Source organism: Pseudomonas alkylphenolica (assembly GCF_016009175.1).
GTDB lineage: Bacteria > Pseudomonadota > Gammaproteobacteria > Pseudomonadales > Pseudomonadaceae > Aquipseudomonas > Aquipseudomonas alkylphenolica_B.
Window position 1 is genome coordinate 1 of record NZ_JADUCM010000033.1, and the last position, 55,881, is coordinate 55,881.

Annotated in this window: 49 protein-coding genes, 1 tRNA gene, 2 rRNA genes and 1 pseudogene; 37 read left to right on the forward strand and 16 right to left on the reverse strand. The window is 61.0% G+C overall.

Going from position 1 to position 55,881, the window contains the following annotated elements; genetic code table 11:
- Positions 1–3,734: retention module-containing protein (locus I5S59_RS21965; RefSeq protein ID WP_197878456.1), on the reverse strand; the 3,734-nt coding region annotated here is incomplete at its 3' end.
- 349 nt (positions 3,735–4,083) lie between these two features.
- On the opposite strand from I5S59_RS21965, the gene I5S59_RS21970 reads away from it, so the two are divergent.
- From I5S59_RS21970 to I5S59_RS22000, 7 genes are all read left to right on the forward strand, one after another.
- Positions 4,084–5,421, forward strand: coding sequence for a TolC family outer membrane protein (locus tag I5S59_RS21970; RefSeq protein WP_197878457.1), 1,338 nt, complete (start codon positions 4,084–4,086; stop codon positions 5,419–5,421).
- 42 nt (positions 5,422–5,463) lie between these two features.
- On the forward strand, positions 5,464–7,620 hold the full coding sequence (locus tag I5S59_RS21975; protein WP_197878458.1) for a type I secretion system permease/ATPase: 2,157 nt from the start codon (positions 5,464–5,466) through the stop codon (positions 7,618–7,620).
- A 7-nt stretch (positions 7,621–7,627) separates the two neighbouring features.
- Entirely contained in the window at positions 7,628–8,983 is a 1,356-nt protein-coding gene (locus tag I5S59_RS21980) for an HlyD family type I secretion periplasmic adaptor subunit (RefSeq protein ID WP_197878459.1), read from the forward strand.
- Between the two features lie 365 nt (positions 8,984–9,348).
- A complete protein-coding gene (locus tag I5S59_RS21985) occupies positions 9,349–10,248 on the forward strand; it encodes a TauD/TfdA dioxygenase family protein (protein WP_197878460.1) in 900 nt (299 codons plus the stop codon).
- 20 nt (positions 10,249–10,268) lie between these two features.
- Positions 10,269–11,288 carry an ABC transporter substrate-binding protein gene (locus I5S59_RS21990; RefSeq protein ID WP_197878461.1) on the forward strand — a complete coding sequence of 340 codons (1,020 nt, stop codon included), beginning with the start codon at positions 10,269–10,271 and terminating at the stop codon, positions 11,286–11,288.
- A 5-nt stretch (positions 11,289–11,293) separates the two neighbouring features.
- The gene (locus I5S59_RS21995) at positions 11,294–12,157 is read left to right on the forward strand and encodes an ABC transporter ATP-binding protein (RefSeq protein WP_197878462.1); all 864 of its coding nucleotides are present in this window, start codon (positions 11,294–11,296) and stop codon (positions 12,155–12,157) included.
- A gap of 14 nt (positions 12,158–12,171) precedes the next feature.
- Entirely contained in the window at positions 12,172–13,038 is an 867-nt protein-coding gene (locus tag I5S59_RS22000) for an ABC transporter permease (RefSeq protein WP_197878463.1), read from the forward strand.
- Here the strand turns inward: I5S59_RS22000 and I5S59_RS22005 are convergent.
- Positions 13,035–13,652, reverse strand: coding sequence for a WYL domain-containing protein (locus I5S59_RS22005; RefSeq protein ID WP_197878464.1), 618 nt, complete (start codon positions 13,650–13,652; stop codon positions 13,035–13,037). The two genes, I5S59_RS22000 and I5S59_RS22005, sit on opposite strands and share 4 nt — an antisense overlap.
- Before the next feature lie 206 nt (positions 13,653–13,858).
- Between I5S59_RS22005 and I5S59_RS22010 the strand changes: the two genes are divergently transcribed.
- The 6 genes from I5S59_RS22010 (at position 13,859) to I5S59_RS22035 (ending at position 19,789) form a co-directional block, all read left to right on the forward strand.
- A complete protein-coding gene (locus tag I5S59_RS22010; protein WP_197878465.1) occupies positions 13,859–14,677 on the forward strand; it encodes a tetratricopeptide repeat protein in 819 nt (272 codons plus the stop codon).
- Between the two features lie 94 nt (positions 14,678–14,771).
- Positions 14,772–15,224, forward strand: coding sequence for a MarR family winged helix-turn-helix transcriptional regulator (locus I5S59_RS22015; RefSeq protein ID WP_197878466.1), 453 nt, complete (start codon positions 14,772–14,774; stop codon positions 15,222–15,224).
- Positions 15,221–17,311 (forward strand): FUSC family protein, encoded by a 2,091-nt coding sequence (locus I5S59_RS22020; protein WP_197878467.1) that lies wholly within the window; start codon positions 15,221–15,223, stop codon positions 17,309–17,311. Before I5S59_RS22015 ends, I5S59_RS22020 begins: the two co-directional genes overlap by 4 nt.
- Positions 17,308–17,520: a DUF1656 domain-containing protein gene (locus tag I5S59_RS22025; RefSeq protein WP_128322933.1), complete on the forward strand. Its 213-nt coding sequence runs from the start codon at positions 17,308–17,310 to the stop codon at positions 17,518–17,520. Before I5S59_RS22020 ends, I5S59_RS22025 begins: the two co-directional genes overlap by 4 nt.
- Positions 17,517–18,392 (forward strand): HlyD family secretion protein, encoded by an 876-nt coding sequence (locus I5S59_RS22030; RefSeq protein ID WP_197878468.1) that lies wholly within the window; start codon positions 17,517–17,519, stop codon positions 18,390–18,392. The genes I5S59_RS22025 and I5S59_RS22030 overlap by 4 nt, the downstream gene beginning before the upstream one ends.
- Positions 18,389–19,789, forward strand: coding sequence for an efflux transporter outer membrane subunit (locus I5S59_RS22035; RefSeq protein WP_197878469.1), 1,401 nt, complete (start codon positions 18,389–18,391; stop codon positions 19,787–19,789). Before I5S59_RS22030 ends, I5S59_RS22035 begins: the two co-directional genes overlap by 4 nt.
- Positions 19,790–19,916: 127 nt before the next feature.
- On the opposite strand, the gene I5S59_RS22040 is transcribed toward I5S59_RS22035, so the two are convergent.
- Positions 19,917–20,663 (reverse strand): slipin family protein, encoded by a 747-nt coding sequence (locus tag I5S59_RS22040; protein ID WP_197878470.1) that lies wholly within the window; start codon positions 20,661–20,663, stop codon positions 19,917–19,919.
- 2 nt (positions 20,664–20,665) lie between these two features.
- A complete protein-coding gene (locus I5S59_RS22045) occupies positions 20,666–22,051 on the reverse strand; it encodes an NfeD family protein (protein WP_197878471.1) in 1,386 nt (461 codons plus the stop codon).
- A gap of 98 nt (positions 22,052–22,149) precedes the next feature.
- Between I5S59_RS22045 and I5S59_RS22050 the strand changes: the two genes are divergently transcribed.
- From I5S59_RS22050 to I5S59_RS22060, 3 genes are all read left to right on the forward strand, one after another.
- The gene (locus tag I5S59_RS22050; RefSeq protein WP_197878472.1) at positions 22,150–22,608 is read left to right on the forward strand and encodes an aminoacyl-tRNA deacylase; all 459 of its coding nucleotides are present in this window, start codon (positions 22,150–22,152) and stop codon (positions 22,606–22,608) included.
- A gap of 60 nt (positions 22,609–22,668) precedes the next feature.
- Positions 22,669–22,917 carry a DUF2789 domain-containing protein gene (locus I5S59_RS22055; protein ID WP_197878473.1) on the forward strand — a complete coding sequence of 83 codons (249 nt, stop codon included), beginning with the start codon at positions 22,669–22,671 and terminating at the stop codon, positions 22,915–22,917.
- A gap of 63 nt (positions 22,918–22,980) precedes the next feature.
- Positions 22,981–23,622: an NADH:ubiquinone oxidoreductase subunit N gene (locus I5S59_RS22060; protein ID WP_128322940.1), complete on the forward strand. Its 642-nt coding sequence runs from the start codon at positions 22,981–22,983 to the stop codon at positions 23,620–23,622.
- 18 nt (positions 23,623–23,640) lie between these two features.
- On the opposite strand, the gene I5S59_RS22065 is transcribed toward I5S59_RS22060, so the two are convergent.
- The gene (locus tag I5S59_RS22065; RefSeq protein ID WP_128322941.1) at positions 23,641–24,081 is read right to left on the reverse strand and encodes a CBS domain-containing protein; all 441 of its coding nucleotides are present in this window, start codon (positions 24,079–24,081) and stop codon (positions 23,641–23,643) included.
- A 158-nt stretch (positions 24,082–24,239) separates the two neighbouring features.
- Entirely contained in the window at positions 24,240–24,560 is a 321-nt protein-coding gene (locus I5S59_RS22070; RefSeq protein ID WP_197878474.1) for a DUF3077 domain-containing protein, read from the reverse strand.
- 474 nt (positions 24,561–25,034) lie between these two features.
- Between I5S59_RS22070 and I5S59_RS22075 the strand changes: the two genes are divergently transcribed.
- From I5S59_RS22075 to I5S59_RS22085, 3 genes are read left to right on the forward strand one after another with little or no spacing between them, the layout of a single operon-like run.
- Positions 25,035–26,615, forward strand: a complete 1,581-nt coding sequence (locus I5S59_RS22075) for a CHASE2 domain-containing protein (protein WP_197878475.1) — start codon at positions 25,035–25,037, stop codon at positions 26,613–26,615.
- A complete protein-coding gene (locus I5S59_RS22080) occupies positions 26,587–26,955 on the forward strand; it encodes a hypothetical protein (protein WP_197878476.1) in 369 nt (122 codons plus the stop codon). The genes I5S59_RS22075 and I5S59_RS22080 overlap by 29 nt, the downstream gene beginning before the upstream one ends.
- Positions 26,955–28,421, forward strand: a complete 1,467-nt coding sequence (locus tag I5S59_RS22085) for a M48 family metallopeptidase (RefSeq protein WP_420066466.1) — start codon at positions 26,955–26,957, stop codon at positions 28,419–28,421. The genes I5S59_RS22080 and I5S59_RS22085 overlap by 1 nt, the downstream gene beginning before the upstream one ends.
- On the opposite strand, the pseudogene I5S59_RS26775 reads toward I5S59_RS22085, so the two are convergent.
- The 4 genes and pseudogenes from I5S59_RS26775 to I5S59_RS22100 form a co-directional block, all read right to left on the reverse strand.
- Positions 28,386–28,484 (reverse strand): annotated as a pseudogene (locus I5S59_RS26775) (hypothetical protein); the annotation flags it as partial. The gene I5S59_RS22085 and the pseudogene I5S59_RS26775 overlap by 36 nt on opposite strands.
- Entirely contained in the window at positions 28,481–28,804 is a 324-nt protein-coding gene (locus I5S59_RS22090) for a hypothetical protein (protein WP_197878478.1), read from the reverse strand. The gene I5S59_RS22090 and the pseudogene I5S59_RS26775, both read right to left, overlap by 4 nt.
- A 57-nt stretch (positions 28,805–28,861) precedes the next feature.
- Positions 28,862–29,392, reverse strand: a complete 531-nt coding sequence (locus I5S59_RS22095; protein WP_197878479.1) for a DUF5384 family protein — start codon at positions 29,390–29,392, stop codon at positions 28,862–28,864.
- Between the two features lie 11 nt (positions 29,393–29,403).
- Complete coding sequence (locus I5S59_RS22100) at positions 29,404–29,907, reverse strand: hypothetical protein (RefSeq protein WP_232239909.1); 504 nt, start codon at positions 29,905–29,907, stop codon at positions 29,404–29,406.
- Positions 29,908–30,131: 224 nt separating this feature from the next.
- On the opposite strand from I5S59_RS22100, the gene I5S59_RS22105 reads away from it, so the two are divergent.
- Positions 30,132–30,665, forward strand: coding sequence for an AAA family ATPase (locus I5S59_RS22105; protein WP_197878481.1), 534 nt, complete (start codon positions 30,132–30,134; stop codon positions 30,663–30,665).
- A gap of 85 nt (positions 30,666–30,750) precedes the next feature.
- Positions 30,751–32,268, forward strand: a complete 1,518-nt coding sequence (locus I5S59_RS22110) for a lytic transglycosylase F (RefSeq protein WP_197878482.1) — start codon at positions 30,751–30,753, stop codon at positions 32,266–32,268.
- A gap of 92 nt (positions 32,269–32,360) precedes the next feature.
- Here I5S59_RS22110 and I5S59_RS22115 read toward each other — a convergent pair.
- A tRNA-Arg gene (locus I5S59_RS22115) sits at positions 32,361–32,437 on the reverse strand.
- 261 nt (positions 32,438–32,698) lie between these two features.
- On the opposite strand from I5S59_RS22115, the gene gabD reads away from it, so the two are divergent.
- From gabD to I5S59_RS22130, 3 genes are all read left to right on the forward strand, one after another.
- Positions 32,699–34,141 (forward strand): NADP-dependent succinate-semialdehyde dehydrogenase, encoded by a 1,443-nt coding sequence (gene gabD, locus I5S59_RS22120; RefSeq protein WP_128322952.1) that lies wholly within the window; start codon positions 32,699–32,701, stop codon positions 34,139–34,141.
- 182 nt (positions 34,142–34,323) lie between these two features.
- A complete protein-coding gene (gene gabT / locus I5S59_RS22125) occupies positions 34,324–35,604 on the forward strand; it encodes a 4-aminobutyrate--2-oxoglutarate transaminase (protein ID WP_197878483.1) in 1,281 nt (426 codons plus the stop codon).
- Positions 35,605–35,744: 140 nt separating this feature from the next.
- On the forward strand, positions 35,745–36,953 hold the full coding sequence (locus I5S59_RS22130; protein ID WP_197878484.1) for a response regulator: 1,209 nt from the start codon (positions 35,745–35,747) through the stop codon (positions 36,951–36,953).
- Positions 36,954–37,050: 97 nt separating this feature from the next.
- Here the strand turns inward: I5S59_RS22130 and I5S59_RS22135 are convergent, their stop codons facing one another.
- Entirely contained in the window at positions 37,051–38,040 is a 990-nt protein-coding gene (locus tag I5S59_RS22135; RefSeq protein WP_197878485.1) for a GGDEF domain-containing protein, read from the reverse strand.
- 135 nt (positions 38,041–38,175) lie between these two features.
- Positions 38,176–39,360 (reverse strand): delta-9 fatty acid desaturase DesA, encoded by a 1,185-nt coding sequence (desA, locus tag I5S59_RS22140; RefSeq protein ID WP_197878486.1) that lies wholly within the window; start codon positions 39,358–39,360, stop codon positions 38,176–38,178.
- A 149-nt stretch (positions 39,361–39,509) separates the two neighbouring features.
- Here desA and dibA point away from each other — a divergent pair, with 149 nt between their 5' ends.
- The 6 genes from dibA to I5S59_RS22170 all read left to right on the forward strand — a co-directional run bounded on the left by dibA (position 39,510) and on the right by I5S59_RS22170 (position 45,685).
- Positions 39,510–41,405, forward strand: coding sequence for a phosphodiesterase DibA (gene dibA, locus I5S59_RS22145; RefSeq protein ID WP_197878487.1), 1,896 nt, complete (start codon positions 39,510–39,512; stop codon positions 41,403–41,405).
- A gap of 231 nt (positions 41,406–41,636) precedes the next feature.
- Positions 41,637–41,819, forward strand: coding sequence for a sulfur starvation response protein OscA (gene oscA / locus I5S59_RS22150; protein ID WP_128322958.1), 183 nt, complete (start codon positions 41,637–41,639; stop codon positions 41,817–41,819).
- A gap of 72 nt (positions 41,820–41,891) precedes the next feature.
- Positions 41,892–42,899, forward strand: coding sequence for a sulfate ABC transporter substrate-binding protein (locus I5S59_RS22155; protein WP_197878488.1), 1,008 nt, complete (start codon positions 41,892–41,894; stop codon positions 42,897–42,899).
- A gap of 87 nt (positions 42,900–42,986) precedes the next feature.
- Positions 42,987–43,805 carry a sulfate ABC transporter permease subunit CysT gene (gene cysT, locus I5S59_RS22160; RefSeq protein ID WP_128322960.1) on the forward strand — a complete coding sequence of 273 codons (819 nt, stop codon included), beginning with the start codon at positions 42,987–42,989 and terminating at the stop codon, positions 43,803–43,805.
- Positions 43,806–43,819: 14 nt separating this feature from the next.
- Positions 43,820–44,692: a sulfate ABC transporter permease subunit CysW gene (gene cysW, locus I5S59_RS22165; RefSeq protein ID WP_128322961.1), complete on the forward strand. Its 873-nt coding sequence runs from the start codon at positions 43,820–43,822 to the stop codon at positions 44,690–44,692.
- A gap of 3 nt (positions 44,693–44,695) precedes the next feature.
- Entirely contained in the window at positions 44,696–45,685 is a 990-nt protein-coding gene (locus I5S59_RS22170; protein WP_128322962.1) for a sulfate/molybdate ABC transporter ATP-binding protein, read from the forward strand.
- Between the two features lie 46 nt (positions 45,686–45,731).
- On the opposite strand, the gene I5S59_RS22175 is transcribed toward I5S59_RS22170, so the two are convergent.
- Complete coding sequence (locus I5S59_RS22175) at positions 45,732–46,682, reverse strand: LysR family transcriptional regulator (RefSeq protein WP_197878489.1); 951 nt, start codon at positions 46,680–46,682, stop codon at positions 45,732–45,734.
- Positions 46,683–46,825: 143 nt separating this feature from the next.
- On the opposite strand from I5S59_RS22175, the gene I5S59_RS22180 reads away from it, so the two are divergent.
- The 7 genes from I5S59_RS22180 to I5S59_RS22210 all read left to right on the forward strand — a co-directional run bounded on the left by I5S59_RS22180 (position 46,826) and on the right by I5S59_RS22210 (position 55,423).
- A complete protein-coding gene (locus tag I5S59_RS22180) occupies positions 46,826–49,168 on the forward strand; it encodes a TonB-dependent receptor (RefSeq protein WP_197878490.1) in 2,343 nt (780 codons plus the stop codon).
- A 58-nt stretch (positions 49,169–49,226) separates the two neighbouring features.
- Positions 49,227–49,982: an energy transducer TonB gene (locus I5S59_RS22185; protein WP_197878491.1), complete on the forward strand. Its 756-nt coding sequence runs from the start codon at positions 49,227–49,229 to the stop codon at positions 49,980–49,982.
- A 27-nt stretch (positions 49,983–50,009) separates the two neighbouring features.
- The gene (locus I5S59_RS22190) at positions 50,010–50,732 is read left to right on the forward strand and encodes a MotA/TolQ/ExbB proton channel family protein (RefSeq protein WP_197878492.1); all 723 of its coding nucleotides are present in this window, start codon (positions 50,010–50,012) and stop codon (positions 50,730–50,732) included.
- A 1-nt stretch (position 50,733) separates the two neighbouring features.
- Positions 50,734–51,135 (forward strand): ExbD/TolR family protein, encoded by a 402-nt coding sequence (locus tag I5S59_RS22195; protein ID WP_197878493.1) that lies wholly within the window; start codon positions 50,734–50,736, stop codon positions 51,133–51,135.
- A gap of 200 nt (positions 51,136–51,335) precedes the next feature.
- Entirely contained in the window at positions 51,336–51,839 is a 504-nt protein-coding gene (locus tag I5S59_RS22200) for a sigma-70 family RNA polymerase sigma factor (protein WP_197878494.1), read from the forward strand.
- An 11-nt stretch (positions 51,840–51,850) separates the two neighbouring features.
- Positions 51,851–52,813 carry a FecR domain-containing protein gene (locus I5S59_RS22205; protein WP_197878495.1) on the forward strand — a complete coding sequence of 321 codons (963 nt, stop codon included), beginning with the start codon at positions 51,851–51,853 and terminating at the stop codon, positions 52,811–52,813.
- 93 nt (positions 52,814–52,906) lie between these two features.
- Entirely contained in the window at positions 52,907–55,423 is a 2,517-nt protein-coding gene (locus I5S59_RS22210; protein ID WP_232239910.1) for a TonB-dependent siderophore receptor, read from the forward strand.
- A gap of 132 nt (positions 55,424–55,555) precedes the next feature.
- Here I5S59_RS22210 and rrf (I5S59_RS22215) read toward each other — a convergent pair.
- Positions 55,556–55,671: ribosomal RNA gene (gene rrf, locus I5S59_RS22215) — 5S ribosomal RNA — on the reverse strand.
- A 110-nt stretch (positions 55,672–55,781) separates the two neighbouring features.
- Positions 55,782–55,881, reverse strand: a 5S ribosomal RNA gene (gene rrf / locus I5S59_RS22220); the annotation flags it as partial.

Consider the following 55,881-nt stretch of genomic DNA (forward strand, 5'->3'; position numbering starts at 1 on the left):
GTGCCGGTGGTTTCACCGTCGGCAATGGTGATCACACCTTTGTCGGTGGTGATCGTGGTCACGCCTTGGGAGGCATGGCTCAGGGTGGCGGTGAAGACGTACTGCGCCGAAGAGCCTTCGTTCTGTACCGAGCCGGACAGGCTGACGGTCGAGGCGGTTTCGGTGTCGACTACTTTAGCCGTCGCCGAACCGTCTTTGATTTCCAGCTTTTCAAAGCCAGGGCCGTTCACGCCGGTGATAGTGGCAACCAGTTCGGAGCCGTCTTTGTAGACGTCTTCGCCATTGGCAGCATCGATCTTCAGGGTGCCGGTGGTTTCGCCGTCGGCAATGGTGATCACACCCTTGTCGGTGGTGATCGTCGTCACGCCTTGGGAGGCGTGGCTTAACGTGGCGGTGAAGACGTATTGCGCCGATGGGCCTTCGTTCTGTACCGAGCCGGACAGGCTGACAGTCGAGGCGGTTTCAGTGTCGACTACTTTAGCCGTCGCCGAACCGTCTTTGACTTCGAGTTTCTCAAAGCCAGGTCCGTCTACACCAGTGATAGTGGCGACCAGCTCAGAGCCGTCTTTGTAGACGTCTTCGCCGTTGGCAGCATCGATCTTCAGGGTGCCGGTGGTTTCGCCGTCGGCAATGGTGATCACACCCTTGTCGGTGGTGATCGTGGTCACGCCTTGGGAGGCGTGGCTCAGCGTGGCGGTGAAGACGTACTGCGCCGTCGAACCTTCGTTCTGTACCGAGCCGGACAGGCTGACGGTGGAGGCAGTTTCGGTGTCCACGACCTTCGCGGTGGCGGAGCCACTGCCGTCTTTGACTTCCAGCTTTTCAAAGCCAGGGCCGTTCACGCCGGTGATAGTGGCAACCAGTTCGGAGCCGTCTTTGTAGACGTCTTCGCCGTTGGCAGCATCGATCTTCAGGGTGCCGGTGGTTTCACCGTCGGCAATGGTGATCACACCTTTGTCGGTGGTGATCGTGGTCACGCCTTGGGAGGCATGGCTCAGGGTGGCGGTGAAGACGTACTGCGCCGAAGAGCCTTCGTTCTGTACCGAGCCGGACAGGCTGACGGTCGAGGCGGTTTCGGTGTCGACTACTTTAGCCGTCGCCGAACCGTCTTTGATTTCCAGCTTTTCAAAGCCAGGGCCGTTCACGCCGGTGATAGTGGCAACCAGTTCGGAGCCGTCTTTGTAGACGTCTTCGCCATTGGCAGCATCGATCTTCAGGGTGCCGGTGGTTTCGCCGTCGGCAATGGTGATCACACCTTTGTCGGTGGTGATCGTCGTCACGCCTTGGGAGGCGTGGCTTACCGTGGCGGTGAAGACGTATTGCGCCGATGGGCCTTCGTTCTGTACCGAGCCGGACAGGCTGACAGTCGAGGCGGTTTCAGTGTCGACTACTTTAGCCGTCGCCGAACCGTCTTTGACTTCGAGTTTCTCAAAGCCAGGTCCGTCTACACCAGTGATAGTGGCGACCAGCTCAGAGCCGTCTTTGTAGACGTCTTCGCCGTTGGCAGCATCGATCTTCAGGGTGCCGGTGGTTTCGCCGTCGGCAATGGTGATCACACCCTTGTCGGTGGTGATCGTGGTCACGCCTTGGGAGGCGTGGCTCAGCGTGGCGGTGAAGACGTACTGCGCCGTCGAACCTTCGTTCTGTACCGAGCCGGACAGGCTGACGGTGGAGGCAGTTTCGGTGTCCACGACCTTCGCGGTGGCGGAGCCACTGCCGTCTTTGACTTCCAGCTTTTCAAAGCCAGGGCCGTTCACGCCGGTGATAGTGGCAACCAGTTCGGAGCCGTCTTTGTAGACATCTTCGCCGTTGGCAGCATCGATCTTCAGGGTGCCGGTGGTTTCACCGTCGGCAATGGTGATCACACCTTTGTCGGTGGTGATCGTCGTCACGCCTTGGGAGGCGTGGCTGAGGGTGGCGGTGAAGACGTATTGCGCCGTCGAGCCTTCACTCTGTACCGAGCCGGACAGGCTTACGGTCGAGGCAGTTTCGGTGTCCACGACCTTCGCGGTGGCGGAGCCACTGCCGTCTTTGACTTCCAGCTTTTCAAATCCAGGGCCGTCTACACCGGTGATAGTGGCGACCAGTTCGGAGCCGTCTTTGTAGACATCTTCGCCGTTGGCAGCATCGATCTTCAGAGTGCCGGTGGTTTCACCGTCGGCAATGGTGATCACACCTTTGTCGGTGGTGATCGTGGTCACGCCTTGGGAGGCATGGCTCAGCGTGGCGGTGAAGACGTACTGCGCCGAAGAGCCTTCGTTTTGTACCGAACCGGTCAGGCTCACAGTAGTGGTATCGACGGTGTCTTTTACTTCAGCAGTGGCAGAAGCGCCAGTCAGGTTGGTGGCTTCGTAGTTGCCGCCATTCACCCCAGTGACAGTTGCAGTCAGGGTGCTGCCATCTTTGTAGACGTCTTCACCGTTGGTGTTCGGAACAACCAAGGTGCCTTTACCGCTGGCATCAACATTCACGGTGTAAGTGGTTTCACCGACTATAACGGTGAGGGTGGTCGTGCCTTGTGGCGGGTTGCTCAGCTGGAAGTTGAAGGTGACGTTTGCATCGCCTTCTTTAGCTGGGTCAGCGGTCACCGCCACGGTTGTTGTGTCGATGGTATCTTTAACATCGGCCGTTGCAGTCGCGCCGGTCAGGTTGGTGGCTTCGTAGTTGCCGCCATTGACCCCAGTGACGGTTGCCGTCAGGGTGCTGCCATCTTGATAGGCGTCTTCGCCGTTGGTGTTCGGAACAACCAAGGTGCCTTTACCGCTGGCATCAACGTTCACGGTGTAAGTGGTTTCACCGACTTTAACGGTGAGGGTGGTCGTGCCTTGTGGCGGGTTGCTCAGCTGGAAGTTGAAGGTGACGTTTGCATCGCCTTCTTTAGCTGGGTTTGCCGTCACTGACACGGTAGTGGTGTCGATGGTGTCAGTGATTTGTGTCACGGCCGGAGTTGGGTCTGGATTGACGACCAAACCACCACCGTTGGTCCCGGTGATGGTTACAGAAATTTCGCCCGGATCGAGATACACCGTGTCATTCGGCGGGATGGTCACGCTGACGCTACCGGTGGTCTGCCCGGCACTGATGACAATGACCTGCCCGTTGGACAGCGTCACCGTCAGGTCAGTCAGAGGTGGTTGACCCAGTGTTGCGGTATAGGTGATCACGCCACCGGCTTCGGTAATCGAAGGCGTAGCCGTCAGGGTAAGCCCTGTTTCAGCATCAGGGGCCGTGGTCAAGGCAGTGTTGGCGGTAAGGTCGCCCAGCTCTTCGCGGTTGTCGGCGATGGCGAAGTCGATCGGGGCCGTCGGGAAACCAATGGTGGGGTCCACCGAGCCTGCGGTGGCATCGAGCATCACGAAACTGTGGCCACCACCAACGGCGCCACCCGATCCACCCGCGGACGGGCCGGCGGCCGTGGCTTCCAGTTCAGTCGTCGGGTCAGCACCAGCGGCGATGGCCTGCTGCAGCTCTTCAACCGACGGCGCGGCCTGGGCGGTGGCTGCCGTCAGGTCGGTACTGCTGTCGGGCGCATCGGCGCTCCATTGCGTATCGCGCCCCAGGTCCAGGGTGCGGCCGTCAGCCAGCTCCAGGGTCACGGCGCCTGCCAGGCCCGTCAGGACCTGATCGCCTGCAAACAGACGGTCGCCCTCGATGAGAACCCGGCGGGCCCCTTCCGGGGATACGGCGATAACTTGACCAACAATGCTTTTGACGATGGCAACAACACTGCTCATTGGACGCTCCGATCTACCCGATCTGTTTGGCTTCCATGCCCTGGCGGCGCTGAATTGCCGCTATTGATGGAATTTGAATGTTGGTTATGCAGACGCTTTTGGCGTCAATTTTATGTCAATAACAATTGGCTATTTAGTTTATGCCAAAGTATTGACCTTCTTCTTGCCATCCTAAACAATCAGCCCTGTAATGTCACATTGATATTTAAGCGGCTGCCAAGCTTCCTGCGTACGTCCTTGTACCTCTTCGCAAGTTCCCGACTTTACGTCTTCCCGGTTGCCATTTTCGGATGCAGCAACGGTCTTTTGCTGTGATTTGGGACATGGTGTCCCCAGGAAAAAAGTAAAAATGCGCGCTTCATTGTTCACTGTTATTCCTTTCGCCCTTGCAGCCAGTTTCGTACAAGCACAAAGCCTGCCCGAAGCGATGCAAAAAGCCCTCGATGTACACCCGGAGATCCAGGCCGGCGTCAACAGCCGCATCGCTGCCGACTATCAGCTGCGAGCCGCCAAGGGTGGCTACCTGCCGAAGGTCGATGTGCTGGCCGGCTATGGCCGCGAAGGAACCGACAGCCCGAGCACTGGCAACCGCTGGGAAACACTCAACCGTGGCGAGTCCAGCCTGCGCCTGCGGCAGATGGTGTTTGACGGTTTTGCCACTTCCAGCGAAGTGGGCCGCCAACAAGCCACCGTCAACGCCCGCGCCTATTCCTTGCTGGGCACCTCCGAGCGCACGGCCCTGACCGTTGCCCAGGTGTACCTGGATGTCCTGACCCGCCGGGAAATGGTGCGTCTGGCAGAAGACAACCTGCGCAGCCACGAACGCATTTACGACCAGATCAAGCTGCGCACCTCCCGTGGCGTGGGCCGCCTGGCCGACCTTGACCAGGCCGAAGCGCGCCTGGCCCAGGCCCGTAACAACCTGATCACCGAGCAGACCAACCTGGCGGATGCCAAGACCAACTACCTCAGCGTGGTCGGGCAAATGCCCGACGAGCTGAGCGCGCCTGCACCGTTTGTCGACCTGCTGCCGGCCAACCTCGACGAAGCCCGCCAGCAAATGGTCGAAAGCAGCCCGATCCTGCGCTCGGCAGAATCCGATATCGCAGCGGCCGAGAAGCAATATGACGCGGCGAAGTCTACTTTCTATCCACGATTCGATGCAGAACTCGGACGGACGGCAGATAACGATATCGATGGCCTGAACGGTCACAACAACGAATGGCAGGCTATGCTGCGTATGAGCTTCAACTTGTACTCCGGCGGCAGCAACAAGGCTGACCTGGAATCCAAGTCGTATCTGACCAATCAGGCGCTGGACATTCGTAACAATGCCTTGCGCCAGCTCAATGAAGAATTAGGCCTGGCATGGAATGCTCTGGAAAACGCCAACGCGCAATTGCCTATTGCCCAGCAATATGTCGACCACAGCAATAACGTACGTACCGCCTACCAGAAGCAGTTCAGCCTGGGCGAACGCACGTTGCTCGACTTGCTCGACAGCGAAAACGAACTCTTCACTGCACAGCGTCGTCTGACTGAAGTGAAGAACATTCAGCTGTTTACTCAGTACCGAATCAAGGCGACCATTGGCCAGCTGCTCAAAAGCCAGGGTGTTGTCGCACCGATGGCCACTGTTGTGCAGAACGATATGAAGCCCCGTGTGAGCCTGCCAGGCATGAACTGAGGCTCGCCTTAAACGCCAACCGCAAACATCAAGAGAAGCCGCGTGGAATCAGAAGTCAGTCGAGTCCAACTCAGCCATGATCCACGCAGCCAGCACGATGATCCGTTGCTGGACAGCCTGCTATCACTCTGTGTGCTGCACCAGAAGCCGGCCAGCCGGGCGATGTTGACCACCGGCCTGCCGTTGCCGGAACAACGCCTGACCCCCGAGCTGCTGCCACGCGCCGCAGCCCGTGCAGGCCTGCAGGGGCGCCTGTTGCAGCGCAAGCTGGAGCAGATCCCGGCCATCGCCATGCCGGCCATGCTGCTGCTCAAAGATGGCCGTAGCACGGTCCTGCTTGGTTGGGAAAATGACGATACCGCGCGACTGCTGCTCAGCGAGAGCGATGGTGGCGAAGTGCATGTCAGCCGCGAGGCCCTGCAGAGCGACTACAGCGGGCGCGTCTTCTTTGCGCAACCGCAGCACAAATTCGACGTCAATCACGGCAACCTCATCCCCCGCGCCCGCTCCTGGTTCCGCGACACACTCAAGCGCAGCCGCTGGCTGTATATCGACGCCATCGCCGCCAGCCTGGTGATCAACCTGATCGCCCTGGCCGCGCCGCTGTTCGTGATGAACGTGTACGACCGCGTGGTGCCCAACCAGGCCACCTCCACCCTGTGGGTGCTGGCTGTCGGGATCACCGGCGCCTATCTGTTCGACCTGATCCTCAAGGGCCTGCGCAGCCTGTGCCTGGACCTTGCCGGGAAGAAAACCGACCTGATCATTTCGGCCACGCTGTTCGAACGCATCGTTGGCATGTCGATGAAGTACCGGCCGGCGCGGGTCGGCAGCTTTGCCCAGAACATCCACGAGTTCCAGGGCCTGCGCGATTTCCTCGCCTCGCTGACCCTGACCAGCTTGATCGACTTGCCGTTCACCCTCCTGATTCTGCTGGTGATCGCCATCATCGGCGGCCACCTGGTGTGGATTCCGATCATTGCCTTCCCGTTGGCCCTGGGCATTGGCTATGCCTTGCAAAAACCGCTGGTCGCCACCCTGGAGCGGACCATGGCCCTGGCCTCCGAGCGCCAGTCGAGCCTGATCGAAACCCTCGCCGGGCTCGATGCGGTCAAGGTCAACAACGCCGAAAGCGAACGCCAGTACATGTGGGAGCAGACCATCGGCACCCTCAGCCGCCTGGAGCTGCGGGTCAAGGTGCTGTCGGGCCTGGCCATGAACATCACCCTGCTGATCCAGCAACTGGCCGGTGTCGCGTTGATTTGTGCCGGTGTGTACCAGATCATGGCCGGCAACCTCAGCATGGGCGGCCTGATTGCCTGCTACATGCTCAGTGGCCGCGCACTGGGCCCGCTGGCCCAACTGTCCGGGTTGCTGACCCGCTATCAGCAGGCGAAAGTCACCATGGTCTCCACCGACCAGATGATGGAGCTGCCACAAGAGCGCAACTTTGAGGAGCGGCCGCTGAGCCGTCAGGTGCTGCAGGGTGCCATCGAGTTCCGCAGCGTAGATTTCACCTACCCGAATCAGCAGAACCCTGCCCTCAAGGGCATTTCCCTGACCATTCGCCCCGGCGAGAAAATCGGCATCATCGGCCGTAGCGGCTCAGGTAAAAGCTCGCTGGCCAAGCTGATCGTCGGCCTGTACGAAGCCGATAGTGGCTCTTTGCTGGTCGATGGCGTGGACATCCGCCAGATCGACGTCAGCGAGCTGCGCCACAACATCGGTTACGTGCCGCAGGATATCCAGCTGCTGGCAGGTACGCTGCGCGACAACCTGGTCAGCGGCGCGCGCTATGTCGACGACGAAATGGTCCTGCAGGCCGCCGAGCTCAGCGGTGTGCACGAGTTTGCCCGTTTGCACCCGCAAGGCTACGAGCTGCAGGTGGGTGAGCGCGGCCAGAACCTTTCCGGCGGCCAGCGCCAGAACGTCGCCCTGGGCCGGGCACTCTTGCTCAACCCGCAGATCCTGTTGCTCGACGAACCCACCAGTTCCATGGACAACACCGGCGAAGAACGCCTCAAGCAACGCCTGCAAGCGGTCATCGAAAGCAAGACCGTGGTGCTGGTAACCCACCGGGCTTCGTTGTTGTCACTGGTCGACCGCTTGATCGTCGTTGACCGCGGGCAGATTGTTGCGGATGGCCCGAAAGCCGCTGTTATGGACGCGCTGAAAAAGGGGCAGATCAGTGTTGCTTAAGGTGGATATGGGCCAGATCAAAAACAGCCTGCGCAAGTATTTCAAAGGCTCGGAGTCGCTCAGCGGCCAGCCGCTGCCCGAGGTCAACAAGGCCCTGATCGAGGATGCACCGCGCATTGTGCGCCTGACCATCTGGGGCGTGATCGGCTTCTTCCTGTTCCTGGGGCTGTGGGCTAACTTCGCGATCATCGACGAAGTCACCCGCGGTGAAGGCAAGGCGATTCCATCGTCGAAACTGCAGAAGATCCAGAACCTGGAAGGCGGGATCGTTGCGCAGATCTACGCCAAAGAAGGCGAGATCGTCGAAGTGGGTGCGCCGTTGCTGCGTCTGGACGACACCCGTTTTGTGTCCAACGTCGGTGAAACCGAAGCCGATCGCCTGGCCATGGCCCTGCGCGTAGAGCGCCTGAGCGCCGAAGTCGAAGACCGGCCGCTGAAGGTCGACGAAGAGATCCGCAAGGCCGCGCCAAGCCAGGCCGCCAACGAAGAGTCCCTGTACCAGAGCCGTCGCCAACAGTTGCAGGACGAAATTGGCGGCCTGCAGGAGCAACTTGTGCAGCGCCAGCAAGAGCTGCGCGAATTCAGTTCCAAGCAGGGTCAATACCGCAACAGCCTGCAGCTGCTGCGTCAGGAAATTCAGATGTCCGAGCCGTTGGTGGCCCAGGGCGCCATCTCTCAGGTTGAAGTGCTGCGCCTCAAGCGTGCCGAAGTCGAGAACCGTGGCCAGCTGGATGCCACTTCGCTGGCAATTCCGCGCGCAGAATCGGCGATCAAGGAAGTGGAACGCAAGATCGACGAAACACGCGGAAAATTCCGCAGTGACGCCCTCACTCAGCTCAACGAAGCCCGCACCGACCTGAGCAAGGCGCAAGCCACCGGCAAAGCCCTGGACGACCGGGTCAGCCGGACCCTCGTTACCTCGCCGGTGCGCGGTATCGTCAAGCAGCTGCTGGTCAACACTGTCGGCGGGGTGATCCAGCCGGGCAGCGACCTGGTTGAAATCGTCCCGCTGGATGACACCCTGCTGGTCGAAGCGCGTGTCCGCCCGCAGGATATTGCCTTCCTGCACCCGGGCCAGGAGGCCATGGTCAAGTTCACTGCCTATGACTTCACCATTTACGGCGGCCTGAAAGCCAAGCTGGAACAGATCGGCGCCGACACCATCACCGACGAAGACAAGAACACCTTCTACGTGATCAAGCTGCGCACCGAGCGCAGCCACCTGGGCAGTGACGACAAGCCGCTGCTGATCATCCCGGGGATGGTCGCGTCGGTGGACATCATCACCGGCAAGAAAAGCGTGCTGAGCTACCTGCTCAAGCCGATCATCCGCGCCCGCGCCGAAGCATTGCGCGAGCGTTGAGCCGATCGTGGCGGTCCGCCGCCTGTAGGACATCGACGTAGGAGCTAGCGGGCGGCGTTCCGACTTGCCGGCGAACCCAGGCACCGCGGTGCCCCTGATGCACCGCGTCATCGTTTTTCGCGGGCAAGCCACGCGCCTACAGGTTGAGGTACACCGCCGACCTGTAGGAACGGATTTATCCGCGATGATTGCGACGATATGCTTATGCATTAAAGATATTTAAAATATATCTCTTATGACTTTATAGTCACTCCCCTGCGTACCTGCCGACCAATCGGCGCGCCGCACGACCGAACCAACACGGAACCCCGTGAGTTTCTGATCGATGCGCGCACCCTTGGGCGCGCTCTGCGTGGGAGTGAATCATGTCAGTGGCCTCTATCGCCTTGTCGTCCAACGACAGCGCACAGCAGCAAGCCTTCGAAATCCTGCCGTTCAGCGGCGCCGTTGGCGCCGAGATCATCGGCCTGGACCTGTCCTTACCCGTCAGCGCCGACGATTTTTCCCGAATCCACCGGGCACATCTCGAGCACCATGTCCTGGTTTTTCGCGACCAGCGCATCACCCCCGAGCAACAGATCGCCTTCAGCCGCCGTTTCGGCGTGCTGCAGATCCACGTGCTCAAACAGTTCCTGCTAACGGGCCACCCGGAAATCCTCATCGTTTCCAACATCGTCGAAAACGGCCAGAACATTGGCCTGGGCGATGCCGGCAAGTTCTGGCACTCGGACCTCTCCTATAAAGAACTGCCGAGCCTGGGGTCGATGCTGCATGCCCAGGAACTCCCCAGCGAAGGCGGCGACACTCTGTTCGCCGACATGCACAAAGCCTGGGACGGTTTGCCCGACGCCTTGCGCAAGGCCGTAGAAGGCCGCAACGCGGCGCACTCCTACACCGCCCGCTACAGCGAAACCAAATTCGAAGGCAACTGGCGCCCTACCCTGACCGCCGAGCAACTGGCCCAGGTTCAGGAAGTGGTCCACCCGGTTGTGCGTACCCACCCGGAAAACGGTCGCAAAGCCTTGTTCGTCAGCGAGGGGTTCACCACCCGCATCGTCGGCCTGCCGGACGACGAAAGCCGGCAGATCCTCACCGAGCTGTATGCCCACAGCGTGCTGGAGCAGAACATCTACCGCCACCAGTGGCAGCCCCACGACCTGGTGTTCTGGGACAACCGTTCGCTCATTCACCTGGCCGCAGGCTGCCCCGCACACCTGCGCCGCAAGCTGTACCGCACCACCATCCAGGGCGACGCCCCGTTCTGATACGAGTCAAGGAGTACAGCATGCACAAGTCAATCAGCCGCCTGGCGGCCAGTATCGGCCTGGGTGTCAGCCTGCTTGCCGGCAGCCTCGTCGCCCCGGCTACGGCCCAGGCCGAAGGTGAAATCCGCATCGCCGAACAGTTCGGCATTGTCTATTTATTGCTCAACGTGGTGCGTGACCAGAACCTGATCGAGAAACACGGCAAGGAACAGGGCATCGACATCAAGGTCGACTGGACCCAGCTTTCCGGCGGTGCCGCGATCAACGACGCGCTGTTGTCCGGCTCGATCGACATTGCCGGGGCCGGCGTCGGCCCCTTGCTGACCATCTGGGACCGCACCCAGGGCCGGCAGAACGTCAAGGCCGTCGCCTCACTGGGCAACTTCCCCTACTACCTGGTCAGCAACAACCCGAAGGTGAAGAGCATCGCCGACTTCACCGAGAAAGACCGCATCGCCCTGCCAGCCGTGGGTGTCTCGGTGCAGTCGCGCTTTCTCCAGTACGCAGCGGCCAAGCAATGGGGCGACAAGGAATACGCCCGCCTGGACAAGTACACCCTCGCCGTACCACACCCTGACGCCACCGCCGCCCTGTTGGCTGGCGGCACTGAGCTGAACGCGCACTTCTCCAACCCGCCGTTCCAGGACCAGGTGCTGGCCAACAAGGACGTGCACGTGGTGCTCAACACCTACGACCTGCTCGGCCCAAACTCACCAACGGTGCTGTTCGCCACCGAAAAATTCCGCAACGACAACCCCAAGACCTACAAAGCCTTCGTTGATGCCCTGGCCGAAGCCGCCGACTTTGCCCAGAACGACAAGGCCGCAGCAGCCGACACCTACATTCGCGTGACCAAGGCCAAGATCGATCGCGACGCCCTGCTCAAGATCATCGACAACCCGCAGTACGAATTCAGCGTGACACCGAAAAACACCTACCCGCTGGCCGAGTTCCTGTACCGCGTGGGGGCGATCAAGCACAAACCCGAATCCTGGAAAGACTACTTCTTCCAGGACGAAAAGCCGCTGCAAGGGAGCTGAACCGGATGAACACCCCATTGCAAGGCCACACGGCCAGCAAGTTGAGCAGCGTCGCCACGCCACCGCTGCTGCAGGTGGATAACGTCAGCCTGGAATACCGCACCGCGCAACGCGTGGTGCGTGCCACGCACCAGGTCAACTTCGAAGTGGACAAGGCCGACCGCTTTGTTCTGCTCGGCCCCTCCGGCTGCGGAAAATCGACCCTGCTCAAGGCGGTCGCAGGCTTCATCGAACCGCAGGAAGGTCAGATCCGCCTGCAGGGCCAGGCGGTGCACGGCCCGGGGCCAGACCGCATCGTGGTGTTCCAGGAGTTCGACCAACTGCCACCGTGGAAAACCGTTAAACAGAACGTAATGTTCCCGTTGCTGGCTTCCGGCACGCTCAAGCGCAAAGAGGCTGAAGCACGGGCATTGCACTACCTGGAGAAAGTCGGCCTGGGCGGGTTTGCCGATGCTTACCCGCATACCTTGTCGGGCGGCATGAAAGCCCGGGTCGCCATTGCCCGCGCCCTGGCCATGCAGCCGAAAGTCCTGTTGATGGACGAGCCCTTCGCCGCCCTCGACGCCCTGACCCGACGCAAAATGCAGGAGGAATTGCTCCTGCTATGGGAAGAGGTGCGCTTCACCCTGCTGTTCGTCACCCACTCGATTGAAGAGGCCTTGGTGGTAGGCAATCGCATCCTCCTGCTGTCGCCGCATCCGGGGCGGGTGCGCGCCGAAATCCACAGCCACCAGTACGACCTGCAGAGCCTTGGCGCCAGCGACTTCCAGGCCTCGGCGCGACGCATTCATCGCCTCTTGTTCGACGATGACGCTCAGGTCGAGCATGACCCGACGCTGGGTTTCGCCGATATTCGTATTGCCTACTGACCGGGAGTTTTGCCATGACCACCTCCACGACACCGCGTCAGGAGTACGAAATTGTTCTTGAGCCGCTGCTCAGCGTGCCCGTCGAGCGCGCACTGCCACTTGGCCAGCGCTTGTGGCAGCAGGGCTGGCTGCGCAAAGGACTGATACTGGTGTTGCTGGCACTGGCCTGGGAAGCCGTCGCCCGCTACCAGGGCAACGACCTGCTCTTGCCCAGTTTCCTGCAGACGGCGGCAGCGCTGTATGACGGTTTGCTCAGCGGTGAGTTGCCGGCCAAGGTCGGTGTCTCGCTGGTGGTGCTGCTCAAGGGCTATCTGCTCGGTATCGTCCTGGCCTTCGGCCTGACCAGCCTGGCCGTATCGACCCAGTTCGGCCGCGATCTGCTGAGCACGCTCACCTCAATGTTCAACCCCTTGCCGGCCATCGCCCTGCTACCGCTGGCCTTGCTCTGGTTCGGCCTGGGCGACAACAGCCTGATTTTTGTCCTGGTGCATTCGGTGCTCTGGGCCTTGGCGCTGAACACCTATGCCGGCTTTCTCGGCGTGTCGGAAACCTTGCGTATGGCCGGGCGAAACTACGGCCTGCGAGGCCTGCGCCTGGTGCTGCATATCCTGATCCCGGCCGCACTGCCGTCGATTCTCTCCGGCCTGAAGATCGGCTGGGCCTTTGCCTGGCGCACGCTGATTGCCGCCGAACTGGTGTTCGGCGCTACCAGCGGCAAGGGTGGCCTGGGCTGGTACATCTTCCAGAACCGCAACGAGTTGTACACCGACAAAGTCTTTGCCGGGCTGGCAGTGGTGATTCTGATCGGCCTGCTGGTAGAGAGCCTGGTGTTCAACAGCCTGGAGCGCATCACCGTGCGCCGCTGGGGCATGCAGCGCTAGTCGCTGTACTGCGCCGCCGCATTGCTCAGGGTGTCGGCGATCTGCTGGCGCAAGGCCAAAGGTTGCTCGACGATCAGGCTGTCGCCCTGGCTCAGCAGCCACCAGCGCAACTGCCAGCTGTTGCTGACCACGGCACGCAATCGCTGGCCACGCTCAAGCTGGGTGAACTGCATGTCTGCCGCAAGCGGCGCGTCACGCACCTGACGCGCCAGGTTGTCACTTATCCACAGCTGCAACTCGATCCTGTCGGTCTCAACCGGCTGCAGGGCTTCGCTGAGCAGGCACGCCTGAAGGTCGACGTCACGCAGACCGTCAGCGGCATTGTCCGGCGTGCGTAGCTGGCGAAAGCGCTGCACCGCCTGCTGACGCATGTCGCCGTAGGCGGTTGCCGCCCAGTGCCAGCCGTAGGGAATGCTCTTGTCATTGCGTTCCAGCGGAAAGATCAACGACAGCTCGTTGAGGTCGCGTTCGATACTGCGCTTGCTGATGGAGAAACCTGCATCTTGCAACCGGGCAACCATTTCAGCACTGGTAATCCCGGGAGAGCGGCTGGGTAACTGGCGCAGCAGTTCCCATTGACGGCTGAGGGTGGCGCGGGTGGTAGCAGAGGGCAAAAGGCGGCGTCCTTGTCTAGGCTTGCGGTTGTAGCATGGTCCTAGTGGAAAGATATGGCAATTGGCCATTTATCTGTCAACTCAAGGATGAAGCAATTGATTTGCCTCAACCCAACCGTTCGCGACAGGTTTTGTCGTGACGCTGCGCAGAATCACGCCTCATTACACCCGCCTTCTGTACGGCGGGCGGTTCAATGAGGATGAACATGTCAGCTGCCAGCAACATCTACCCCCTGCTCGAGCGTCTACTGCCCGAGCGTGTCATTCCTGTGCCCGGTCGCACGGGTCAGCTGGAGCGGTTGTATGCCGGCGTGGGCATGCCCAGCCAGCGGGCGGCGCTGGGTGAGAGCTTTGTGCTGATCAGCCGTCTGGAAGAAACCACCGACCTCCAAGCGCTGTACGCCGACCTGCGCGCGCAGGCCCTCGACGGCAGCGTCACGGCACTCAACGATCTGGGCTGGATCTGGCTCAATGGCAAATACTGGCGGGCCGATCCGACCCTGGCCAGCCACCTGTTGCGCATGGCTGCGCTGCAAGGCAGTGCCGCCGCCTGGTTCAACCTGGGCCAGCAGTATTATTTCGGCAAAGGTGTGGACGTCTCCTACGCCAGCGCGAGCGAGAACTACCAGCAAGCCTTCGAGCGCGGCCTGGACCAGGCGGCTGCGGCACTGGGCGACCTGTATGAAGAAGAAATCTGCGACAGCGACGTGCAGGAATGGACCGTCGACCTGCAACTGGCCTATCGCTGGTTCCTGCGTGGCGCTCAGCGCGGTGAAGCGCGCTGCCGGTTTGAAGTGGGTTACCGGCTGCTGTACGGGCAAAACGTCACCGCCGATGAGAAGGCCGGTGTGTACTGGCTGGAACTGGCTGCCGTGGCAGGTGTGGTGCAGGCCGCCGAAGAGCTGGCGGTGCACTTCAGCACGTGTCAAAACGCATTGCGCTACCTGTTCTGGCGCGACCAGGCCATTGCCATGGGCAGTACCCTGGCGCTGACCATGAAGCTCGACGATCAACTACAGTCCTGAGGGTGCCTCCTGTCCTGCCTGCTTGACGGCGGAGGTGTCGATCGAAGAAAATTGATAGTTAGCAAACTATGAATATAGCGATGATTCCTCCCTCATGACTCTCGACGCCCTGCAAATGAACGTCAGCAGCGCAATGGTGGTGGCCGGCCGACACTGGCGGCGCATCTGCCAGGCGGCCGTGGCCGGCTACGGTATTTCCGAAGCCTGCGCCATGCCGTTGCTGATGATCGAACGCCTGGGCGACGGTGTGCATCAGGTGGCAGTCGCCCCGGCCGCCGGCCTGGAAAGCCCCTCGCTGGTGCGTCTGCTTGATCAACTTTGCCACGCAGGCTTTGTGTGCCGCACCGAAGACCCTGTGGACCGCCGCGCCAAAGCCCTGAGCCTGACCGCCAGTGGCCGTGCACTGGCCGAAGCCATCGAGGCTGAACTGGTGCGCCTGCGCCGCGAGGTGCTACACAACATCGACGAAGCCGACCTGCTGGCCACCCTGCGTGTGCTACGTGCCTTCGAGGCTGCCACGCAAGGCACGGCGAGCGTGCCATCGTGAAGGGCTTTTTCAGCACCCTGCCCCCGGCACGCGACTGGTTCTACGGCGTGCGCACCTTCGCGGCCTCGATGATTGCCCTGTACATCGCCCTGCAACTGCAACTGCCACGCCCCTACTGGGCGATGGCCACGGTCTACATCGTCTCCAGCCCGTTTGTCGGCCCCACCAGCTCCAAAGCCCTGTATCGCGCCTTGGGCACACTGCTCGGCGCGGCCGGCGCGGTGTTCATGGTGCCGCTGCTGGTGCAGGCGCCCGTGTTGCTGACGGTGGCGATTGCCTTGTGGACAGGCACTTTGCTTTATCTTTCGCTGCACCTGCGCACCGCCAACAGCTATGCCCTGATGCTGGCCGGCTACACCTTGCCGATGATTGCCCTGCCGGTGGTCGACAACCCGCTGATGGTGTTCGACGTCGCCTCCTCCCGGGCTCAGGAAATCTGCCTGGGTATCGTCTGTGCCGCGGTGGTCGGGGCCATTTTCTGGCCGCGCCGCCTGACCCCGGTGCTGGTCGGCGCCACCGGCAACTGGTTCAACGAAGCCATGCGCTACAGCGACAACTTTCTCGCCCGCCAGGCGACGGCGGAAAACGTCGGCCCATCGCGAGCGGCGATGGTCGCCACGTTCAACTCGCTGGAAACCATGATCGGCCAGTTGTCCCACGAAGGCGCACGCCCGCAGACGGTAAAAAATGCCCGCGAACTGCGTGGCCGCATGATCCACCTGCTGCCAGTAGTTGACGGCCTGGATGATGCCTTGCTGGCCCTCGAAGCCCGCGCACCGGAACAGGCCAACCTGCTCAAACCCCTGCTCGAACATGCCCGCGACTGGCTGAAAGGTACCGCCACCGATGCCTCGCCCAGCCGCTGGTCAACCCTGCGCGCCGAGCTTGAGCACCTGCAACCCAGCGCCGCGGCCCTGGACGAACGCGCCTCGCTGCTGCTGTCCAATGCCCTGTACCGACTGGCCGAATGGGTCGACCTGTGGCAAGACTGCTGCAGCCTGCAGCACGCAATCAAAAACGAAGACCAGTCGCCCTGGCGAGCGGTGTACCGCCACTGGCGCCTGGGCCGGCTGACGCCGTTCTTCGACCGCGGCTTGATGCTCTATTCGGTGTTCTCCACCGTCACCGCCATCATTGCCGCGACGACCCTGTGGATTCTCCTGGGCTGGAACGATGGCGCCAGCGCGGTGATTCTCGCCGCCGTGGCCTGCAGCTTCTTCGCCGCCATGGACGACCCGGCACCACAGATCTACCGGTTCTTCTTCTGGACCGCAGTGTCGGTGGTGTTCGCCAGCCTCTACCTGTTCCTGGTGCTGCCTAACCTGCACGACTTCCCGATGCTGGTGCTGGCCTTCGCCGTGCCGTTCATTTGCGTCGGCACGCTAACCGTCCAGCCGCAGTTTTACCTCGGCACCTTGCTGACCATCGTCAACACCGCCTCGTTCATCAGCATCCAGGGTGCCTACGACGCCAACTTCTTCACCTTCATCAACGCCAACCTTGCCGGGCCCGTGGGGCTGCTGTTCGCCTTTATCTGGACCCTGGTGATGCGCCCCTTCGGCGTCGAGCTGGCCGCAAAACGCCTGACCCGCTTCAGCTGGCGCGACATCGTCAGCATGACCCAACCGGCGACCCTGGCCGAGCACCGCCGCCTCGGTGTGCAGATGCTGGACCGGCTGATGCAACACCTGCCACGCCTGACCCAGACCGGCCAGGACACCGGTACCGCACTGCGCGATCTGCGCGCCGGCCTGTGCCTGCTCGACCTGCTGGCCTACATGCCGAGGGTCGGCGCCGAGCCGCGGCAGTTGCTCGAACGTGTGGTGGCGGAAGTCGGGGAGCATTTTCAGGCCTGCCTGGATGCCCACCAGCGCCTGCACGCGCCACAGGCGTTGTTGCAAAACATGGAGCGCGCGCGACGCGCCTTGAACCTTGAAGACCTGGCCGGCAATGCCGAGGCCCGTGTCCAGCTGCTGCACGCCTTGAGCGGATTGCGCCTGGCGCTGTTGCCGGGTGTGGAAGTGGTGCTCGACCCCTCCCATGACCAGCCGCAACTGCCTTATGGCATCGATGGAGCCCCCTTGTGATTGGTGAACTGGATATCAGCGGGGTATTTCTGCCGACGCTGCTGGTGATGATGGTGCTCACCTACCTGCTGTTTCTCGGGGTGCATGCCGTGCTCACCCGACTTCATTTCTACCGCCTGGTCTGGCACCGGGCGCTGTTCAACGTTGCGCTCTACGCCGTGCTGCTTGGCACCGTCGACCACTTTTGCCGAAGCCTGATGCTGCCATGAAAAAACCTTTGTTGACCCTGGGCCGCGTGGTCCTGACCCTGCTGGTAGTGACGCTGGCGACCGTACTGGTCTGGCAGATGGTCCTCTACTACATGTACGCGCCCTGGACCCGTGACGGCCACATCCGCGCCGATGTGATCCAGATCGCCCCGGACGTGTCCGGGCTGGTTCAGGAGGTGTCGGTACGCGACAACCAGGTGGTCAAGCGCGGTGACGTGCTGTTCACCATCGACCAGGACCGCTTCCGCCTGGCCCTGCGCCACGCCCAGGCCACCCAGGCCGAACGCAAGGAAACCCTGGCTCAGGCCCAGCGGGAAGCACGACGCAACCGCGGGCTGGGTAACCTGGTTGCCCAGGAACAGCTGGAAGAGAGCCAGTCGCGCGAAGCTCGGGCGCAGTCGGCGCTGGCCGAAGCCCAGGTGGCGGTGGACGCCGCCCAGCTCAACCTGGACCGCTCGGTGGTACGCAGCCCGGTCGATGGCTACCTCAACGACCGCGCCCCCCGCGCCCATGAGTTCGTCAGCGCCGGCAAGCCGGTGCTCTCTGTGGTCGACAGCAACTCCTACCACGTCGATGGCTACTTCGAAGAAACCAAGCTGGGTGGTATCCATATCGGCCAGGCCGTGGACATTCGCGTACTTGGCGACAACACCCGCCTGCGAGGCCGCGTGCAGAGCATTTCCGCAGGCATTGAAGACCGCGACCGGGTCAGCGGCGCCAACCTGCTGCCCAACGTCAACCCGGCCTTCAGCTGGGTACGCCTGGCCCAGCGCATTCCGGTGCGCATCGCCTTCGATGAAGTGCCGCAGGACTTTCGCATGATCGCCGGGCGCACCGCGACCGTGTCGATCATCGAGGACAGCAAGCCATGAAACGCCTGTCGTTATTCGGTGTGAGCCTGCTGCTTTCGGCGTGCCAGATGGTCGGTCCGGATTACCAGTTGCCCAAGGACGCGGCCATCCAGCGCAGCGACCTGCAAGGTGAACTGCGCCAGGACGCCGATAGCGTGGTCTCGGCGCCCGTTCCGCAAAACTGGTGGCACCTGTATCACGATCAACGCCTCAACAGCCTGATCAGCCAGGCCCTGGATGCCAACACCGAGTTGCGTATAGCGGCCGCCAATATCGCCCGTGCCCGTGCCCAGGTCGAAGAAGCCGAGGCCCGTGGTGGTTTCAACGCCGGGGTGAAACTGGGCGCCCAGCGCTTGCAGGAGTCTGGCGAGGCGTTTCTGTTGCCGGAAAAAGTGCCGGTGGCAAACATTGGCGAAGCGATCATCAGTGCGTCGTACCAGTTCGACCTGTGGGGCACCCTCAAGCGTGGGGTGGAGGCGGCCAAGGCCAATGCCGATGCGACCCAGGCCGCTGCCGATACCGCGCGTATCACCGTGGTCGCCGATGTGGTGCGGGCCTACACCCAGGTGTGCGCGGCCAACGAGGAGTACCACATCGCCCGTGAGTCCCTCGACCTGCAAGAGCAGAGCGTGACCCTGACCCAGCGCCTGCGTGACGCAGGCCGTGGCGACGAAACCCAGGTAACCCGCTCGCAAACCCAGTTCAAATCGTTGCGTGCAGAACTGCCGCGTTATCAGGCCGCCCGTGAAGCGGGCCTGTATACCTTGTCGATGTTGCTGGCCAAGCCGGTGGCGCAGTTGCCTGCCGGCACCGCCGAGTGTGCCGAGTTGCCGCATATCGCCCAGGTATTGCCCGTGGGTGATGGTGCCGCCCTGCTCAAGCGCCGCCCGGACATCCGCCAGGCCGAACGCAGCCTGGCAGCGGCCACGGCCACCATTGGCGTGGCGACCGGCCAGCTGTACCCGGACATCAGCATTGGCGCCCAGGTGGGCACCATCGGCATCCTCGACAACCTCGGCGAGCCGTCGACCAACCGTTGGGGCTTTGGCCCGGCGCTGACCTGGAACGTGCCGACCAATGGCACACGCGCGCGTATTCGCGAAGCCGAGGCTTCGACCCAGGCGGCGCTGGCGCACTTTGACGGTGTGGTGCTCAATGCCATCCGCGAAACCCAGACCAGCCTGGCGCAATACAGTGCCCTGCTCGACCGCCGCGATGCCCTGGCAGACGCCGAACGTTCGGCAAAAGAAGCGGCAGACCAGACTCACCGTTACTTCCAGGCCGGACGCGAGTCGTTCCTGGCGGACCTGCAGGCGACACGCACCTACACCGACATGCGCGCGCAGCTGGCGATGGCCAATACCCAGGTGGCGATGGGGCAGATCGGCTTGTTTCTGGCGTTGGGTGGCGGTTGGTAGAGACCGTTTTCACTGTAGGAGCCAGGCTTGCCGGCGAACCAGGCACTGCGGTGCCCCAGATGCACCGCGTCATCGTTTTTCGCGGGCAAGCCACGCGCCTACAGGCCCCGCGTGCTCTGCGTCGGCTTCACTTATCCACAAACCCTTTGAGCATCTCGATCGGCAACGGGAAAACAATCGTCGACGACTTGTCGCCGGCAATCGAGCCCAGGGTCTGCATGTAGCGCAGTTGCATGGCGCCCGGCTGGCGCCCGAGCATTTCCGCAGCCTGCATCAGTTTCTCCGAGGCCTGCAGCTCGCCTTCGGCATGGATCACTTTGGCCCGCCGCTCACGCTCGGCTTCGGCCTGGCGGGCAATGGCGCGGATCATCGATTCGTTGAGGTCGACATGCTTGATCTCGACGTTGGCCACCTTGATACCCCAGGCATCGGTCTGCGCATCCAGCACCTGGCGAATATCCAGGTTCAGGCGTTCGCGTTCGGCCAGCAATTCGTCCAGCTCATGCTTGCCCAACACTGCACGCAGGGTGGTCTGCGCCAGCTGGCTGGTGGCCATGAGAAAGTCCTCGACCTGAATGATCGCCTTTTGCGGGTCGAGCACGCGAAAGTACAGCACGGCGTTGACCTTGACCGAGACGTTGTCGCGGGTAATCACGTCCTGCGGCGGGACATCGAGCACCACGGTACGCAAGTCGACCCGGACCATCTGCTGCACACCCGGAATCAGCAACACCAGACCCGGCCCTTTGACCCGCCAGAAGCGCCCGAGCTGGAACACTACGCCCCGCTCGTATTCGCGCAAGATGCGAAACGCTGACAGCAACAGCAGTGCGCCAAACGCCAGCAACGCACCGATACCCAGTTCGAAGAACATGTTCAGTCTCCTTGCGCCGCTGCGTCGGCAGCGGCGCTAACGTCCAGAAGTACGCCCTTGCGTGAGATCACCCGGACGTGTTGCCCCACCTGCAGCGGTGTCTGGCTTTGCGCCTGCCACTGCTCACCCTGGGCCTGCACAGAGCCCAGGTACGGATCGCTGTCATTGACCGCCATGACCACCGCAAGGCCGCCGACCAGGCCAGCGTCGCCACTGACCAGCGCCCGCTGTCGGGCCTTTATCGCCATGCCCAGCACTCCGCCGAGCAGCAACGCCGAAAACAGCGCCAGAAACAGGATCAGCGCCAACGGAATACCGAAGCCCGGCACATCGGTGTCCATCAGGATCACCGCACCCACCACAAACGCGACGATGCCGCCAAAGCCGACCACGCCGAAACTGGGCATGAACGCCTCGGCGATCATGAATGCCACGCCGAGCAGGATCAGCCCGGCGCCGGCATAACTCACCGGCAACAACTGCAAGGCGTACAACGCCAGCAACAGGCAGATGCCGCCAATTACCCCGCCCACCCCGGAGCCGGGGCTCATGAATTCGAACATCAGCCCATAGACGCCAATCATGATCAGGATCAGCGCCACACTGGGGTTGGTGATCACCGCCAGCAGACGCGTGCGCCAGTCGGGCTGGCGCTCGATCACCGGGGCTGCGTCGGTGTGCAATTGCACGGTTTTGCCGCTGACCTCAAGGGACTTGCCATTGAGCTGGCGTAGCAAGTCGGGCAGATCGTTGGCCACCAGGTCGACCACCTTCAAACGCTGGGCTTCGCTGGCGGGCAGGCTGACCGCTTCGCGCACGGCCTGCTCGGCCCACTCGGCATTGCGCCCGCGCATCTGCGCCAGGCTACGGATATAGGCGGCGGCATCATTGACCTGTTTGCGGGTCAAGGTGTCCTGCTCGCTCGGTGCCGCTTGCTGGTCGCCCGGCGGTGCAGCCGGCGGCGAGGCGGGGTCTTTTGGCGTACCCGGCAGGCCGCCGAGCTGCACCGGCGTAGCAGCGCCAAGGTTGGTGCCCGGAGCCATCGCCGCGATGTGGCTGGCGTAAAGGATGTAGGTGCCGGCGCTGGCCGCCCGGGCACCACCGGGGGCAACGAAACTGGCTACGGGCACCGGGCTGGCCAGAATCGCCTTGATGATCTCGCGCATCGAGCTGTCCAGCCCGCCGGGGGTGTCGAGGCGAATCACCACCAGTTGGGCCTGCTCGGTTGCAGCCTGGTGCAGGCCGCGAATCAGATAATCGGCACTGGCCGGACCGATCGCGTCGTTGATACTCAACACCAGCACCGATTGACCGGGCGCCGCCTGGCCGCCAGACAGCGTGCCAAGCAAGATCAGCAGTAGCAGGTGCCGACACCAACGAGCGATCACCTGAATTCACCCGGTTTGTGCGTGTCCAATAAGTTTAGCTGCCCATGGCAGCACGGCCTAAACTTCAGAAATGGGGGCGCTGTATCCGGAGGTGCATCATGCGTATGGCAAAGACCCTGCAGCAATGCCTGGACAAGGCCGGCTGCGACTACGACATCGTTCCTCACGCGCACTCGGCAACCAGCCTTGAGTCGGCACGCATGGCTGGCGTACCTGCAGAGCGCGTGGCCAAGTCGGTCATGCTCGATGACCGTCACGGCAACTACCTGATGGCCGTGCTACCGGCCAACCGTCACCTCGACCTGAGCAAGGTACAAGCCACCGGTCAGTGGCACATGACCTCGGAAAGTAACCTGCCACACTTGTTTGGCGATTGTGAGCGAGGTGCCATTCCGGCGTTGGGCGATGCCTATTCGATCAGGATGCTGGTCGACCCGACGCTAACCCGCCAGGGTGATGTCTATGTAGAGGCGGGCGATCACGATCACTTGATCCACATGAACATGACGCAGTACCTGAAACTGGTGCCAAACGCCGAAGTGCGTGAGGTTTGCTAATGATCAACCCACTGCCAGGCTGGCGTCGTGGACGACTGGCCTGGCCTCCAGGAGTGACCCATGGAAGCAACCAATCACAAGTTTTCCGAACTGTTCAAACAACTCGGGCTGCGCGACGACCCAGAGGGTATAGAGCAGTTCATCACCAGTCACTCGCCGCTCAAGGACGATGTAAAGCTGGTTGATGCCACCTTCTGGACGCCCGCCCAACGCAAGTTTCTGGAAGACAGTATTAACGAAGATAGCGATTGGGCGGTCATGTTCGACCAACTCAACGAGGCCCTGCACACGAAAAAAAATAATCGCTGAGCGGCACCAGTACCGGCGTTTTACGTTGCTATGCTCAGAAAAAAACAACAGGGGGATAGCGCAATGAAAGATCCCTATGCCGTCGGTTTCTGGTGTGCCGTGACTGCCTTGGGTTTGCTGACCGTCGGTTATTTTTATGGTGTCAAAGAAGCCTACCAACTGAACCAGGCCCTGGTGTTTCTCTATGCTGCAGGTGGGGTGATCGGGGCGCTGGCATTGACCGCGCTGGCATGGATTGCCTGGCAACAGTTACGGGTGAGCAAACGCCAGCTGGCGCAAGGCCGCACGCTGGTCGCCATCTGGAACACCAAGGTTGCCCTGCGCCGGGTCGAGACAGTATTCGACCGCTACTTCTGGGGCAGCTACTGGCAACCGGGGCGAACCTTCCAGGAAGTCATGGGCGAGCTTGAAGGCACGCCGCTGGAACAAAGCCTCGAGGCACTGAAGCGCCAGTGCAAGGAACTCGACCGCGAAACCCACGACCACCGCCGCCATTGGCTGGACAACGCCCGCGAGCTTTCCACCGTTGCCACCGCCATGGCCCGCGAGCGCTACCAACTTGACCTGTGCGACTCCCAGCAAAGCAGCAAACGCGGCGGCGCTGCGGTGCTCAACCGTGACCTGGAAGTGCTGGTGTATACCTGGTCGGCGCGGCTGCGCAGCTTCGATCACCAGCTCGATGAGCTGGAGACCGAATACCGCTGATTGAGGTATCGCGGCGATTCAGTCGCCGCGAATGTACTGCTCCAGCTGCGCAATCATATTGGCTTGCTCGGCAATGGCCTCTTTGACCAGGTCACCGATCGACAACAGGCCCAACAGCTCACCGTTCTCCACCACCGGCAGGTGACGCAGATGGCTGTTGGTCATCATGTTCATGCAGTAGTCGATGTTCTGGTGCGGGTCGACGGTGATCACCGGAGCACTCATGATCGCGCTGACCGGGGTGCCTACCGATGAACGGCCCTTGAGCACCATCTTGCGCGCATAGTCGCGCTCGCTGACGATCCCCACCACTTGCCCGCCCTCGACCACGGGCAACGCACCGACGTTCTTCTCGGCCATCAACTTGAGGGCATCCAGCACCATCTGCCCGGGGGCAATGGTATGAACCTGGTGGTGCTGCTGCGCTTTTGTTTTAAGAAGCTGTGCCACAGTTTTCATAGAGGCCTCTGCGATGCTGGGAGTTGTTGACGGCAGATACCTACAGAATCGTGTACAGATGGTCGCAGGGCAAGGGAGAAAGCGTCATCGAGGCGATTGAAAAACGTCATGGCCTGGCAAAGGGGACTGTAGGAGCGCCGCCCGCTCGCTCCCACAGGCTACGAAGTGCCTTGGCGTTGCTCCAGTGCCTGGTCCTCGATGCCTTCAATCAATGCTTCCACCAGCCCTTTGGCCATCTCCACCGAATGCAGGGTCGACCAGAGAAAGTTCTTGCTGGCCGGATCAATGTCGTCGAAGGCTTTGTAGCCGGTTTCGTAAGCGCAGCTCAGATAGAGGGAAGCGTGTACCAGCGCATCGTGGGCGGCGATGCCGGAGCACACGGCGAACAACGGAGAGTGGCCGGCCTGGCAATTGCCGAAAATGGTATTAGCGGTGGCAACGGATTGATCCAGTGGTGGATCGGGTACTATTTTTTTCATGTCGAACTTCTCCTCTGAATGGTGAAGCCACATTCACTCGTTACCACACGAGAGGGGTGGCAGCTGTACGCAGGGTGGTAAACCGGACACAGGAACACCGGCAGGCTCGAAAGCCTCCCACGTACAGCCGCCATGACAAGCGACGGTACTCAATCAAGACCTGTGTCGCGGGTTACCACACCCACCACGCCGAGCACTCGGCGATGGGCAGCAGCCTAGAGGCACGCATTCCCGGGGACAATCAGATGGCCATCGACAGACGCGGTAGGGTATTTCCTAGGACGTAACATCGACCAGCAGTTTCAGGCCCGCCGAAACAAAATCTGACACACCACCCGCTTAAACGAATAAGCGACCACGCCGCCAACAATTTGCTTGCAATAGATGGTGGCGTTTTGACATGTTCTGACATATTTTGATGCATTACTGCCCCGACAACTCAAGGATACGGGCTGCATTACCGACAGGGATCGTATGTCAGATAGCCACAACAACGCCGGCAATGAGCCCATCAAAGGGCTTGAAGATTATGTCGCCATCCTGAAAGGCTATTGGCAAAGGCCAAATTCAATCCTTGAACATGCCAAGCACGCCTGGTGCAGCCGCCAGCAGCGCGTGCAGCATTACTTTTCCGGCTTCAAGAAGACCAGCCCAAAAGCTATCGGGCGCAAACTCTTCGAATGCAAAACCCTGTCCCGGGCTCCGATTATCTTCATCGCCTGGTTTTTCACGGTATTCATGCTGGACAAGCTCGACCCCTTTGGCCTCTCTCATCAAGTGCAGGCGTATTCCGAAGGGCTGTTCCAGAAAGTCACCTCCTCCTTCTATGAACCCAGTGCTCAAGACCGGATTGCCGTCGTCCTGATCGATGAGCAGACCCTTGCCAGCCGCGGCGAGTCCTGGCCCCCGCGGTACAACTACTACAGCGAAGTGATCCGCCGTATCGCCCGACAAGAGCCCTCAGCGATTTTTCTCGACTTCCTGGTCGAAGACCGTCGCAGCTATGACGATTCACTGGAGGCTGCCCGCGAATCCATTGGCGCAACGCTGACCAAGACGGGCGTACCGCTCTATCTGGCGACGCTGGATGACAAGCGAAACAGCGTATTCATCGATGTACCGGGCACCCAGACCACCGTGACCGGCTGGCGAGCCTATGGCGACGACTACCCGCTGTTGATCGGCCCCGGGCACTTCTACGGCGATAGTGAACAGGATCTCAAGGAAGGCGAGCAGTGCGACAGCTCACTCAAGCCCTCCGCCGCATTTCAGCTCTATCGCCAACTGTGTGAAAAAGGCCTGCAATCGGGCTGCCCCACCGAACTGATGCAGGGCAATGTCGAGGGCTTTTGCAGCGCAATGGTGGTGCAGTGGGGACGCAATGTTTCAAAGGTTGTGCCTGAGCGTCAGCTGATATCCGACAGCCAGTGTTCGGCCAAGGACTACACCTTGTGGGAGCGCATTACCGACGCGTTGACCTCCGGGGTCGCGGCCTTGACCTCCGGCCTCGACGACTCGTCGATGAAGCGCATACGCCAACGCTGCCCTTATGCCGTGACGGTGCGTGAAGAAGACCTCGCCTCCGAAAAAGCCCGCGGGGTATTGAAAGGGCGTGTGGTGATGATCGGCGTCAGCCTCAATGGCATCCATGACATCGTCGAGAGCCCGGTCCACGGCCAGATACCCGGCGTGTACCTGCACGCGATGGCGCTGGACAACCTGCTGAAGTGGAACGGCGACTACTTCAAGCGTGCCGAAGGCAGCATTGACTGGACATTGCTCGTCACCGCGCTGCTGTTGTCCTGGATCTGTGCAGCGCTCATGCGCGCCCAGCCAACACGCCTTGAATTTCTGATGCGCACAGTGGCCCTGTCGTGCGTGCTGCTGGTCAGTGTGATCAACCTTTATCTGCATAAACCACCGCTCGACTGGCTCGGCATTCTGCTGGTCTACGAACTGGTGAATCGGCTTATCGAGAAACAACAAGAAACCGAGCTGCCGGCACCTACCCAAGGAGGACACCACCGTGAACTGGATCAAGCCCATCAGCCGTAGTGCGACAGTGGCGACACTGCTGTTTTGCGCAACTGCATCTGCTGCTGTACAGAACGTGACGGCCCTTATGGATGACTCGGTCAGCACCTTTGCGCTAAAGAGCGATTACTTCGTCAAGCAACACAGTATCGCCAGCAAAGCCTTCACGCTGCCGGCACCTGTACTTGAGAAAAGCGCCAAGGGCTATGTGAAAGTTTCCCAGCAAGGGCAGGAAGTGTGGCTGGACATCATGGATGTCACCCTGTTTCCGCCTGAAAGTGCCGGCGATACCCGCTGCATTCGCACCAGTGACGGTGCCACCGCGAAAACCGGTCGTGGCGCAGGGAATATCTGCCCATGATGCGCAAGAGCCTGCTGATACTGGCCATCGCGCTTGCCAGCGGTTGCGCACAAATTCAGGTCCCTGGCATACCCTCGTTAGGCAAGGCCAAGGTCGACCCCAACCTCACGCAGATAGCTGCAAACTTCAAGGGCCCAGCCGCAGGGCGCAACGCCGTCGCCACGCAGACCCTGCAGAGCATTCAGCTGCAGAACAAAGCACTGGGCATTGCCCAGGATGCGAAAATCGACGCGTACCTCAACGCCATCCTGGCGCGGCTGCAGGCAGGCCTGCCGGGGACGCCTCCTCCGGCGCGGGTGTACGCCACACCCAATACCGAATTCAATGCGCGAAGCTTTGAGGACGGTGGCATTTTCATCCCTTACAAAGTGCTCGATGCCCTGGAGAGTGAGGACGAACTGGCGTCACTCATCGCGCACGAATATGCCCATGTCGCCCTGCAGCACTACCATTCGGACTGGATCGATACCGCGGCCAACCTCGCCTACTCCGCGGGCAACATCTACATCAACCGCCAGCTGAAAACCAGCTCGGACAAAGACCTGCTGGGCATGGTCGTGACCAATGACGCCGTGCTGGGTGCGTCCCAGATCGGTTTGGTGCCGGCGCTGACCCGGGACCAGGAAAACGAAGCTGACCAGCTGGGCGTCGACTTGCTGATCCGTGCCAGGTACTCGATCGTTGGTGCAATAACCTTCCTGTCACGCATGGAAGAATGGGAGGCACGTAACCAGGCCATTCTCGATCAACGCAAAACCAACTATTTCGACCTGTTTTCCAAAAGCGAACAAAGCGTCATTGCCAAGGCCATAGACGCGCAGATCGACGTACTGGAAAACAAACTGGCCAAGCAGATTCACAGCACATCGCAAAAACACGACAAGGGTGAAGATCGCTCAAAAACGCTGCGTAGTTATATCAAGCAGCATTATGCGGGGGTCGACCGCCCGCCGCTGTCGGTTGAACCTTACACCGCAGCCCTGAAGTCCACCCACGCCAAGGCGTTCTTCACAGGCCTTGATCAGGCCCACGCCTCTACCGCTGCGCTGGCCCAAAAAAACCTGCCGCAAGCGTTGTCGAATGCCACCGGTGCAACCAGAAGCCCCGCCGCACTCGTACCGTTCGCGCGGCATGTGATGATCAACGCGATGGCGGTCAACGGCAAACCCGCCGATGCCTTGGCAATGCTGGAAAGTGATGTGGGGACGAACAGCGCACTGTTTGTGGATAACGTGTTTTTGATCAACATCCTGAAAAAGTCATCGCCTGAAAAGGCTTTGGCCCTCTCCCAGCACACCTACGAGCGTTACGCCGACTCACCGGAGCTACTGCCTGACCTGATCCTGTTGAGCAAGCAGCAGAAGAACCCGTTTGCAGTCATGAAGTACTACGGAGTCTGCGCTGGCAAGGCAATGGCTTCGTCCAACAATGCGTTGCTGGAGAGCTGCAACAAGGCCAAGGGATAAGCTGAAACCAACAAAAAGGCCCAGGTAATCACCTGGGCCTTTGGCTACTGCAGCACCGATCAGAGCCCGTTGGGCAAGAACCGGGTAGCGCCACTGACATCATCGATCTTCTTGATACGGAAGGCCTTGATGCAGGTTTCATTACGGGTGTTGGTGTCTGGGCAGTACTGTTTGACGAAGGCGTTAAAGTCCATGTCCTGGCCATTAACGCTCAACACGCGCTTGAAGTACTCACCCTGGATACCCTGGGCCTGGCGCGACGTGGTCATTTCCTGATCAACCACCAGGCGACCGTGCAGGTCGACGGCAGGAAACTCGGCTTCTTTTTCAAAGCAGCCGCTCAGCAACAGGCCAGCGGCGGCCAGCAAGATCAGACGTAGCATGATGGTGTCTCTGCAGAAGATGGCCCCGGCGCATGCACCGGGGCCATACCGTGATGGTTAATTGCCGAACAGGCTGCCAGCGCGTTTGACTTCAGCCTTGCCGGCATCTTCAAGCAGCGACTTGGTGCCCGAGGTGACGTTGCGTGCGGAGTCGGCGTTGGACTGGATCACATCGGTGCGCGCGGCGCTGTCGCGCAGCTCGGCATCGATGTAGTCGTTAGCCCGTGCAACCTGCGCTTTTTTCGCTTGCAGCTGCAGGCGACGCTCTTCCAGCTCCAGTGCGCGCAGTTCGTCTTCGAAGCCTTCTTCACGGGTGCGAACGCGCTTCTGCTCAGCGGCTTGCGCCTGCTGCCGTTCGGCGGCGGCTTGCGCGGCGGCACGCTGCGAGGCGGCGCGCTGCTGGCGGGCAGCGGCTTCGCGAGATTCAGCACGCTGCTGAGCGGCGGCGGCCTGGCGCAGACGTTCAGCCTCCAGGGCGGCTTCAGATTGTTTGGTCTGCTGTTCGATCTGGTAAAGCTGATCGAACTGGCCTGCCACGGCGGTGGCGGCAGACAGCGCGAGGGCGGTGCCCAGAACAATATGCTTCATGTCGGCCGGCCTCAGCTCTTCTTCGGATCTGGGCAGGAAGCATTCGGCTGAATGCGGGTTTCGTTGGACATGGTCATGACCATCAGGGAGATTTCACCCACCTTGTAGTCGCATGGGCGGCCAACCTGGGCCGAGGTGAAAATCTTGCCGTTTTCCGAATAGCCGATCAGCACGCCCGGTACCAGCGAAGTGTCGTTGACCATCGAGCCTGCCAGCGCGCCAGCACCGCCACCGGCAACACCGCCGATGATCGCGGTATCGGTGTTTTTGCCTGCACCCAGCGCTGCGCCACCCAGAGCGCCCAGTACACCACCGACCATCATTGCGGCTTTCTGGTTCTTTTCGTTGCTGACTTTGATCTTGGTCGGGGAGACCGTAATGATCTTGACGGTCTTGGCTTCTTGCTGGGTGTTCACCTGGCTGGCATCAAACACATCCGATTGATACTGCTCGCCGGTCGCTTGGCAACCTACGAGTGCAGCGACAACGGTCAAGGCCAGACAGTGCTTAAACATCTTCATTCCTAAATTCCCTGGAGGGTGTGAGTAACCGGGCGGCAGTCCATTTTTTGGCGGCGGCATAATGCCACTATTCTAAGCGGATAGTTTAACCGGGGTAAAGCCAACAGAACTTAAGGGGGGATTTAATAGTGCGAAAAGTAATAAATCAGGCAGCGCTCCCTTCCACTCACACAGCGAAAACGGCACACTTTCCGGCTTTTTCCCGACAGGAAGTCCCCATGCAACGGATTGTGATTCTGGGCAATGCCGGTAGCGGCAAATCCACCCTGGCCCGCGCGCTTGGCAAGCATCTCGGCCTGCCGGTGGTGCACCTGGACACTTTGTTCTGGGAGCCGGGCTGGGTTGAGCCGGATGCCGAGCAGTTCCGCACCCGGGTTCGCGCCGCAGTCGCCACCGACCGCTGGGTCTGCGAAGGCAACTATGCCCGGCGAACCTTCGACCTGCGCCTGCCCCGCGCCGACCTGGTCATCTGGCTGGACACCCCCCGGCTCACCTGTTTCACCCGGGTTATCCGGCGTAGCGTGATGAACCGCCCTCGCCCTGACCTTGCGGCCGGCTGCTCAGAGAAACTCGATCGCGCGTTTCTGACCTTTCTGAAATTCGTCTGGCAGTACGATAAAGGCTACCGCCCCGGCATCGAGGCCGTGCGACTGGCCACAGCCCCGTACGTGCCTGTTGTACACCTGCGCAGCCCCCGGCAGATTGCCGCCTTTATCGACAATTTGCCTCCCCGTACGGTGAGCGCGCACTGAGCTTGCGGTCGTGGCGATCAACTATGCTTAGAGATGGTTGTGCCTTAGGGAGATGGCACCCTCGCCACCTTGTGAGTGAGTGAACATGAACATTCGCCGCGGTGCCTTCGTGTACTTTTGCTTCTGTTTATTGCTGACCCTTTTCAACACCTCATTTGCCGCCGCCCCACCCGATCTGCCTGCCGTCGAACTGACCCCCGCCGAGGAAGCCGAAGTACAGAGCCTGGTGCTGCCGGTGCCCGAGGACTGGGTCGGTGACTTCGAAGGCATGCGCGAGCGTCGCCTGGTCCGGATTCTGGTGCCTTACAGCAAAACCTTCTTCGAGCTCGACCGCGGCCGTCAGCGCGGCCTGAGTTATGAGCTGGGCAAGGGACTTGAGGCCTGGCTCAACAAAACCCAGCCGTACGCAAAAAAATCGATGCAATGGCGGGTGATGTTCATTCCCACAAGCCGTAACGAACTGATGCCCAAGTTGCTCAAGGGTGTCGGCGACATTGCCGTCGGTGGGCTGACCGTGACCGAGGGCCGCCTTAAAACCGTGGACTTTTCCGACCCGTTTGCGGTGAACATTCCGGAGGTGCTGGTGACCGGGCCCGGCAGTAAAGTCTTCAACAACATTGAGGACCTGTCGGACGAAGAAGTGACTGTGCGCTCATCGAGCAGTTACTACGAACACCTTCAGGCGCTGAACGACTCTTTCAAGGCGAAAGGGCTCGCGCCCATCAACATCAAGGCCGCTGACGAAAACCTGGAGTCCGAAGACTTGTTGCAAATGGTCAATGCCGGGCTGCTCAAGGCCACTGTGGTGGACCGCTACATTGCAAAAATCTGGTCGCCGCTCTACACCGGCATGAAAATCCACGAGGCATTCTACCTGCATGAAAACTCCGAGTTTGCCTGGGCGATTCGCAAAAACAGCCCGCAGCTAAAGGCTCAACTCGCGGCGTTCGTCAAAACCCACAAGGTCGGCACCGCCTTCGGCAACAGCCTGCGGACCAAATACGTCACCAACAGCAGCAAACGCGTACTCAACGCCACCTCGGAAGCGGAAATGAAGAAATTCCAGACGATGGTGGAGATCTTCAAGCGCCATGCCAGTACCTACGGATTCGACCCTTTGATGCTGATGGCCCAGGGGTTTCAGGAGTCGCAACTCGATCAGATGGCCCGCAGCCCCCGCGGCGCGGTTGGCGTGATGCAACTGCTGCCAAAAACGGCCCAGGACCCCACTGTTGCCATCAACGAGATCGACAAGAGCGCTGACAGAAACATCGAGGCCGGCTCCAAGTACATGCACCTGCTCGCCGACAAGTACCTGAGCGACCCGCAGCTGACGCCCATGAACAAAACCCTGATGACCTTCGCCGCCTACAACGCGGGGCCCGGCAACCTGCGTAAATTCCGTGCATTGGCTGAAAAGTCCGGGCTGGATAAGAACGTCTGGTTCGGTAATGTTGAGCAAGGCGCTGCCCAGGTGGTGGGCCGGGAGACGGTGGATTACGTCGGCAACATCTACAAGTATTACGTCGCCTACAAGCTGGTGCAGGAAAAGCAGGCGGCTGGCGCTGCAGCTGCGCCACTGCAAGAGCAGGCTCGCCAATGAAATCGGCAGGGTGCGCTGGCAACAGGGATGTAAAGGAGGGGAAACGTGTCTGGCGGATCGCCAACCCTTTGGGACCAAAGGGAGAAAGAAGATGGCGCACTCGGCGGGATTCGAACCCACGACCCCTGCCTTCGGAGGGCAGTACTCTATCCAGCTGAGCTACGAGTGCAACGCGGGCGCCATGATACCCATCTAGACTGGCGGCGTCCATCGCCACAATTGGCTGTGTTCGATTTTGCACACGCGGGGGCCTAACGGTGACGTTGATCTGAAAAAGGTCGCCGCATAGCGCTTTTTGTTCTTTTTTTCGAACACCCTATTGTCCTTTTTCCTCGTTGCTCCTAGGATTCGTTTGAGATTTCAAACGCTCTCCTTTTTCTACAATCAATAATTCGCGCCGTGTCTGTACGGTGCCGTTAAGGAAGCCGACATGCAGCTTAAAGACGCCCAGTTGTTCCGCCAGCAAGCCTTCATCGATGGTGCGTGGTTGGACGCGGACAACGGTCAGACCATCAAGGTCAACAACCCGGCTACCGGCGAGATCATCGGCACTGTGCCGAAGATGGGCGCTGCCGAAACCCGTCGCGCCATCGAGGCCGCTGACAAGGCGCTGCCAGCCTGGCGTGCACTGACCGCCAAAGAGCGTGCTGGCAAGCTGCGTCGTTGGTTCGAATTGATGATCGAGCACCAGGACGACCTGGCCCGCCTGATGACCACCGAGCAAGGCAAGCCACTGGCCGAAGCCAAGGGCGAAATCGCCTATGCCGCCTCCTTTATCGAGTGGTTCGCTGAAGAAGCCAAGCGCGTTTACGGCGACACCATTCCTGGCCACCAGCCAGACAAGCGCCTGATCGTTATCAAGCAGCCAATCGGTGTTACCGCGGCCATCACCCCGTGGAACTTCCCGGCCGCGATGATCACCCGTAAAGCCGGCCCGGCCCTGGCTGCTGGCTGCACCATGGTCCTCAAGCCTGCTTCGCAAACTCCGTACTCGGCCCTGGCCCTGGTTGAGCTGGCCACCCGTGCCGGTATCCCGGCTGGTGTGCTGAGCGTGGTAACCGGCAGCGCCGGCGACATCGGCAGCGAGCTGACCGGCAACCCGATCGTGCGCAAACTGTCCTTCACCGGCTCGACCGAAATCGGTCGCCAGCTGATGGCCGAATGCGCCAAGGACATCAAGAAGGTTTCCCTGGAGCTGGGCGGCAATGCGCCGTTCATCGTGTTCGACGACGCCGACCTGGATAAGGCCGTTGAAGGCGCGATCATCTCCAAATACCGCAACAACGGTCAGACCTGTGTCTGCGCCAACCGTATCTACGTTCAGGACGGCGTCTACGATGCCTTCGCCGAGAAGCTCAAGGCCGCTGTGGCCAAGCTGAAAATCGGTAACGGCCTGGAAGACGGCACCACCACCGGCCCGCTGATCGATGGCAAGGCCGTAGCCAAGGTTCAGGAGCACATTGCCGACGCCGTTGGCAAAGGCGCCCAGGTACTGACCGGCGGCAAGCTGATCGAAGGCAACTTCTTCGAGCCGACCGTACTGGTCAACGTGCCGAACAACGCTGCAGTGGCCAAGGAAGAAACCTTCGGCCCGCTGGCTCCACTGTTCCGTTTCAAGGACGAGGCAGAAGTCATTGCCATGTCCAACGATACCGAGTTTGGTCTGGCCTCGTACTTCTACGCCCGCGACATGAGCCGTGTGTTCCGTGTTGCTGAAGCGCTGGAATACGGCATGGTCGGTATCAACACCGGTCTGATCTCCAACGAAGTCTCGCCGTTCGGCGGCATCAAGGCCTCGGGCCTGGGTCGCGAAGGTTCCAAGTACGGCATTGAGGACTACCTGGAAATCAAATACCTGTGCATCAGCATCTGATCACAGCGTAAGGCTTTACCTCTGCCAGCGGGGCGCGAGAGCGACGTCTCGCTGGCCTTTTTACACCGTACATCCAGTGGCCTGGGCCCCTGCAGCAGTCGATCAACGCATGCTGCCTGCAGTTGAATACCGGCCACTCTGACGTGAATCGCGCCACCTTGTGTGTGCGAATTGAGGACACTATGAGCAAGACCAACGAATCTTTGATGCAACGCCGTGTCGCCGCCGTTCCACGCGGTGTTGGCCAGATCCACCCGATCTTCGCCGACTCGGCAAAGAACGCTACCGTTACCGACGTTGAAGGCCGTGAGTTCATCGACTTCGCCGGCGGTATCGCAGTACTGAACACCGGTCACGTGCACCCGAAGGTCATCGCTGCCGTTGAAGCCCAGCTGCACAAACTGACCCACACCTGCTTCCAGGTGCTGGCGTACGAACCGTACGTAGAAGTCTGCGAAAAGATCAACGCTCGCGTTCCAGGCGACTTCGCCAAGAAAACCCTGCTGGTGACCACCGGTTCCGAAGCCGTTGAAAACGCCATCAAGATCGCTCGTGCCGCTACCGGCCGTGCTGGCGTGATCGCTTTCACCGGCGCTTACCACGGCCGTACCATGATGACCCTGGGTCTGACCGGTAAAGTCGTTCCTTACTCGGCCGGCATGGGCCTGATGCCAGGCGGCATCTTCCGCGCGCTGTACCCGAACGAACTGCACGGCGTGAGCATCGATGACTCGATCGCTTCGATCGAACGCATCTTCAAGAACGACGCCGAAGCCCGTGACATCGCTGCAATCATCCTCGAGCCAGTTCAGGGCGAAGGTGGTTTCTACGTTGCGCCTAAAGAGTTCATGAAGCGTCTGCGCGCCCTGTGCGACCAGCACGGCATCCTTCTGATCGCTGACGAAGTACAGACCGGCGCTGGCCGTACTGGCACCTTCTTCGCCATGGAACAGATGGGCGTTGCTCCAGACCTGACCACCTTCGCCAAATCCATCGCTGGCGGCTTCCCGCTGGCCGGTGTGTGCGGCAAGGCCGAATACATGGACGCTATCGCTCCAGGCGGCCTGGGCGGCACCTACGCGGGTAGCCCGATCGCTTGCGCCGCGGCCCTGGCCGTGATGGAAGTGTTCGAAGAAGAAAAACTGCTGGAGCGCAGCCAGGCTGTTGGCGAGCGTCTGGTCACCGGCCTGCGCAAGATCCAGGACAAGCACCCGATCATCGGTGAAGTGCGCGCTCTGGGCTCGATGATCGCTATCGAAGTCGTCGAAAAAGCCGGTTCCCTGGCGCCTAACGCTGCTGCAGTTGCCTCGGTTGTGGCCAAGGCTCGCGACAAGGGCCTGATCCTGCTGTCGTGCGGCACCTACGGCAACGTCCTGCGTATCCTGGTTCCGCTGACCTCCCCTGATGAGCAACTGGACAAAGGTCTGGCAATCATCGAAGAGTGCTTCGCAGAACTCGCGTAAACTGTGACGCATTAGAAGAAAAACCCGCTTCGGCGGGTTTTTTTTCGACCAAAGGAAGGTAAGAAGGCTAAGGTTGCCTGTCAGGAGACCCCTTGGAAGGTACGCGGGATTGCGTGTCGTGAACTGTCGGAGATTTAAGTATGAGCAGTGCCAATCCACCCACAGCGCCCTGCGTGCTGATTGCCGAAGGCGATCCCTGGGTGCGGGAGATGCTCAGCCAGATGTTGCTCAGCGTGCGTTGCGATGCCCGCGTGCAGGTTTGCGCTGATGGTTCCCAGGCGCTGGCCGCACTGTCCTGCCAGCCTGACCTGATCATTGCCGCGCGGGAGTTGCCGGGAGGGGATGGCCTGGACCTGCTGCGTAACGTGCGGGCCAAAGGGCGCCAGCCGGTACTGCCGTTCATTCTCATGAGCAACCGTAGCGATGTCGCCAGTGTGCGCGAAGCACTGCCATATGCGCCCACGGCTTATCTGAGCAAGCCGTTGAACATGGATACCTTGCGCCATCGCCTTGAAGAGCTGTTGCTCAAGGTCGGTGAAGAAATCGCCTGCCCGGTGGTGCCGCTGCAACCGGGCATGACCCTGCCGCGCTTTCTTGAAGGGCGCCGGGCGACGGCCGATGGCGGGCCGCTGCTGGCCGATGTGCAGCAGGCGATCAAGCGCAGCCTCAATCCGCAGGGCCTGAACCTCAAGACCCTGGAAGAAGAAATCCGCAACGACCCGCAGATTACTGCGGTGTTGATCGCCGCCGCCAACAGTGCCGCACTGCACCGTGACGGCGCAGTGCAAACCTTGCTGCAAGCGTTGAACAAACTGGGGACCACCCAGAGCATGAACCTGATCCTGGGTCTGGCACTCAAGCGCAGCGCCAGGCTCAGTGATCCGTTGCTGTCCGAGCAGGCCGAGCACTACTGGGCGCTGTCGTTGCACACGGCCGAGTACGCGCGAACCCTGGCGCGGATGCTCGAGCTGGATCAGGAGCGGTGTTACTGCGCTGGCCTTCTGCATTGCCTGGGTGATCTGGCGCTGCTGCGCTGCCTGCAGGAATGGCGTTTGTCCGGGGGTGAGCTTGATCAAGACAACATTGCCCTGTCGCTCAACGAATTTGCCGCCGCCTTTGGCTCGGCGTTGCGTACGCGCTGGCGTTTGCCACTGGAGCTGCGCGAGTTGATTGCGGCGATCTACCAGTTGGGCGGCGGTGTGTACTCACGCGAGGCGCTGGTGATGAACCTGGCCGGGCAGCTGGCGCGGTTGCCTGCCGATCAAGGCCTGGAAGCGTTGGCCGATAGCAGGACAGCGCGGTTGCTCAAGGTGGGGATGGCGGAGCTCGGACGGCTGCGCAAGACCTGACTGTCAATCGCCGGCTTCGCCAGCTCCCACAATCAACAGGTGCACCGCAGACATGTGGGAGCCGGCAACGCCGGCGATGGGTTACACCACAAGGTGCCTAGCCAATCACGATCTGGTTCTTGCCCTGGCGCTTGGCCTGGTACATCGCGGCGTCAGCCCGGGCAAACAGGCTGTCCAGGTGCTTGTCGGCGTCGGTCATGCCTGTCAGCCCCTGGCTTACCGACACACCAAACGTCTGCTCTTCATGGCTGAAACTCAAACGCTGGATTTCCCGCTGCAAGCGCTCGGCAATCTGTTGCGCGATCTGTGGCGTACACCCGGGGAACACCGCAGCAAATTCCTCGCCGCCAATGCGCCCGAACAGGTCGCCACGGCGTAATACGGCCTTGCCGGTATCGGCGATACGCTGCAGCACCGTATCGCCCATCTGATGGCCGTAGGTGTCGTTGATCTGCTTGAAATCATCGATATCCAGCAGCAGAAACGCCAACGGCGTCTGATCCTTCCTGGCACTTTCAAAGGCCTGCTCGGCACTGTCGAAGAAGTGCCAGCGATTGCTGCTCTGGGTCAGGACGTCGGTAGTAGCCAGGCGCTGCAATTCACCTTCAAGCAGCTTTTTTTCGGTGATGTCTTCGGCCATGCCGACCACGATCACCCGTTGGCTGTTGTCGGTCTGCTGGTTGATGAAGCATTTGTCGCTGAGCCAGCGTACGTTGCCGTCGGCATCGATGATGCGGTATTCGCGGTCTTCCACAGCACCTTTGACCAGCACTTCGGCCAGGCTGCGCTCGGCGTATTCGAGGTCGTCGGGGTAGATACTGTCGCGCCACTGGTTGTAGTCGGCAAGCAGCAGGCCGGCAGGGCGACCAAAGATGCGCTCATAGGCGGGGCTGACATACAGCACCTGCCGCGACTCCCAGTCGAACGCCCAGAGCACGGCGTTAACGCTGTCGAGCAGCGAGCTGAACAGCTGTTCACGCTCGCTCAGGCGCGCCACTTCACCTTGGGCGTGCATAAGCGCCAGCAGCGTCTGGGCCGCTTCTGGCGGTTCGCTGTGGCAGTGGGACGTCGGTTTTTTATTGACCATTTGCGCGGAACTTCTCACACAGAGGCGGGCGGCCACGACCCGGCCCGCCACGCGGGCGTTATGCCAGTCAGAGTGAGAATAGGCGGTGAAGTTCCTGACCGCGCGCGCCCCAAGGGGGCGCGCCGATCAACGGCATCAGCTCAGGGCCGGCCGCAGGGAGTAGGTTTTCAGCTGGGCGGCAAAATCGCGCAGCGACTGGATACCGCTGGCTTCAGCCTCATGGACCCAGTCTTTGATGGCGGCCAGCATGTCGTGGCCATTGGCGCTGGTACGCGCCCAGATCTGCTGCAGGGCCAGGCGCTTTTCGTAGATGGTCTTGAGCGACTGGCTGTGCTCGAGCATGGTCTGGATACGCACGTGATGGCGGTCTTCGAGCAGGCTGGTTTCCCGCGACAACAGGCGCTTGGCGCGGCGGAACTGATGGCGTACCGAGTCGTCGACCCGGGCCAGTTCCTGCTTGACCAGCGGTGCGATCACCAGCTTGCGGTACTGGGCCATGATCTGGAAGCGGTTGTTGAGGATCGCCATGGCGGTGTCCATATCCAGCTGGCCCTTGCCTTCAACGCGGTGGGCGATCGGTGCGACGCGCTGCACCTTGGCCAGGCGCAACCAGCAGAACAGCTTGATCCAGGCCCAGCCCATGTCGAACTCCCAGCGCTTGACCGACAGCTTGGCCGAGTTGGGGTAGGTGTGGTGGTTGTTATGCAGCTCTTCACCGCCGACGATGATGCCCCATGGCACCAGGTTGGTGGCCGCATCGCGGCATTCGAAGTTGCGGTAACCCACGGCATGGCCGAGGCCATTGATGACGCCGGCAGCCCAGAACGGAATCCACATCATCTGCACCGCCCAGATGGTGATGCCCGCCGTGCCGAACAGCAGCAGGTCGATGACCGCCATCAGGACAATGCCGCCCATCTTGTAGCGCGAATAGAGGTTACGCTCGATCCAGTCTTCAGGGCAGTTCTTGCCGTAGATGCGCAGCGTTTCGGGGTTCTGTGCTTCTTCACGGTACAACTCGGCCCCTTTGCGCAGCACAGTCGACAAGCCCTTGATTACCGGGCTGTGAGGATCATCGACGGTTTCGCACTTGGCGTGGTGCTTGCGGTGGATGGCCGTCCACTCGCGGGTGTTCTGCGCCGTGGTCAACCACAGCCAGAAACGGAAAAAGTGCTTGAGCCCGGCATTCAGCTCCAACGAGCGGTGAGCCGAATATCGGTGCAGGTAGACGGTGACGCTGACGATGGTCACATGGGTCATGACCAGCGTAACTGCCAGCAACTGCCAGGCCGACAAGTTGAGCAAACCTTGGTACCACATAGGCGTAAGGGCCCTCTAGAACATAGGGAACAGCGGGAAGCATTATCCCTGCGCGAGCGAATAAAACCAGTCGGCCTTTTAGATAGGAGGTCACGGGATGTTTCTACCCTATAATCCCCCAATATTTTTTGTGGGCTTGTCAGGACCTTATGTCTGATCCTTTTCGAGACGCCTTGCGCATGGCTGCGCTTTATCTGGTGTTGTCTGTTCTCTGGCTGGCACTTTCTGATCAATTATTGAGCAGTCTTTTCGATAATCCTCAGCAACTCGCCCGCTGGCAACTGATCAGTGCCTATGCCTGGGTGCTGTGCAGCGCCCTGCTGATTTTCTCCTCCCGTGCGCGCCTGCTGAATTTCATTGGCGTCGGTGCCCGCCTGCGGCGCGAAGACCGTGAGCGCCTGCGCATGGCGGCAGCGGTGTTCGACAGCACCCTTGAGGGCGTGCTGGTGACCGACAGCGAAGGCTTGATCGTGCATGTGAACCGCGCGTTCATGCGCATCACCGGGTATGACAAGGATGAGGTCATCGGCCAGCGGCCGAGCAAGTTCAAGTCCGGCCGTCACGATGCCGCGTTTTATCAGGAGATCTTCGCCACCCTGGCGCAAAAGGGCGAGTGGAGCGGTGAGATCTGGAACCGGCGCAAGAGCGGCGAGGTGTACCCGCAATGGCAGACGATCTGCTCGATCCATGATGACTGCGGCAAGCTCAGCCACTATGTGGCGGTGTTCAGCGATATCAGCGCGATCAAGCACACCGAGCGTGAGCTGATCTACCTGGCCCACCATGACCCGCTGACGGACTTGCCTAACCGTTTGCTGTTCAACGACCGCGCCGAGCAGGCACTGGCGACGGCCCAGAGCAACAAGCGCGGCTGTGCGCTGTTGTTGCTGGACCTGGATCATTTCCAGAGCATCAACGACGGCCTCGGCCACAATGTCGGTGACCAGTTGCTCAAGGTCGTCGGCGAGCGCCTCAAGGCCCTGCTGGGCAACGGCGTGACCCTGGCCCGCCTGGGCGGCGACGAGTTTGCGGTACTGACTGAGCAATGCCCACAAGTCGGCCCGGCCGCGGCACTGGCGCAAAGCATCATCGACGCGATGAAAGAGCCGTTCATCCTTGAGAACCAGCGCCTGTTCGTCAGCGTCAGTATCGGTATCAGCCTGTTTCCCAGCGACGCCTTGAGCGCTGAACAACTGCTGCGTAACGCCGACTCGGCGCTGTTCAAGGCCAAGGCCAGCGGTCGTGCCGGTTACGCCTTGTACACCGAAGAGCTGACAGCCCATGCCCAGCAGCGGGTCGAAACCACAGCCGAACTGCGCCGGGCGCTGGAGCAGGAAGAGTTGCGGGTTTACTTCCAGCCGGTGCATGACCTGCGCAACGGCGCGATGATTGGCGTCGAAGCCCTGGTGCGTTGGCAACACCCGGAGCGCGGCCTGGTGCCGCCGGGTGAGTTCATTCCGATTGCCGAGCGCTCCGGACTGATTGCCGAGATCGATAACTGGGTGCTGCGCCAGTCCTGCTTACAGATGGTGCAGTGGCAAGCCGAGGGGCGAAAGCTGCTGTATGTGGCGGTGAACATTTCCAGTCGCCTGTTCAGCCAGCGCGACCTGTACCAGCAGGTGGCCAAGGTGCTGCATGACACCGGCCTGGATCCGGCATTGCTGGAGCTGGAAGTGACGGAAAGTGCGGTGATGGACAACCCCGAAGTCGCACTCGAACAGCTGCACCGCCTGCGGGAACTCGGGCTGCGCCTGGCCATCGATGACTTTGGTACCGGCTACTCGTCACTGCTGCGCCTCAAGCGTTTGCCGGTACAGAAGCTGAAGATCGACCAAGGGTTCGTCGCCGGCCTGCCGAACGACGAGGACGATGTGGCGATTGTCCGGGTGATCATCGCCCTGGGTAAGAGCATGGGCATGCAAGTGCTGGCCGAAGGCATCGAGCAGGCTGAACAGGCGCGGTTTCTGCTCGAATACGAGTGTGAGCTGGGACAGGGTTATTGGTTCGGGCGGCCGGTTCCGGCGCAGCAATTACGCTGGGAATAAAGGACGCCATCGCCGGCAAGCCGCCTCCTGCAAGCATTGTGTCTGCAGGAGCCGGGCTGCCGGCGATGAGGCCGTAGAGCGCTTCAGTACCTAAAACTTTTTTGGTTATATAAAAATTCTTAAATAGTATTTTTAAGAATATTCAACCCCCCCTAAGATTGCCCTCAAGCCAGGTGCAGTCGCCCTCAACTTCGCAACTGCACGGCGTCCCTTATTCTCAGGAGCACGAGCATGAGCGCATCTCTGCGTAGCGTTGACGGTCAGGACGAAACCACCATTCTGCGCGAAATCCAGAGCGCCTTGCGCGACCTGCGTTTTGGTGCCGTGGAAATCACCGTGCACAACGCTCAGGTCGTCCAGATCGAACGCAAGGAAAAGTTCCGTCTGCAAAACCCCGGCAACAAGCCCAGCTGACTGTTGGAGCGGGCCTGCCCCGCGATGAACGCGCCATCTAATTAGAAAAATACGCCAATCGGGAGCTTCACCATGTCCATCCGCCGTTATGCCCTGGCCGCACTTGCCAGCGCCGTTTTTGCCGGTTCCGCCATCGCCAAGGACTACGAGTTGTTGAACGTGTCCTATGATCCGACCCGTGAGCTGTATCAGCAGTACAACGCCGAGTTCATCAAGCACTGGCAACAGGCCAACCCGAGCGACAAGGTGAAGATCCAGCAATCCCACGGTGGCTCGGGCAAACAGGCCCGGGCAGTCATCGACGGCCTGCGCGCCGACGTGGTTACCCTGGCGCTGGCCGGTGACATCGACGAAGTGGCCAAGCTCGGCAAAACCCTGCCGGACAACTGGCAGACCCGCTTGCCGGATGCCAGCACCCCGTACACCTCGACCATCGTATTCCTGGTGCGCAAGGGCAACCCCAAAGGCATCAAGGACTGGGGCGACCTGGTCAAGAACGACGTTTCGGTGATCACCCCGAACCCGAAAACCTCCGGTGGTGCCCGCTGGAACTTCCTCGCCGCCTGGGCCTACGGCCTGAAAGCCGGTGGCAGCGAAGCCAAAGCCCAGGAATACGTGAAGGAGCTGTTCAAGCACGTACCAGTACTGGACACCGGCGCCCGTGGCTCGACCATCACCTTCGTCAACAACGGTCAGGGTGACGTGTTGCTGGCCTGGGAAAACGAAGCCTTCCTGGCACTCAAGGAAGACGGTGGTGCCGACAAGTTCGATATCGTCGTGCCGTCGCTGTCGATCCTCGCCGAGCCACCTGTAGCGGTGGTCGACAAGAACGCCGAGAAAAAGGGCAACGAAGCGATCGCCAAGGCCTACCTGGAGTACCTGTACAGCCCGGCCGGGCAGAAGATTGCCGCTGAGAACTTCTACCGCCCACGTGACGCCAAAGTCGCCGCCGAATACGCCAAGCAGTTCCCGAAACTGGACCTGGTGACTATCGACAAAGACTTCGGCGGCTGGAAGACTGCCCAACCCAAGTTCTTCAACGATGGTGGTGTGTTCGACCAGATCTACACGGCTCAGTAATACATGGCCGCAAGGATAATCGCCGTTCAGTAGCCAGCATGGGCCCGGGACTCGTCCCGGGCTTCGTGCGTTCAACCAGGGACCTATATGTCACGTCGTATCTCCCCCGTCATACCCGGCTTCGGGCTGACGCTGGGCTACACCTTGGTGTACCTCAGTCTGATTGTACTGATCCCGCTGGGGGCCATGTTCGTTCATGCCGCCCAGCTCACCTGGGAACAGTTCTGGGCCATCGTCAGTGCGCCGCGCGTTCTCGCCGCACTCAAGCTGAGCTTTGGTACTGCCCTGTGCGCCGCCATCATCAATGGCATCATCGGCACGTTGCTGGCCTGGGTACTGGTGCGCTACACCTTCCCCGGACGCAAGATCATCGAGGCGATGATCGACCTGCCTTTCGCCCTGCCCACCGCCGTGGCCGGTATCGCCCTCACGGCGCTGTACGCACCGGCAGGCCTGGTAGGCCAGTTCGCCACCGACCTTGGCTTCAAGATCGCCTACACCCCGCTGGGCATCACCCTGGCGCTGACCTTCGTAACCCTACCGTTCGTGGTGCGTACGGTACAGCCGGTATTGGCCGACATCCCGCGGGAAGTTGAAGAAGCCGCTGCCTGCCTCGGCGCCAAACCCCTGCAAGTGTTCCGCTATGTGTTGCTGCCAGCGCTGCTGCCCGCCTGGCTGACCGGTTTTGCACTGGCGTTCGCCCGCGGTGTCGGTGAGTACGGCTCGGTGATTTTCATCGCCGGCAACATGCCGATGAAAACCGAAATCCTGCCCCTGCTGATCATGGTCAAACTCGACCAGTACGACTACACCGGCGCCACCGCCATCGGCGTCTTGATGCTGGTGGTTTCCTTCATCCTGTTGCTGCTGATCAACCTGCTGCAGCGGCGCATCGAAACCCCTTGAAGGAGGCCACGTCCATGTCTGCATCCACCCTTGGCGCGGCCGCTTCGGCCAACGCCGCCCGCCGTGGCAGTGCTACTTCACGGCGAATCCTGATCGGCCTCGGCTGGTTGATCTTCGCCCTGTTCCTGTTGCTGCCGCTGGTGATCGTGGTGTCTCAGGGCCTGAAAATGGGCCTGGGCACCTTCTTTGAGGCGATCTTCGAGCCGGACGCCTTGTCAGCCCTGAAGCTGACGCTGATTGCCGTGGCCATTTCGGTGCCGCTGAACCTGGTGTTCGGTGTCAGCGCGGCCTGGTGCGTCAGCAAATACACCTTCCGTGGCAAGAGCATCCTGGTCACCCTGATCGACCTGCCGTTCTCGGTCTCGCCGGTAATTGCCGGTCTGGTCTATGTGCTGATGTTCGGTGCCCAGGGCCTGTTCGGGCCATGGCTGCAGGACCACGACATCCAGATCGTGTTTGCCTTGCCGGGCATTGTCCTGGCAACCATCTTCGTCACCGTGCCGTTCGTGGCACGTGAGCTGATCCCGCTGATGCAGGAACAGGGCACGCAGGAAGAAGAAGCCGCACGCCTGCTCGGCGCCAACGGCTGGCAGATGTTCTGGCATGTCACCCTGCCCAACATCAAATGGGGCCTGATCTATGGCGTGGTGCTGTGTACCGCACGGGCCATGGGCGAGTTCGGCGCGGTGTCGGTGGTCTCCGGGCACATTCGCGGGGTGACCAACACCTTGCCGCTGCATGTCGAGATCCTCTACAACGAATACAACCATGTCGCGGCTTTCAGCGTGGCCAGCCTGTTGCTGATCCTGGCGCTCTTCATCCTGCTGCTCAAGCAGTGGAGCGAGTCCCGCATTAACCGCCTGCGCCATAGCGCAGCGGAGGAATAATTCATGTCGATCGAAGTTCGTAACGTCAGCAAGCGCTTCAACGCTTTCCAGGCCCTGGACAGCATCAACCTGGATATCCACAGTGGTGAGCTGGTGGCATTGCTCGGCCCGTCCGGCTGCGGCAAGACCACCCTGCTGCGCATCATCGCCGGGCTGGAAACGCCCGACCAGGGCAATATCGTGTTCCACGGTGAGGACGTTTCCGGCCACGACGTCCGTGACCGCAACGTCGGTTTCGTGTTCCAGCACTACGCCCTGTTCCGTCACATGAGCGTGTTCGACAACGTTGCCTTCGGCTTGCGCATGAAGCCCAAGGGCGAGCGCCCGAGCGAGAGCAAGATTGCCGAGAAGGTCCACGAGTTGCTGAACATGGTCCAGCTGGACTGGCTCAGCGACCGTTACCCCGAGCAGCTGTCTGGTGGCCAGCGCCAGCGTATCGCCCTGGCCCGTGCCCTGGCGGTAGAGCCCAAGGTCCTGCTGCTGGACGAACCCTTCGGGGCACTGGATGCCAAGGTGCGCAAGGAGCTGCGCCGCTGGCTGGCGCGCCTGCATGAAGACATCAACCTGACCTCGGTGTTTGTGACCCACGACCAGGAGGAGGCCATGGAGGTCGCCGACCGTATCGTGGTGATGAACAAGGGCGTGATCGAGCAGATCGGCTCGCCGGGCGAAGTGTACGAGAACCCGGCCAGCGACTTTGTCTATCACTTCCTCGGCGACTCCAACCGCCTGCACCTGAGCGAAGGTCATCACGTGCTGTTCCGGCCGCACGAAGTGTCGCTGTCACGCCATGAGATCGAAGGGCACCACGCCGCCGAGGTGCGCGACATCCGCCCACTGGGTGCGACGACCCGGGTAACGCTGAAGGTAGAAGGGCAAAGCGAGCTGATCGAAGCCGAAGTGGTCAAGGATCACGACAGCCTGAGCGGGCTGGCCCGTGGCGAGACCTTGTTCTTCAAGCCCAAGGTCTGGCAGAAAGTCGCCAATATCTGATTGCTGTTGTAGCCCATCGCCGGCTTGCCGGCGATGGCGCCTGCCCTCAAATCGCCAGGTGTTCCAGGCTTCGCGCATCCAGGCTCTGGTCGGCCTGATCAGTACTCACAATCTGCTCGATCATCGCCTCGGCCAGGGGTGACAGGCGCACCCGTGCCCGGCTGACAATACCGTACCGGGTGTACAGCTCCTCGCAGTCCTCTCCAAGCCCATCGACAGTCAACCGCACCAGTGCCCCTGCTGCGGTGTGCAGCGCATCGCTGTTGGCGGTACAGATACCGATGGCGTCCGAGTTGAGCACCACACCCAACAGGCTGTAGCTGTTCTCGCACTCAACGTTGGCGACAAACTCCGGCTGGCCACTCAGGTCACCCAGCACCTTGCGCAAATTGGGCGGCCGCAACGTCGCCGCAAGCGGGTACTGCAACAGCGCCTGCGCACTGACACTGGGCTGCGCCGCCAGCGGATGCCCGGCACGGCAGCAGAAATACCAGCGCCGTGGCCGCAGACGTCGCGTGTGGTAATCGGGGTCCGCTTCGAACTCGCGGGTGTCGGCGACAAAGAACTCGAACTCCTCGGCCAGCAACCGCTTGTTCAGGCTTTGCCAGTGATCCACCTGGAACTGTACACGCGCATTCGGGTAGCGGCCGATGAAGCCACCTATCGCGCGCGGCACCAGCCCCGCCGCCGGCGCCGGCCCACAGCCAAAGCGCAGCTCACCGGCCTCCAGGCCATTGAACTGACGAATCTCGTTGCTCAACAGGCGCGCGCCACTGACCAGCCGCCGCGCATGTTCAAGCACCACCAGGCCCTGCTTGGTCGGCGGCAATTCCTTCTGCGAGCGATCCACCAGCAAGCACCCGGCACTGTGCTCCAGGGCCTGGATGCTGCGGCTGAACGCCGACTGCGAAAGGTTCACCGCGCTGGCCGCGGCAACGAAGCTGCGGTGTTCGGCAAGCGCAATCAGGTGGCGGAGCTGGCGTAAGTCGATATGCATTTTTCACATAAAAAGTATCGGGCAAATGCATTTGCCTTGCCTCTGTTGCACTCCTTATAAAGGCAATCACTTATTCAGTAAATGCATGTCGAATCATAAATAAATAACTTTCAGGAATATAGATTCCTGGCTAGGAGCCGCCCATGAGGCCGATCGATCGCCCCGCCCCCCTTTCTTCTCGACGGCTCCAGCGTCTGCCCATGGCTTTGTTGCTGGCAGGCAGTGCACATTGGCTACCGGTTCAGGCAGCCGAGCCGGTAAAACCGGCGGTACAGGCAAGCGACAGTCAACTCAAGACGGTTACCGTGACGGCACGCCGGCGTGAGGAAAGCGCCCAGAGCGTGCCGACGCCGATCAGCGTGCTGGATGGCCAGGCCCTGGAAAGCCAGCGGGTGTACCGGATTCAAGACCTGCAGCAACTGGTACCGAGCGTCAACGTCGCCTACATGCATGCGCGCCAGTCCAGCGTGTCGATTCGTGGCCTGGGCAACAACCCGGCCAGCGATGGCCTGGAAGGCAGCGTCGGCCTCTACCTGGATAACGTCTACCTCGGCCGCCCGGGCATGGCGGTATTCGACCTGATGGACATCGAGCAGCTGGAAGTGCTGCGCGGTCCGCAAGGTACCTTGTTCGGCAAGAACACCACGGCCGGGGTGATCAACATCAGCACCCGGGCACCGAGCTTCACCCCCGAGCGCAGCATCGAAACCTCGGTGGGCGAAGACGGCTATTTCCAGACCAAGGGCACCGTTTCCGGGCCGTTGAGCGAGACTCTGGCCGGGCGCTTTTCGGCCTATCGCACCCGCAATGACGGCGATATCAAGAACGAGTTCGACGGCCACACCCTCAATGGCGGTTCGCGTCAGGGCTTTCGCGGGCAATTGCTGTACAAGCCCAGCGAGCAGTTCAACCTGCGCTGGATCGGTGACTACAACGAAGAGGACTCCAGCGCTGGCACCCGCCTGCTGTACAGCACCGGCCCGACCATCAATGGCGTCAATCGCTACGAAGCCCGTGCCGCCGCTGCCGGTGCGACGTTGATCGATGGCAGCAAGCGCAAGGTCAATCTGGACAGTGATCAACAGGTCACGGTGTTCCAGGGCGGCACCTCGCTGGAAGCCAACTGGACCCTGGACAACGACTTCACCCTGACCTCGGTCAGCTCCTACCGCTGGTGGGACTTCACCCCGCGCAACGACGAAGGCCTGAACGTGCCCGCGGCGTACAACTCCGGGGTATCGGTACGCGATAAACAGTACTCCCAGGAATTTCGCCTGGCCTCGCCTACCGGCGGTTTCTTCGACTACGTCGTCGGCGCCTATTACTTTGGCTCCGACCTGGATAACGAATCCTTTGTTTACTACGGCCCGCAGGCAGATATCTGGAACGGCACCCCGGCCGGCGCCCTGGCCAATGTCACCACCCTGGGCAAGGGCCACATCAAGACCGACAGCTTCGCCCTGTTCGGCCAGGGCACCTGGCACCTGACCGAGCGCCTGGACTTTACCGCCGGCATACGCGGCACATACGAGGAGAAAAGTGCCTGGGTGGATCGTGCGGCACCTGCTGGCGGCGCTGCTGTCGCCGGGGCAGCCGCCGTGGCCCGGCAGGGGCGTGTCGGTGCCTATGACTCGGGGGACCTCAACCAGTACAGCGCCAGCCCCTCGGGTTTGCTCAACCTGAGCTACCGCTTCACCGATGACCTGCTGGGTTACGCGACCTTATCCCACGGCGAGAAATCCGGCGGGGTCAACCTCGCGGTGGCGACAGCCCCCGTGGCAGGCGCCGACTCGCTACTGGTCGGTACCGAGCGCGCCAACAACGCCGAGCTGGGCCTGAAGAGCACCCTGTGGGACCGCCGTTTGCAGCTCAATGCCAACCTGTTCTGGACCGAGGTGCATGGCTACCAGACCAACGCCTACGACGAAGCCAACCGCGTGCAGTACCTGACCAACGCAGGCTCGGTGCGCTCACGCGGGGTTGAAGTGGAAAGCACCCTGGTACCGGTGCGCGGCCTGACCTTGAACCTCAACGGCTCCTACAACGATGTGCGTTACCTCTCCTACAAAGACGCCCCGTGCGCACCGGAAGTGGCCCTGCAACCAGGTGCCCCGGCGGCCTGTGATCTGACGGGTCATCAAGTGGTTGGCGCCTCGAAGTGGATCGGCAACGCCAATGGCCAGTACCAATGGGACCTGGACAACGGCCTGCAGCCTTACGTCACCGCCAGCTATGCATTCCGCTCCAAGGCCGTGGGCACCGTCGAGGACTCCGACTTTGCGCAGATCCCCAGCTACGCCGTAGTCAACCTGTCCACCGGCTTGCGCGGCGATCTGGGCCAGGGGCAGTGGGATGTTTCGCTGTGGCTGAAAAACGCCTTCGACAAAACCTATTACACCACCCTCTGGAGCGCTGCCAACGGTGGCTATGAAGGCCTGGCAGGTACGCCAAGAACCCTGGGTGTGACCGGCCGGTATGACTTCTGACAGCGATGCGCAGTGCACGCCTCGAACACATTTGCAGCGAAACCCCAGGAGCTGATCTATGGGTAATGTCCACAACACCGCCACTGCGCTCGACGTACGCTGGCGCCAGACACCCGGTGGCGAGCTGATCGACCTCGGTCGGCCCCATCGCGAGCCACTGGCACAACAACGCTTGCAACGCTCCCCGAAAAGCGTGTTGGGCCGCCGGGAAAAAACCTTGCTGGTGTTCTTCGCCCTGACCCTGCACGGCGCCGTGGCCTATTGGCTAAGCCAGGCGCCAACACCGGTGTTGCCGGTGGTACCGCCGGAAATACCGCCGATGACGATCGAGTTTTCGCAACCGGCGCCACCGGTGGTCGAGCCGCCGCCCCCACCCCCACCTCCGGTGGCAGTTGAGCCGCCACCGCCGGTCGTCGATGAGTTGGCGGCAAAGCCTGCACCCAAGCCCGTGCCCAAGCCCGAACCCAAGCCAGTGCCCAAACCGGCCCCTAAAGCCGTCGAGCAACCTCCGGCACCACCCGCCCCGGCCCCGGTGACGCCGGCTTCAGCCAGCGCCGGGTACCTGAAGAACCCGGCGCCAGAGTATCCGGCGCTGGCGCATCGGCGGGGCTGGGAAGGCACGGTTTTATTACGGGTACATGTGTTGGCCAGCGGTAAACCCGGCGAAATCCAGCTGCAGAAAAGCAGTGGCCGCCAGCAACTCGATGACGCGGCGCTGGCAGCAGTCAAGCGCTGGAGTTTCGTCCCGGCCAAGCAGGGCGATGTGGCCCAGGACGGCTGGGTCAGCGTACCGATTGAATTCAAGATCCATTAATTCGCGCCAACAGAGAGAGTACTGATCATGACGTTATTGGCATCCCCCCTCGAATCCATCGAAAGCGCGGTGATCTGGCTGCTGGTGGGCTTCTCGGTCATCACCTGGGGCCTGGCCCTGGTAAAAGGCGTGCAGTTCGTGCGCTTGAAGAATCAGGACAAGCGTTTCCACCAGCAGTTCTGGGCGGCCTCCAGCCTGGACGCCGCCGCCGCGTTGAGTGAACACGAGCCGGGCGCAGCCGCGCGGGTCGCTCAGGCCGGTTCTGCCGCCATCGCAGTTGGCGAATCGGGCCAGGCCAACGACCTGAGCCAGGCGATCAACCACCAGGACCGCCTGGAGCGTGCGTTGCGCCAGCAAATCGTGCGCGAACGCCGCTCGCTGGAAACCGGCCTGGCAGTGCTCGCGAGTATCGGCAGCACCTCGCCCTTCATCGGCCTGTTCGGCACGGTCTGGGGCATCATGGAGGCCTTGAAGGGCATCAGCGCCGCAGGTTCTGCCAGCCTGGAAACCGTCGCCGGGCCAATCGGTGCAGCACTGGTCGCGACCGGTGTGGGCATTGCCGTCGCCGTGCCGGCCGTGCTGGTTTACAACTACTTCCTGCGTCGCCTGAAGCTGGCCGCCGCTGACCTCGATGACTTCGCCCATGACTTCTACAGCCTGGCGCAGAAGAGTGCCTTCCGCGTACTGGTTCACCCGGCCGCCTACAAGCCGGCTGGCAACACTGCGCAAAAAGTGAAGGAGGCTTCCTGATATGGCCTTCTCAACCCAGGACAGCGATGAAGTGCTCAGCGAGATCAACGTCACGCCACTGGTCGACGTGATGCTGGTGTTGTTGGTGGTGTTTATTGTCACCGCGCCACTGTTGACCAACGCGATCCCGATCAACCTGCCGAAAACCGAAGCTGTTGCACCGGTGGAACAAAAAGACCCGTTGGTGGTGAGCATCGATGGCGGTGGCAAGCTGTTTATCAACAAGGATGAAATTCAGCCGAACCTGCTGGAATCCAGCCTGCAGACCGCCAAGGCCAAAGACCCGGAGCTGCGCGTACAGCTGCAAGCCGATGATGGCGTGAATTATGGGGAAGTGGCGCGTGCCATGGCCTCGATCGAACGCGCAGGCATCACCAAGTTGTCGGTGATTACCGCCCGCTGAGCAATACCCTCAGGCAAGTCTTCAGGGGCCATTCCTCGGCAGGGGGTGGTCCCTTTTTTTATCCGGCAATGCAGCGCCGACAGCACCCACCTGAGCGAACAATCCAGAATGCCTGCTGGCAGAACAACAGTTGCAAAATATTCCCGGCGCACCAACAATGAGACTAATTATCATTTATAACCTTTTCTGCAGCGCTCCTCATGCCCTCTCCCGAGTCCGTGCATTCGCTCTACAGTCACCACCACAGCTGGCTGAACGCCTGGCTGCGCAGCAAGCTGGGTAACGCCGCCGACGCCGCAGACCTGGCCCAGGACACGTTCCTGCGCCTGCTGCAGCGGCGCGAGCAGTATGAGCTGAACACCCCTCGGGCGTTCCTGCGCACCATTGCCCGAGGCCTGGTCATCGACCACTGGCGGCGAGAAGAGCTTCACCGGGCCTACCTCGAAGCCCTGGCTCACCTGCCGGAGACCGAGGTGCCTTCAGTGGAGACTCGCGAGCTGCTGATGGAACTGCTCGAACGCATTGCACGGATGCTCGACGGCCTCAAACCGAAAGTACGACGGGCGTTCCTGCTGGCCCAGTGCGAAGGACTGACCCACAGGGACATCGCCGAGCAGATGGGCATTTCCCTGCGCTCGGTCGAACGCTATGTCGCAGAAGCGCTCTATCACTGCTACCTGCTGCGTTACGAGTCGCAGGAGTAGCCGCAGTGGCCATGCTGAATCCAGGCCCGCGGGTGGTGAAACAGGCCATTCACTGGCTGCTCAAGCTGCGTGAGAGTGGCAATAGCCCGCTGTTGCAGCACCAATGCGAGCAATGGCGTGCGGCTCACCAGGAACATGAGCTGGCCTGGCAACGGGTGCAATCGCTGCACCAGGAGCTGAACCTGCGTGCTGTGCCCGGTGCAGGCGTGGCACTACAGACCCTGGAGAGCAGTACACAACGATTGCAGCGCCGGCAGGCGTTGAAGCTGCTCGGCGGCGTTGTGATGCTCGGGTCAGCTGCCTGGTTGGGCAAGGACGTCGACGCACTGAGCAACTGGACCTCGGACTACGCCAGCGCAACCGGCGAGCGCCGCCACTTTGACCTGCCCGACGGCTCAGTGCTGCAGCTCAATACCGACAGTGCCGCCGACCTGGCCTTTGATGCCAGGCAGCGGCTTATCCGCCTCAAGCGCGGCGAGATGATGCTGACCTGCGCAAATGAAACCGCCAGTGCTGTCGGCCGGCCGCTGCTGGTGCAAACCCGTCACGCGCTGCTGGAGGGCTTTGACGGCCGCTTCGTGGTGCGCCAGGACGACAACTGCACGCAGATCAGCGTCAGCCAGGGCAACGTCGCCCTTCACGCACCTGGCGCCTTGCAGTGGGTCACCGCCGGTCAGTCGCTGCGTGTGGATGCGCAGGGGCTCAGCCTGCTTCAGCAACCGGACATGGACGCTGGCGCCTGGACCGACGGTCTGATCGTCACCCGTGATATGCGTCTGCGCGATTTCCTTGCTGAAGTGGGGCGCTACCGGCATGGCTTTGTCAGTTGCAGCGATGAGATCGCCGATTTGCGCCTGTCCGGGGTGTTTCGCCTGGAGGATACCGACCAGCTGCTGCAGCTGTTGCCACAGACCCTGCCCGTCAACGTCAGCTATCGCACACGCTGGTGGGTTCGCCTGGAACGACAGGCCTGACGTGTCTGATGTTTCTGGCGGGTTTTTCTCTCGAGTCCGGCTAGGACAGTAAGCGACACCTCCAGCCCTTACTGACTCAACGGATGCTTTCCAATGCGTAATGCTTTGCCCTTGCTGCGGCACAATAAGCTGAATGATTTTCAACCGGCCCTAGATAATCAACATCGCAGCGTGCTGGGCAAGGCCATTCGTGCCGCCCTGCTCGGTACTGCACTGGGTGTTGGCGTGCTGCCAGCCCTGGCACTGGCCGAACAGCCCGGCAGTGTCAGCCAGCAGTACAACATCCCGGCCGGCTCGCTCAACGAGGTGCTCAACCAGTTTGCGCGTCAGGCCGGCATTACCTTGTCGAGCACCCCGCAACTGACCGAGGACTTGCGTTCTCCGGGCCTCAACGGCAACTACAGTACCGACCAGGCCTTGCGCCAGTTGCTCAACGACACGGGTCTGGAGGCTGACAGCCAGAACGGTGGCAACTACGTTCTGCGTCATCAGCCACAGGACGCCGCACTCGCCTTGCCGAGTACTGAAGTGCGCGAGTTTGCATTGGGCAACGCACTGGGCAGCATGGAAGGCTACAACGCCACGCACAGCCAGGTAGCCACCAAGACCAGTGCCCCGATTCTGGAAACCTCGCAGTCGGTGTCGGTGGTCACCCGTCAGCAGATGGATGATCAGGGTGCGCAGACCGTAGCCCAGAGCATGCGCTATACCCCGGGAGTGCTGACCAACCCCTATGGCGCAACACACCGCTATGACTACGTGGCCATGCGCGGCTTCAACGATGGCTCTGTGGATAACATCTACCTGGACGGCCTCAAGTCCATGGGCGATAGCGGCACCTACAGCACCATGCAGGTCGACCCGTACTTTCTCGAGCGGGTCGATATTCTCAAGGGGCCGTCTTCGGTGCTCTATGGTCGCAGTTCACCCGGGGGCCTGGTCGCCTTGACCAGCAAGAAGCCCCTGTATGAGGCCTACCACCAGGTTCAGGCCACGGTCGGTACCCAAGGCCAACGTGGCATGGGCTTCGACTTCAGCGGCCCTCTGGACGACGATCAGCGCATCGCCTATCGAATGGTCGGCCTCGCTGACCAGTCCGACACGCAGTTCAATCACAATGAAGAGAAGCGTTTTGCCCTGGCGCCGACGCTCAGCATCAATTTCAGCGAAGACACGTCGCTGACCCTGCAAGCCTATCTGCAACACGATCCGGATGGCGGCTATCACGGTGGCGTGCCGGCTGACGGTGCACTGCATCAACGCAACGGCCAGCGCATCTCCGATCACTTCTTCGAAGGCGAGCCGGGCGTCGACCGCTATGAACGCGACCAACAGTCATTCGGCTACCAGTTCGAGCACCGCTTCAACGACGTATTCACCGCTCGACAGAACTTCCGCTACCTGGATTCGACGGTGAAGATGGACCAGGTGTACGCCTGGGGATGGACGACACCGACCAGCAACGAGTTGAACCGTTACTACACAGGCGGCGACGAAAAGCTGCACGCCTACATCATCGACAACATGCTGCAAGCCGAGTACTTCATTGGCAGCGCCAAACACACTACGCTGCTGGGGCTGGACTACCAGCGCCGCAAGACTGTGGTCGACTGGAACAGTGGCTCACTGGCGCCGATCAATGCCTTTGACCCGCAATACGGCAACGACGCCATTACTTACTACAACCCCACCAGCTACCTGCGCCGTCTGCAGCAAACCGGCGTGTACCTGCAGGACCTGATTGAGCTGGACCAGTGGCGCTTCTCCCTGGGACTTCGCCAGGACTGGGTGAAAACCTCGGAAGAGAACCGCATCGAAGAGGCCAGCCGCCCGCTGGGTACCCGGATCAGCGACGATCGCACCAAGCTGACCGGGCGCGCCGGTGTGCTGTATCTGTTCGAGAACGGCATTGCGCCGTATATCAGCTATTCCGAGTCGTTCAACCCCAACTCCTATGCCGATCAGAACGGCAACCCGCTGGCACCGACGGAGGGCACCCAGTGGGAGGCAGGTATCAAGTACCAGCCACCGGGTAGCGACAACCTGTTCACCGCTTCGGTGTTCCGAATCGAGCAGGAGAACCTCGCCTCCAAGCTGCCCCAGGAAGAGTTCTACCGGCCAGTTGGCCAGGTGCGTTCGCAGGGCCTGGAGCTCGAAGCCCATGTGCAGGTCACCGATAACCTGAAAGTGCTCGGCAGCTACACCTTTACCGACATCGAGTATTCCAAGTCGATGCCCAGCACCCTGTACGGCAGCAACCTGAACAACAAGGGCAACTCACCAACCCAGGCACCGCGCAACATGGCGTCGCTATGGGCCGACTACAACTTCCGCCAGGGGGCCCTCGACGGCCTGCGCCTGGGTGGCGGTGTGCGGTATGTGGGCTACAGCTGGGTAGATGCAGAAAATACCATGAAGGTGCCCTCCTATACCCTGTTCGATGCCTCGCTCGGCTATGACCTGGGCAAAGTGGGCCTGCAGGGTGTGGATGTACGCCTCAATGCCAACAACCTGACCAACGAAAGCTATATCGCCTCCTGTGCCAGCCTGAGTTATTGCTACATGGGTGAAGAGCGCAATGTCAGTGCAACAGTCAGCTATCAGTTCTGACCCTTACGGCTAAAACGACAAAGCCAGCGCCTGGAGTCAGGTGCTGGCTTTTTTGTGTCTGCCTGGTCCTTGGTGGCCAGCCAGAAAGACAAAACCCCTGTCTGCAAGGCAGACAGGGGTTTTGGAATTGAATCTTGACGATGACCTACTCTCACATGGGGAAACCCCACACTACCATCGGCGATGCATCGTTTCACTGCTGAGTTCGGGATGGGATCAGGTGGTTCCAATGCTCTATGGTCGTCAAGAAATTCTGTGTGCCGGTCCGTCGTGTTCGACGTGCCAGCGAATTCTTGATGCTTCTACCTTAAAGACAAAACCCCTACCTGCATACGCAGATAGGGGTTTCGGAATTTAATCTTGACGATGACCTACTCTCACATGGGGAAACCCCACACTACCATCGGCGATGCATCGTTTCACTGCTGAGTTCGGGATGGGATCAGGTGGTTCCAATG

Bases quoted from the DNA above. Each gene is read 5' to 3' on its own strand.
- I5S59_RS21970 (WP_197878457.1), top strand. From the start codon at position 4,084: ATGCGCGCTTCATTGTTCACTGTTATTCCTTTCGCCCTTGCAGCCAGT.
- I5S59_RS21980 (WP_197878459.1), top strand. From the start codon at position 7,628: ATGGGCCAGATCAAAAACAGCCTGCGCAAGTATTTCAAAGGCTCGGAG.
- I5S59_RS21985 (WP_197878460.1), top strand. From the start codon at position 9,349: ATGTCAGTGGCCTCTATCGCCTTGTCGTCCAACGACAGCGCACAGCAG.
- I5S59_RS21990 (WP_197878461.1), top strand. From the start codon at position 10,269: ATGCACAAGTCAATCAGCCGCCTGGCGGCCAGTATCGGCCTGGGTGTC.
- I5S59_RS21995 (WP_197878462.1), top strand. From the start codon at position 11,294: ATGAACACCCCATTGCAAGGCCACACGGCCAGCAAGTTGAGCAGCGTC.
- I5S59_RS22000 (WP_197878463.1), top strand. From the start codon at position 12,172: ATGACCACCTCCACGACACCGCGTCAGGAGTACGAAATTGTTCTTGAG.
- I5S59_RS22010 (WP_197878465.1), top strand. From the start codon at position 13,859: ATGTCAGCTGCCAGCAACATCTACCCCCTGCTCGAGCGTCTACTGCCC.
- I5S59_RS22015 (WP_197878466.1), top strand. From the start codon at position 14,772: ATGACTCTCGACGCCCTGCAAATGAACGTCAGCAGCGCAATGGTGGTG.
- I5S59_RS22030 (WP_197878468.1), top strand. From the start codon at position 17,517: ATGAAAAAACCTTTGTTGACCCTGGGCCGCGTGGTCCTGACCCTGCTG.
- I5S59_RS22035 (WP_197878469.1), top strand. From the start codon at position 18,389: ATGAAACGCCTGTCGTTATTCGGTGTGAGCCTGCTGCTTTCGGCGTGC.
- I5S59_RS22040 (WP_197878470.1), bottom strand. From the start codon at position 20,663: ATGTTCTTCGAACTGGGTATCGGTGCGTTGCTGGCGTTTGGCGCACTG.
- I5S59_RS22050 (WP_197878472.1), top strand. From the start codon at position 22,150: ATGCGTATGGCAAAGACCCTGCAGCAATGCCTGGACAAGGCCGGCTGC.
- I5S59_RS22055 (WP_197878473.1), top strand. From the start codon at position 22,669: ATGGAAGCAACCAATCACAAGTTTTCCGAACTGTTCAAACAACTCGGG.
- I5S59_RS22060 (WP_128322940.1), top strand. From the start codon at position 22,981: ATGAAAGATCCCTATGCCGTCGGTTTCTGGTGTGCCGTGACTGCCTTG.
- I5S59_RS22065 (WP_128322941.1), bottom strand. From the start codon at position 24,081: ATGAAAACTGTGGCACAGCTTCTTAAAACAAAAGCGCAGCAGCACCAC.
- I5S59_RS22070 (WP_197878474.1), bottom strand. From the start codon at position 24,560: ATGAAAAAAATAGTACCCGATCCACCACTGGATCAATCCGTTGCCACC.
- I5S59_RS22075 (WP_197878475.1), top strand. From the start codon at position 25,035: ATGTCAGATAGCCACAACAACGCCGGCAATGAGCCCATCAAAGGGCTT.
- I5S59_RS22085 (WP_420066466.1), top strand. From the start codon at position 26,955: ATGCGCAAGAGCCTGCTGATACTGGCCATCGCGCTTGCCAGCGGTTGC.
- I5S59_RS22090 (WP_197878478.1), bottom strand. From the start codon at position 28,804: ATGCTACGTCTGATCTTGCTGGCCGCCGCTGGCCTGTTGCTGAGCGGC.
- I5S59_RS22095 (WP_197878479.1), bottom strand. From the start codon at position 29,392: ATGAAGCATATTGTTCTGGGCACCGCCCTCGCGCTGTCTGCCGCCACC.
- I5S59_RS22100 (WP_232239909.1), bottom strand. From the start codon at position 29,907: ATGTTTAAGCACTGTCTGGCCTTGACCGTTGTCGCTGCACTCGTAGGT.
- I5S59_RS22105 (WP_197878481.1), top strand. From the start codon at position 30,132: ATGCAACGGATTGTGATTCTGGGCAATGCCGGTAGCGGCAAATCCACC.
- I5S59_RS22110 (WP_197878482.1), top strand. From the start codon at position 30,751: ATGAACATTCGCCGCGGTGCCTTCGTGTACTTTTGCTTCTGTTTATTG.
- gabD (WP_128322952.1), top strand. From the start codon at position 32,699: ATGCAGCTTAAAGACGCCCAGTTGTTCCGCCAGCAAGCCTTCATCGAT.
- gabT (WP_197878483.1), top strand. From the start codon at position 34,324: ATGAGCAAGACCAACGAATCTTTGATGCAACGCCGTGTCGCCGCCGTT.
- I5S59_RS22130 (WP_197878484.1), top strand. From the start codon at position 35,745: ATGAGCAGTGCCAATCCACCCACAGCGCCCTGCGTGCTGATTGCCGAA.
- I5S59_RS22135 (WP_197878485.1), bottom strand. From the start codon at position 38,040: ATGGTCAATAAAAAACCGACGTCCCACTGCCACAGCGAACCGCCAGAA.
- desA (WP_197878486.1), bottom strand. From the start codon at position 39,360: ATGTGGTACCAAGGTTTGCTCAACTTGTCGGCCTGGCAGTTGCTGGCA.
- dibA (WP_197878487.1), top strand. From the start codon at position 39,510: ATGTCTGATCCTTTTCGAGACGCCTTGCGCATGGCTGCGCTTTATCTG.
- oscA (WP_128322958.1), top strand. From the start codon at position 41,637: ATGAGCGCATCTCTGCGTAGCGTTGACGGTCAGGACGAAACCACCATT.
- I5S59_RS22155 (WP_197878488.1), top strand. From the start codon at position 41,892: ATGTCCATCCGCCGTTATGCCCTGGCCGCACTTGCCAGCGCCGTTTTT.
- cysT (WP_128322960.1), top strand. From the start codon at position 42,987: ATGTCACGTCGTATCTCCCCCGTCATACCCGGCTTCGGGCTGACGCTG.
- cysW (WP_128322961.1), top strand. From the start codon at position 43,820: ATGTCTGCATCCACCCTTGGCGCGGCCGCTTCGGCCAACGCCGCCCGC.
- I5S59_RS22170 (WP_128322962.1), top strand. From the start codon at position 44,696: ATGTCGATCGAAGTTCGTAACGTCAGCAAGCGCTTCAACGCTTTCCAG.
- I5S59_RS22175 (WP_197878489.1), bottom strand. From the start codon at position 46,682: ATGCATATCGACTTACGCCAGCTCCGCCACCTGATTGCGCTTGCCGAA.
- I5S59_RS22180 (WP_197878490.1), top strand. From the start codon at position 46,826: ATGAGGCCGATCGATCGCCCCGCCCCCCTTTCTTCTCGACGGCTCCAG.
- I5S59_RS22185 (WP_197878491.1), top strand. From the start codon at position 49,227: ATGGGTAATGTCCACAACACCGCCACTGCGCTCGACGTACGCTGGCGC.
- I5S59_RS22190 (WP_197878492.1), top strand. From the start codon at position 50,010: ATGACGTTATTGGCATCCCCCCTCGAATCCATCGAAAGCGCGGTGATC.
- I5S59_RS22195 (WP_197878493.1), top strand. From the start codon at position 50,734: ATGGCCTTCTCAACCCAGGACAGCGATGAAGTGCTCAGCGAGATCAAC.
- I5S59_RS22200 (WP_197878494.1), top strand. From the start codon at position 51,336: ATGCCCTCTCCCGAGTCCGTGCATTCGCTCTACAGTCACCACCACAGC.
- I5S59_RS22205 (WP_197878495.1), top strand. From the start codon at position 51,851: ATGCTGAATCCAGGCCCGCGGGTGGTGAAACAGGCCATTCACTGGCTG.
- I5S59_RS22210 (WP_232239910.1), top strand. From the start codon at position 52,907: ATGCGTAATGCTTTGCCCTTGCTGCGGCACAATAAGCTGAATGATTTT.